Source organism: Ideonella alba (assembly GCF_018069875.1).
GTDB classification, from domain to species: domain Bacteria; phylum Pseudomonadota; class Gammaproteobacteria; order Burkholderiales; family Burkholderiaceae_C; genus Ideonella; species Ideonella alba.
In genome coordinates this window covers 1-54871 of record NZ_JAGQDF010000021.1, presented here as the reverse complement: position 1 = coordinate 54871, position 54871 = coordinate 1, and the positions used below count along the sequence as shown (strand labels likewise).

At 68.8% G+C, this 54871-nt stretch carries 51 protein-coding genes, 2 tRNA genes and 3 rRNA genes (1 of these 56 cut by a window edge); 35 read left to right on the top strand and 21 right to left on the bottom strand.

Translation table 11 applies throughout. The annotated features are described in order from the left end of the window. Positions 1-591, top strand: the 3' portion of a protein-coding gene (locus KAK07_RS24260) for a methyl-accepting chemotaxis protein (protein WP_210863541.1). The gene continues 972 nt to the left of window position 1, outside the view; only the last 591 of its 1563 coding nucleotides appear in the window; its start codon lies beyond the left edge, outside the window; its stop codon occupies positions 589-591. A 4-nt stretch (positions 592-595) separates the two neighbouring features. Here KAK07_RS24260 and ruvA read toward each other — a convergent pair whose 3' ends face one another. Next, on the bottom strand, positions 596-1171 hold the full coding sequence (gene ruvA / locus KAK07_RS24255; protein ID WP_210863539.1) for a Holliday junction branch migration protein RuvA: 576 nt from the start codon (positions 1169-1171) through the stop codon (positions 596-598). 36 nt (positions 1172-1207) lie between these two features. On the opposite strand from ruvA, the gene KAK07_RS24250 reads away from it, so the two are divergent. After that, positions 1208-2191, top strand: coding sequence for a PhoH family protein (locus KAK07_RS24250; RefSeq protein ID WP_210863537.1), 984 nt, complete (start codon positions 1208-1210; stop codon positions 2189-2191). Next, complete coding sequence (gene ybeY, locus KAK07_RS24245; RefSeq protein WP_210856466.1) at positions 2191-2703, top strand: rRNA maturation RNase YbeY; 513 nt, start codon at positions 2191-2193, stop codon at positions 2701-2703. The genes KAK07_RS24250 and ybeY overlap by 1 nt, the downstream gene beginning before the upstream one ends. Here ybeY and KAK07_RS24240 read toward each other — a convergent pair. Genes KAK07_RS24240 through hemB form a run of 3 tightly spaced genes read right to left on the bottom strand, consistent with a single transcriptional unit; the run spans position 2633 to position 5781 of the window. Continuing rightward, positions 2633-3646, bottom strand: coding sequence for a hypothetical protein (locus KAK07_RS24240; protein WP_210863535.1), 1014 nt, complete (start codon positions 3644-3646; stop codon positions 2633-2635). The two genes, ybeY and KAK07_RS24240, sit on opposite strands and share 71 nt — an antisense overlap. 33 nt (positions 3647-3679) lie before the next feature. Then, positions 3680-4780: a magnesium transporter CorA family protein gene (locus KAK07_RS24235; RefSeq protein ID WP_210856464.1), complete on the bottom strand. Its 1101-nt coding sequence runs from the start codon at positions 4778-4780 to the stop codon at positions 3680-3682. Continuing rightward, positions 4780-5781 (bottom strand): porphobilinogen synthase, encoded by a 1002-nt coding sequence (hemB, locus tag KAK07_RS24230; RefSeq protein WP_210863533.1) that lies wholly within the window; start codon positions 5779-5781, stop codon positions 4780-4782. The genes KAK07_RS24235 and hemB overlap by 1 nt, the downstream gene beginning before the upstream one ends. A gap of 239 nt (positions 5782-6020) precedes the next feature. Between hemB and KAK07_RS24225 the strand changes: the two genes are divergently transcribed. From KAK07_RS24225 to KAK07_RS24195, 7 genes are all read left to right on the top strand, one after another. Then, entirely contained in the window at positions 6021-6452 is a 432-nt protein-coding gene (locus tag KAK07_RS24225; RefSeq protein ID WP_210856462.1) for a CopD family protein, read from the top strand. A 16-nt stretch (positions 6453-6468) separates the two neighbouring features. Then, the gene (locus KAK07_RS24220) at positions 6469-7581 is read left to right on the top strand and encodes a VanZ family protein (protein WP_210863531.1); all 1113 of its coding nucleotides are present in this window, start codon (positions 6469-6471) and stop codon (positions 7579-7581) included. Between the two features lie 25 nt (positions 7582-7606). Next, positions 7607-7933 (top strand): (2Fe-2S) ferredoxin domain-containing protein, encoded by a 327-nt coding sequence (locus KAK07_RS24215; protein ID WP_210856460.1) that lies wholly within the window; start codon positions 7607-7609, stop codon positions 7931-7933. Then, positions 7933-8547 (top strand): alpha/beta hydrolase, encoded by a 615-nt coding sequence (locus tag KAK07_RS24210; protein ID WP_210863530.1) that lies wholly within the window; start codon positions 7933-7935, stop codon positions 8545-8547. Before KAK07_RS24215 ends, KAK07_RS24210 begins: the two co-directional genes overlap by 1 nt. Before the next feature lie 66 nt (positions 8548-8613). Continuing rightward, entirely contained in the window at positions 8614-9771 is a 1158-nt protein-coding gene (locus tag KAK07_RS24205; RefSeq protein WP_210863528.1) for a D-alanyl-D-alanine carboxypeptidase family protein, read from the top strand. 61 nt (positions 9772-9832) lie between these two features. Next, a complete protein-coding gene (locus KAK07_RS24200) occupies positions 9833-10726 on the top strand; it encodes a D-amino acid aminotransferase (protein ID WP_210856457.1) in 894 nt (297 codons plus the stop codon). 10 nt (positions 10727-10736) lie between these two features. Then, positions 10737-11012 carry a DUF493 family protein gene (locus KAK07_RS24195; RefSeq protein ID WP_210856456.1) on the top strand — a complete coding sequence of 92 codons (276 nt, stop codon included), beginning with the start codon at positions 10737-10739 and terminating at the stop codon, positions 11010-11012. On the opposite strand, the gene KAK07_RS24190 is transcribed toward KAK07_RS24195, so the two are convergent. After that, a complete protein-coding gene (locus tag KAK07_RS24190; protein WP_210863524.1) occupies positions 10996-11661 on the bottom strand; it encodes a tetratricopeptide repeat protein in 666 nt (221 codons plus the stop codon). The genes KAK07_RS24195 and KAK07_RS24190 overlap by 17 nt on opposite strands. Positions 11662-11765: 104 nt before the next feature. On the opposite strand from KAK07_RS24190, the gene lipB reads away from it, so the two are divergent. Both lipB and lipA read left to right on the top strand, forming a co-directional pair. Next, complete coding sequence (gene lipB / locus KAK07_RS24185; RefSeq protein ID WP_210856501.1) at positions 11766-12428, top strand: lipoyl(octanoyl) transferase LipB; 663 nt, start codon at positions 11766-11768, stop codon at positions 12426-12428. Positions 12429-12461: 33 nt separating this feature from the next. Next, positions 12462-13448: a lipoyl synthase gene (gene lipA, locus KAK07_RS24180; protein WP_210856454.1), complete on the top strand. Its 987-nt coding sequence runs from the start codon at positions 12462-12464 to the stop codon at positions 13446-13448. Here lipA and KAK07_RS24175 read toward each other — a convergent pair whose 3' ends face one another. Beyond that, on the bottom strand, positions 13449-13958 hold the full coding sequence (locus tag KAK07_RS24175) for a peroxiredoxin family protein (protein WP_210856453.1): 510 nt from the start codon (positions 13956-13958) through the stop codon (positions 13449-13451). Positions 13959-13971: 13 nt separating this feature from the next. On the opposite strand from KAK07_RS24175, the gene KAK07_RS24170 reads away from it, so the two are divergent. Next, positions 13972-14652, top strand: coding sequence for a DUF4197 domain-containing protein (locus KAK07_RS24170; RefSeq protein WP_210856452.1), 681 nt, complete (start codon positions 13972-13974; stop codon positions 14650-14652). 34 nt (positions 14653-14686) lie between these two features. On the opposite strand, the gene KAK07_RS24165 is transcribed toward KAK07_RS24170, so the two are convergent. Beyond that, a complete protein-coding gene (locus KAK07_RS24165) occupies positions 14687-15811 on the bottom strand; it encodes a hypothetical protein (protein WP_247661303.1) in 1125 nt (374 codons plus the stop codon). 250 nt (positions 15812-16061) lie between these two features. Here KAK07_RS24165 and KAK07_RS24160 point away from each other — a divergent pair, with 250 nt between their 5' ends. Continuing rightward, entirely contained in the window at positions 16062-16508 is a 447-nt protein-coding gene (locus KAK07_RS24160; protein ID WP_210856450.1) for a PTS sugar transporter subunit IIA, read from the top strand. Then, a complete protein-coding gene (locus tag KAK07_RS24155; protein ID WP_210856449.1) occupies positions 16477-16746 on the top strand; it encodes an HPr family phosphocarrier protein in 270 nt (89 codons plus the stop codon). The genes KAK07_RS24160 and KAK07_RS24155 overlap by 32 nt, the downstream gene beginning before the upstream one ends. Positions 16747-16771: 25 nt before the next feature. Here the strand turns inward: KAK07_RS24155 and KAK07_RS24150 are convergent, their stop codons facing one another. After that, the gene (locus KAK07_RS24150; protein WP_210863522.1) at positions 16772-17617 is read right to left on the bottom strand and encodes a GNAT family N-acetyltransferase; all 846 of its coding nucleotides are present in this window, start codon (positions 17615-17617) and stop codon (positions 16772-16774) included. Between the two features lie 131 nt (positions 17618-17748). On the opposite strand from KAK07_RS24150, the gene ptsP reads away from it, so the two are divergent. The 6 genes from ptsP (at position 17749) to rrf (ending at position 25243) form a co-directional block, all read left to right on the top strand. Then, positions 17749-19518 (top strand): phosphoenolpyruvate--protein phosphotransferase, encoded by a 1770-nt coding sequence (ptsP, locus tag KAK07_RS24145; RefSeq protein ID WP_210856447.1) that lies wholly within the window; start codon positions 17749-17751, stop codon positions 19516-19518. Positions 19519-19921: 403 nt separating this feature from the next. Next, positions 19922-21450: ribosomal RNA gene (locus KAK07_RS24140) — 16S ribosomal RNA — on the top strand. Positions 21451-21612: 162 nt separating this feature from the next. Next, positions 21613-21689 (top strand) — tRNA-Ile (locus KAK07_RS24135). 21 nt (positions 21690-21710) lie between these two features. Then, positions 21711-21786: transfer RNA gene (locus KAK07_RS24130), tRNA-Ala, on the top strand. 311 nt (positions 21787-22097) lie between these two features. Then, positions 22098-24971: ribosomal RNA gene (locus KAK07_RS24125) — 23S ribosomal RNA — on the top strand. A gap of 159 nt (positions 24972-25130) precedes the next feature. Next, positions 25131-25243: ribosomal RNA gene (gene rrf / locus KAK07_RS24120) — 5S ribosomal RNA — on the top strand. The 16S, 23S and 5S rRNA genes sit together here with 2 tRNA genes alongside, the layout of an rRNA operon. 78 nt (positions 25244-25321) lie before the next feature. On the opposite strand, the gene KAK07_RS24115 is transcribed toward rrf, so the two are convergent. The 8 genes from KAK07_RS24115 to KAK07_RS24080 all read right to left on the bottom strand — a co-directional run bounded on the left by KAK07_RS24115 (position 25322) and on the right by KAK07_RS24080 (position 34151). Beyond that, the gene (locus KAK07_RS24115; RefSeq protein ID WP_210863520.1) at positions 25322-26572 is read right to left on the bottom strand and encodes a glycosyltransferase; all 1251 of its coding nucleotides are present in this window, start codon (positions 26570-26572) and stop codon (positions 25322-25324) included. After that, complete coding sequence (locus tag KAK07_RS24110; RefSeq protein WP_210863517.1) at positions 26569-27753, bottom strand: hypothetical protein; 1185 nt, start codon at positions 27751-27753, stop codon at positions 26569-26571. Before KAK07_RS24110 ends, KAK07_RS24115 begins: the two co-directional genes overlap by 4 nt. Before the next feature lie 17 nt (positions 27754-27770). Further along, entirely contained in the window at positions 27771-28115 is a 345-nt protein-coding gene (locus KAK07_RS24105) for a hypothetical protein (RefSeq protein ID WP_210856444.1), read from the bottom strand. After that, positions 28112-29539 carry a cytochrome P450 gene (locus tag KAK07_RS24100; RefSeq protein ID WP_210863516.1) on the bottom strand — a complete coding sequence of 476 codons (1428 nt, stop codon included), beginning with the start codon at positions 29537-29539 and terminating at the stop codon, positions 28112-28114. Before KAK07_RS24100 ends, KAK07_RS24105 begins: the two co-directional genes overlap by 4 nt. Beyond that, positions 29536-30663: a hypothetical protein gene (locus tag KAK07_RS24095; protein ID WP_210863514.1), complete on the bottom strand. Its 1128-nt coding sequence runs from the start codon at positions 30661-30663 to the stop codon at positions 29536-29538. The genes KAK07_RS24100 and KAK07_RS24095 overlap by 4 nt, the downstream gene beginning before the upstream one ends. A gap of 36 nt (positions 30664-30699) precedes the next feature. Further along, positions 30700-31635, bottom strand: a complete 936-nt coding sequence (locus KAK07_RS24090; RefSeq protein WP_210856441.1) for an MBL fold metallo-hydrolase — start codon at positions 31633-31635, stop codon at positions 30700-30702. 8 nt (positions 31636-31643) lie between these two features. Further along, on the bottom strand, positions 31644-33350 hold the full coding sequence (locus KAK07_RS24085) for a long-chain-fatty-acid--CoA ligase (protein ID WP_210856440.1): 1707 nt from the start codon (positions 33348-33350) through the stop codon (positions 31644-31646). 66 nt (positions 33351-33416) lie between these two features. Beyond that, on the bottom strand, positions 33417-34151 hold the full coding sequence (locus KAK07_RS24080; RefSeq protein ID WP_210856439.1) for a DUF8198 family protein: 735 nt from the start codon (positions 34149-34151) through the stop codon (positions 33417-33419). Positions 34152-34232: 81 nt separating this feature from the next. Here KAK07_RS24080 and KAK07_RS24075 point away from each other — a divergent pair, with 81 nt between their 5' ends. Genes KAK07_RS24075 through KAK07_RS24065 form a run of 3 tightly spaced genes read left to right on the top strand, consistent with a single transcriptional unit; the run spans position 34233 to position 37338 of the window. Beyond that, positions 34233-34739 (top strand): hypothetical protein, encoded by a 507-nt coding sequence (locus tag KAK07_RS24075; RefSeq protein ID WP_210856438.1) that lies wholly within the window; start codon positions 34233-34235, stop codon positions 34737-34739. A 41-nt stretch (positions 34740-34780) separates the two neighbouring features. Then, positions 34781-36436, top strand: a complete 1656-nt coding sequence (locus tag KAK07_RS24070; protein ID WP_247661304.1) for a GMC family oxidoreductase — start codon at positions 34781-34783, stop codon at positions 36434-36436. Continuing rightward, complete coding sequence (locus KAK07_RS24065; protein WP_210856436.1) at positions 36436-37338, top strand: esterase/lipase family protein; 903 nt, start codon at positions 36436-36438, stop codon at positions 37336-37338. Before KAK07_RS24070 ends, KAK07_RS24065 begins: the two co-directional genes overlap by 1 nt. Here KAK07_RS24065 and KAK07_RS24060 read toward each other — a convergent pair. From KAK07_RS24060 to KAK07_RS24050, 3 genes are all read right to left on the bottom strand, one after another. Beyond that, on the bottom strand, positions 37329-38174 hold the full coding sequence (locus KAK07_RS24060; protein WP_210856435.1) for an HDOD domain-containing protein: 846 nt from the start codon (positions 38172-38174) through the stop codon (positions 37329-37331). The genes KAK07_RS24065 and KAK07_RS24060 overlap by 10 nt on opposite strands. A gap of 90 nt (positions 38175-38264) precedes the next feature. After that, positions 38265-38540, bottom strand: coding sequence for a hypothetical protein (locus KAK07_RS24055; protein ID WP_210856434.1), 276 nt, complete (start codon positions 38538-38540; stop codon positions 38265-38267). A 60-nt stretch (positions 38541-38600) separates the two neighbouring features. After that, entirely contained in the window at positions 38601-38765 is a 165-nt protein-coding gene (locus KAK07_RS24050) for a hypothetical protein (RefSeq protein ID WP_210856433.1), read from the bottom strand. Between the two features lie 450 nt (positions 38766-39215). Here KAK07_RS24050 and KAK07_RS24045 point away from each other — a divergent pair, with 450 nt between their 5' ends. Further along, complete coding sequence (locus KAK07_RS24045) at positions 39216-40517, top strand: S8 family peptidase (RefSeq protein WP_210856432.1); 1302 nt, start codon at positions 39216-39218, stop codon at positions 40515-40517. A 38-nt stretch (positions 40518-40555) separates the two neighbouring features. Here the strand turns inward: KAK07_RS24045 and KAK07_RS24040 are convergent, their stop codons facing one another. After that, entirely contained in the window at positions 40556-41314 is a 759-nt protein-coding gene (locus KAK07_RS24040) for a hypothetical protein (RefSeq protein ID WP_210856431.1), read from the bottom strand. 1040 nt (positions 41315-42354) lie between these two features. Further along, the gene (locus KAK07_RS24035) at positions 42355-43218 is read right to left on the bottom strand and encodes an amidohydrolase family protein (protein ID WP_210856430.1); all 864 of its coding nucleotides are present in this window, start codon (positions 43216-43218) and stop codon (positions 42355-42357) included. Between the two features lie 172 nt (positions 43219-43390). On the opposite strand from KAK07_RS24035, the gene KAK07_RS24030 reads away from it, so the two are divergent. From KAK07_RS24030 to greB, 10 genes are all read left to right on the top strand, one after another. Continuing rightward, positions 43391-44200: a crotonase/enoyl-CoA hydratase family protein gene (locus tag KAK07_RS24030; RefSeq protein ID WP_210856429.1), complete on the top strand. Its 810-nt coding sequence runs from the start codon at positions 43391-43393 to the stop codon at positions 44198-44200. After that, positions 44197-46077, top strand: a complete 1881-nt coding sequence (locus KAK07_RS24025; RefSeq protein ID WP_210856428.1) for a feruloyl-CoA synthase — start codon at positions 44197-44199, stop codon at positions 46075-46077. The genes KAK07_RS24030 and KAK07_RS24025 overlap by 4 nt, the downstream gene beginning before the upstream one ends. A gap of 136 nt (positions 46078-46213) precedes the next feature. Further along, a complete protein-coding gene (locus KAK07_RS24020; protein WP_210856427.1) occupies positions 46214-46978 on the top strand; it encodes an SDR family NAD(P)-dependent oxidoreductase in 765 nt (254 codons plus the stop codon). Between the two features lie 51 nt (positions 46979-47029). Then, positions 47030-48169 carry an ABC transporter substrate-binding protein gene (locus tag KAK07_RS24015; protein ID WP_210856426.1) on the top strand — a complete coding sequence of 380 codons (1140 nt, stop codon included), beginning with the start codon at positions 47030-47032 and terminating at the stop codon, positions 48167-48169. 71 nt (positions 48170-48240) lie between these two features. Beyond that, positions 48241-49278: a branched-chain amino acid ABC transporter permease gene (locus KAK07_RS24010; protein ID WP_210856425.1), complete on the top strand. Its 1038-nt coding sequence runs from the start codon at positions 48241-48243 to the stop codon at positions 49276-49278. Between the two features lies 1 nt (position 49279). Continuing rightward, positions 49280-51043, top strand: coding sequence for a branched-chain amino acid ABC transporter ATP-binding protein/permease (locus KAK07_RS24005; protein ID WP_210856424.1), 1764 nt, complete (start codon positions 49280-49282; stop codon positions 51041-51043). A gap of 82 nt (positions 51044-51125) precedes the next feature. Next, positions 51126-51857, top strand: coding sequence for an ABC transporter ATP-binding protein (locus KAK07_RS24000; protein ID WP_210856423.1), 732 nt, complete (start codon positions 51126-51128; stop codon positions 51855-51857). Between the two features lie 76 nt (positions 51858-51933). Further along, the gene (locus KAK07_RS23995; RefSeq protein ID WP_210856422.1) at positions 51934-53682 is read left to right on the top strand and encodes an acyl-CoA dehydrogenase; all 1749 of its coding nucleotides are present in this window, start codon (positions 51934-51936) and stop codon (positions 53680-53682) included. Positions 53683-53691: 9 nt separating this feature from the next. Further along, positions 53692-54186 carry a MarR family winged helix-turn-helix transcriptional regulator gene (locus KAK07_RS23990; protein WP_210856421.1) on the top strand — a complete coding sequence of 165 codons (495 nt, stop codon included), beginning with the start codon at positions 53692-53694 and terminating at the stop codon, positions 54184-54186. 32 nt (positions 54187-54218) lie between these two features. Then, entirely contained in the window at positions 54219-54779 is a 561-nt protein-coding gene (gene greB, locus KAK07_RS23985) for a transcription elongation factor GreB (protein WP_210856420.1), read from the top strand. Positions 54780-54871: the final 92 nt, after the last annotated feature.

Genomic DNA, 54871 nt, shown 5'->3' with positions numbered 1-54871 from the left:
GTGGTGAGCCAGACAGCCGGGCAGGGGCTGAAGGCGGTGCGCGACCTGACCGGCATGATGAGCACGATCTCCGGCAGCTCGCGCAAGGTGGGCGAGATCGTCGGCCTGATCGAGTCGATCGCCTTCCAGACCAACCTGCTGGCGCTCAACGCCGCCGTCGAGGCCGCCCGGGCCGGCGAGCAGGGCAAGGGATTCGCCGTGGTGGCCGCCGAGGTCCGTCAGCTGGCCAACCGCTCGTCGGCGGCCAGCGCCGAGATCCGCGCGCTGGTGCAGGCCAGCGCCGCCGACATCCAGGAGGGCGACCGCTTTGCCGGGGTCGCGCACCAGGCGATCGAGGCGATGGCGGCCCAGGTCGACGAGATGGGCCAGCGCGTGGGCGAGATCTGGGAGACCACCTTCGCCCAGAGCTCGGGCATCAACATGCTGGTCGAGACCATGCAGGCGCTGGCGAACAGCTCCAGTTCGAACGTGGCGCTGGTGGCGCAGACGGCCGAGCTGGCCGGCGGCCTGGAAGGCCAGGCGCGCCAGCTGGCCGAGTGTGTCGGCGCCTTCCAGCTGCCGGATTCGCCGCGCCAGGTGCAGCCGGCCTGAGCGGTCAGCCCAGGGCCTTGAGCGCGAGCTTGATGCCCTCGCTGACGCCCACGTCCGGCGGCAGCTTCTTCAGCGCCGCCGCGGCATCCTTCTCGCCATAGCCCAGCGCCATCAGCGCCTGGACGATGTCGGCCTGGCTGTCGCTGACCGCCGTGGCGCCGGCCGGCAGCGCCAGGTCGGGGCCGAGCTTGCCCTTGAGTTCGAGCAGCAGCCGCTCGGCGGTCTTCTTGCCGATGCCCGGCACCTTCTGCAGCCGCCCGCCTTCCTGGCGCGTCACCGCCGCGGCCAGATCGGCCACGCTCAGGCCCGACAAGATGGCCAGCGCGGTGCGCGGGCCGATGCCGGAGATCTTCAGCAGCTCGCGGAAGGTGGCGCGTTCCTCGGCGGTGAGAAAGCCGTAGAGCAGCTGCGCATCCTCGCGCACCACGAAGTGGGTCAGCAGCGTGGCGCGCTCGCCCAGGCCCGGCAGGTGGTAGAAGGTGCTCATCGGCACGTCGACCTCGTAGCCGACGCCGCCCACATCGATGAGCACGCGCGGCGGGGTTTTCTCGGCGAGGGTTCCGGTGAGGCGTCCGATCATGGCGCCGCATCATACGGTGGTGGACAATCACCGGCGATGACGCTGCGCCACACATTCACGCCCCTCGACAACGTCCGCCTGGGTCACCTGTGCGGACCGCTGGACGAACACCTGCGGACGATCGAGGCGGTGCTGCCGGTGACCATCCAGCGCCGCCAGGGGGCGTTTCGCATCGAGGGCAGCGCGCGCGATGCCGAGCGCGTGCTGGAGCTGCTGCAGAGCCTCTATGAGCGCGCCCGCAAGGCCATCCCCGCCGATCTGCTGCAACTGGCGCTGGACGACCTGCGCCGCGGCAGTCGCGCGCGCCTGGCCGGCAGCGACGCCGAGGGCGACATCGTGCTGCACACGCGCCGCGCCGACCTCACTGGCCGCACGCCCAACCAGGTGCAGTACCTGCGCCAGATCCTGGGCCACGACATCACCTTCGGCATCGGCCCGGCCGGCACCGGCAAGACCTTCCTGGCGGTAGCCTGCGCGGTGGATGCGCTGGAGCGCAGCGCGGTGCAGCGCATCGTGCTGACCCGCCCGGCGGTGGAAGCCGGCGAGCGCCTGGGCTTCCTGCCGGGCGACCTGGCGCAGAAGGTCGACCCCTACCTGCGCCCGCTGTACGACGCGCTGTATGACCTGATGGGCTTTGACCGCGTGACCAAGGCCTTCGAGAAAGGCACGCTGGAGATCGCGCCGCTGGCCTTCATGCGCGGGCGCACGCTCAACCACAGCTTCGTCATCCTCGACGAGGCCCAGAACACCACGCCCGAGCAGATGAAGATGTTCCTGACCCGCATCGGCTTCGGCGCCAAGGCGGTGATCACCGGCGACGTCAGCCAGATCGACCTGCCGCGCGGCACGGTCAGCGGCCTGGTCGACGCCGAGCAGGTGCTGCGCAAGGTCAACGGCATCGCCACCACCCGCTTCACCTCGGCCGACGTGGTGCGTCACCCGCTGGTGGCGCGCATCGTCGACGCCTACGACGCCCAGCAGCGCCGCCGTGCGCGCGCTTCCACCGCCCCGGAGTCCTGATGGCCCTGCACCCGCTCACCCTGTCGCTGCAGTTCGCCGACCCGCGCCACCGCGCGCAGCTGCCGCGCCACACCGTGGCGCGCTGCATCCGCCATGCGCTGGAGGCGCCGGGCGAGATCACCGTGCGCATCGTGGGTGACGACGAGGGCCGGGCGTTGAACCGCGACTACCGCGGCAAGGACTACGCCACCAACGTGCTCACCTTCGACTACGCCCACGAACCGGTGGTGCAGGCCGACCTGGTGCTGTGCGCGCCGGTGGTCGAGGCCGAGGCCCGGGCCCAGCGCATCCCGCTGGCCGAGCACTACGCGCACCTGCTGGTGCACGGCACGCTGCACGCCCAGGGTTACGACCACGAGGGCGACGAGGTCGAGGCCGAGGCGATGGAAGCGCGCGAGACCGAGCTGATGCTGGGTCTGGGCCTGCGCGACCCGTACCGCCTCAGGGCAGCGGGGTCAGCAGATAGCAGCGACCGTCCGACCCGCTCGCCGAGATCTGCCCGGCGTCGTTGATCCCCCAGGCCTGGGTCAGCGTGGCGCCACCCGGCAGCGTGACCAGGCTGTCCAGCGTCTTCCAGGTGCCGCCGATCGTGGCCACGAAGGCGTACAGGCGCGACCAGTCGTCGGTGTAGAAGCCCACCACCTTGCCCTTGCTGTTGAGGTTCTGGGCCAGCGCGAACAGGCCGGGCACGCCCAGGTCGCGCAACTGGCCGCCGCCGGGATCGGTGACGAAGGCGTGGTGGGCCGAGCCGTCGGCATTCCCGGCAAAGCCCACCAGCACGCCCGACTTGTTCATGCCCAGCGCAAACGTGGTGTGGCCGCCCAGCGTGCCCAGCAGCGTCATGCCCTGACCGTCGGGCCCGGTGATGAAGGCCCGCGACCCGCCACCCGGCTGGTCGATCGCGCCGGCCACGGTGCCGTCGGCCAGCACGCCCATCGGCGTGGTGCCGGCGGCCAGCGACTGCGGCCGGTAGCGCGAGCCACTGGTGAGAAAGCCGTGGTACAGGCCGTCCGTGGGGTCCAGCGCGCCGCCGACCACGCGGCCCTTGGCGCTCAGCGCGGTGGCGTAGGACGACCGTCCGGCCTGGCCGATCGGCGTGGGCACGCTGGCGCCCGCCGCCACCACGATCGCCTGCTCGGCGGTGTCGCCAGCCACGGAGGCCTGCCCCACCGCGACGCCGCGGTCGTTGAGGCCCTGCAGGCGGCTGTGCGAGCCGCCCAGGGTGTCGACCAGCCGCGCCCCGACGCCATTCGGCCCGGTGACGAAGCCGCGGGCGGGACCGGCGGGGCTGAGCATGGTGGTACCCACCACCTGGCCGCTGCCATTGACGGCCGCGGGCTGGCAGCTCACGGTGCCGGCGGGGGTGATGTCGAGGGCGCTGTACCGTGCGGCGGCCTGGGCCTGAGGGGCCAGCAGGGCGAGCAGGGCGGCGGCAGCGAGGGCAGGGGTGTGCAAGGGGACGTCCTTCAGCGGGGAGGGGGCGCGACATCAGCCCCGGGTGCTCCCCAACAGCCGACGTTGCCAGAAGAAGAAGCCCAGCACCAGCGCAATCACCCCCATCATGCCGGCGGCGATCCACACGCCGGTGTGCGAGTGGATCAGCGGCAGGCCATCGAAATTCATGCCGAAGAAGCCGGTGATCAGGTTCATCGGCAGGAACAGCGCGGTGATCACGGTCAGCGTGCGCATGATGTCGTTGGTGCGCTGGCCGACCAGGGCGAAGTGCATCTGCAGACCGGCCTCGGCCGACTGCTCCAGGCGCCGCACGTGCGTGAGCACGCGCTCGATGTGCTCCAGCACGTCGCGCGAGCGCACCCGCAGCAGGTCGCGCTCGCGGCGGGTGGTGGCATCGAGCGCGGCCGGCCATTCGTCCAGCGCGTCGATCCACTCCTGGATGGCGCTGCGCTGGTCCTCGCAGATGTCTTCGAGCATGTGCAGCGCATCGCGCGAACGCACGATCAGCGACCAGTCGACGCTGCGCTGGCGCCGCGCCAGCAACTCGGTCTGCAAGGTGGCGAAATGCCGCGTCAGCAGGCGCCGCAGATCCAGGTAGTTGTCGACCACATGGTTGACCATGCGCAGCATCAGCTCGGCCGGGCTGGTGGGCAGCCGTGCGCCGCCACGCAGGTCGCTTTCCTGCGCGTGCTGGGCCAGGCGCGAGGCGAAGTGCTCGCGCACCAGGCAGTCGGTGGGGTGCACGCTCAGCAGCACGCGGTCGAAGATCGCGAAGCCGACCGGGCTGGTGTCGATCGCATCGAGCGCCTGGTGCGACGAGGCCAGCGTGCCGTTCTCGGCGCCCAGGAACAGCTCGCGGCTGCCGCTGCCCGGGGCCAGGCGGCGGATCACCATCAGGTCGTACCATGAGGTGTCGCCGAACTGCGAGGGCAGCTGGGTGTTGAGCAGGTCGCTGACATGCAGGTCCACCAGCGGCGCGCCCACCCAGCGCTGCAGCGCGCCCTGCAGTTCGGCCAGGTGGACCTCGAACTGGCGCCGCCCGGCGCCGATCCACAGAAAACCTTCGGTGGGCAGCACCGACGGCAGCGCCTGCAGCTCCTGCAGGCGGTCGGCGGTGACGTGGAAGATGCGCATCAGCCCTGCTTCAGCAGGCGCGCGGCATCGAGGGCGAAGTAGCTCAGCACGCCGTCAGCGCCGGCGCGCTTGAAGGCCAGCAACGCCTCCATCATGACCTTGTCGTGGTCCAGCCAGCCGTTCTGCGCGGCGGCCTTGATCATCGCGTACTCGCCGCTGACCTGGTAGGCGAAGGTGGGCATGCGGAACTCGTCCTTGACCCGGCGCACGATGTCCAGGTAGGGCAGGCCGGGCTTGACCATCACCATGTCGGCGCCTTCGGCGATGTCCAGCGCCACCTCGCGCAGCGCCTCGTTGCTGTTGGCCGGGTCCATCTGGTAGGTCTTCTTGTCGCTCTTGCCCAGGTTGGCGGCCGAGCCCACGGCGTCGCGGAAGGGGCCGTAGAAGGCGCTGGCGTACTTGGCGCTGTAGGCCATGATCCGGGTGTGGATGCGGCCGCGGGCCTCCAGCGCGTCGCGGATCGCGCCGATGCGGCCGTCCATCATGTCGCTGGGGGCGACGATGTCCACGCCGGCCTCGGCCTGCACCAGCGCCTGCTCGCACAGCACGGCCACGGTCTCGTCGTTCAGGATGTAGCCGGTCTCATCCAGCAGGCCGTCCTGGCCGTGGCTGGTGAACGGGTCCAGCGCCACGTCGGTCAGCACGCCCAGCTCCGGGAAGCGCGATTTCAGTGCCCGCACCGCGCGCGGCACCAGGCCCTCGGGGTTGGTGGCCTCGCGGCCGTTCGGGTCCTTCAGCGACGGGTCGATCACCGGGAACAGCGCCATCACCGGCACGCCCAGCGCCAGGCACTGCTCGGCCTGGGCGAACAGGCGGTCGACGCTCATGCGCTGCACGCCGGGCATGCTGGCCACGTCCTGCACCTGGTTCTGGCCGTCGAGCACGAAGACCGGCAGGATCAGGTCGGCCGGGGTGAGGAGGTGCTCACGCACCATCGCACGGCTGAAGGCATCACGGCGCAGGCGGCGCGGACGGGCGGCCGGGAAACTGGGCAGGCTCATGGGACGGCAGAAAAAAACGCAGGATGCCGAAGATGCAACAGCCCGCGGGGGTTCGTGGAGCCCCTATGGTACAGACGCGACGCCTGGTGTTAAAGTTCGGATTGAGCGTGGCCTGCGAGGGTCATGCTCCCTGCTTTTCCTCCCTGAGCAGGTGCCTTCACGTGATGACAGCGTCAAGGCTTTCAAGCCCCGGCCCACGGCCGGGGCTCTTTCTTATGGGCCGCCGGATAATGCGGCGCATGAGCTACCTCTGGGTCAAGGCCTTCCACATCGTCTTCGTGGCCAGCTGGTTCGCCGGGCTGTTCTACCTGCCGCGGATCTTCGTCAATCTGGCCATGGTGCCGCACGACAGCCACGCCGAGCGCGAGCGGCTGCTGCTGATGGCGCGCAAGCTGCAGCGCTTCATGATGGTCCTGATGATCCCGGCGATCGTGCTGGGCACGGTGCTGTGGCTGGGCTACGGCATCGGGCGCGGCCCGGGCAGCGGCTGGATGCACCTGAAGCTGCTGCTGGTGGTGGGCGTGCTGGTCTACCAGGAGGTCTGCCGGCGGCTGCTGAAGGATTTCGAGGCGCTGGCCAACCGCCGCAGCGACCGCTGGTACCGCGTGTTCAACGAAGTGACGGTGCTGCTGTTCATCGCCATCGTCGTGCTGGTGGTGGTCAAGCCCTGAGGGGCCGGGGCGGGTGGTGGCGCGTCGCACCGATGGCCGCTCGGCGGCCGCGCTGGCCCTGGCCCTGACCGGCCTGATCGTCTACGCCAGCCTGTATCCGTTCACCGGCTGGCAGTGGCCGCTGGGGTCGTCGCTGCTGGACCTGCTGGTCCTGCCGCTGCCGCGCCGGGCACCGCCCTTCGACATCTGGGCCAATCTGCTGGGCTACGCGCCGCTGGGCGCGTTGCTGGTGCTGGCGCTGCGCGGCCGGGGCAGGGCCACGCTGGGCACGGTGCTGCAGGCGGCGCTGGCCTGCGCGGCGCTGTCCTACACGATGGAGACGGCCCAGCACCTGATCCCGGGCCGCTTTCCGTCGCTGCTGGACCTGGCCCTGAACAGCGCCGGCGGCCTGCTGGGGGCGCTGCTCGCGGTGCTGCTGCTGGCCACCGGCTGGCCGGGCCACTGGCAGAGCTGGCGCCAGCGCTGGTTCATCGGCGGCGATGCGCCGCTGGGCCTGTTGCTGGCCTGGCCGCTGGGTCTGCTGTTTCCGGCGCCCTTCCCGATGGGGCTGGGCCTGGGCTGGGAGCGCATCCAGGACGGTCTGGTCGGGCTGCTGCTGGACGTCGACTGGGCGCAGGAGGCGCTGGAATGGATCAGTGACGTGCCGGCGCCCATCGAGCGGCCGGTGGCGGTGGTCTCGGGCCTGGGCATGGTGCTGGGCCTGCTCGCGCCCTGCCTGATCGCCTGCGCGGTCACCGCGCCCGGCTGGCGGCGGCTGCTGCTGTGCGGCGGCGCGGTGGCGCTGGGGCTGGCGACGACCACGCTGTCGGCCGCGCTGAACTTCGGCCCGGCCCATGCGCTGGGCTGGTTGGGCCCCGAGGTGTTTCCGGCGATGGTGGCGGTGGGCGTGCTGCTGCTGTTGCTGGCGCCGCTGGGCGCGCGCCTGGCCGCCGGCCTGGGCGTGGTGGTGCTGGTCGGCCTGGTGGTGCTGGTGGCCCAGGTGCCGGCCGACCCGTACTTCGCCGACAGCCTGCAGGCCTGGGAGCAGGGCCGCTTCATCCGCTTCCACGGTCTGGCGCAGTGGATCGGCTGGTTCTGGCCCTACCTGGCCCTGGGCTGGCTGCTGCACCGGCTGGCCGCCCAGGACTGAGCAGGCCACTGCCTACAATCCCGCCATGAGCTACTACAAGCACCATCTGTTCTTCTGCCTGAACCAGCGCGAGCCGGGGCAGGACTGCTGCGCCAACCAGGGCGCGCAGGCGGCCTTCGACCACTGCAAGCAGGCGGTCAAGGCGGCCGGCCTGGCCGGGCCGGGTGGGGTGCGGGTGAACAAGGCGGGTTGCCTGGACCGCTGTGCCGGCGGTCCGGTCGCGGTGGTCTACCCCGAGGCGGTCTGGTACACCTTCGTCGACAACGCCGACATCGACGAGATCGTCGAGTCGCACCTGAAGAACGGCCGCCCGGTCGAGCGGTTGCAACTGCCGCCCACGGTGGGCCGCTGATGAACGCCCACACCCGCCGGCTGCTGATGGCCGGCCCGGCCGGGGCGATCGCCCTGGCGATCGACGACCCGGCCGACGCGCCGCGCGGCGTGGCGGTGGTCTGCCACCCGCACCCGCTGCACGGCGGCACGATGGACAACAAGGTGGCCCAGACGCTGGCGCGCGCCTTCGTGCAGCTGGGCTACCGGTCGGTGCGCTTCAATTTCCGCGGCGTCGGCGGCTCCGAAGGCGCCTGGGACGAGGGCCGCGGCGAGATCGACGACGCGCTGGCGGTGATCGCCCAGCAGCGCGACCCGGCACTGCCGCTGGCGCTGGCGGGTTTTTCGTTTGGGGCCTATGTGGCCTCGCAGGCCGCAGCACGCCTGGCCGACGGCCAGCCGGTCGAGCGCCTGGTGCTGGTGGGCCCGGCCACACAGAATTTCCAGGTGGCACCGGTGGCGCCGGGAACCCTGGTGATCCACGGCGAGTCCGACGAAGTGGTGCCGCTGGCCGCCACCCTCAAATGGGCCCGGCCCCAGTCGATGCCGGTGGTGGTGGTGCCGGGCGTCGGCCACTTCTTCCACGGCCAGCTCGCGCTGCTCAAGTCCATCGTCACCGACGCCTGGCACCGCTGAGCGGTGCTGCTTCCGCTGTGTGTTCCTGTTGACGCGGCCGCCAAGCCGCGCTCCTGCCTGATTCCCATGAAACGACTGCTGTCCCTGCTCCTGTCCACCCTGTTGCTGGCCGCATCCGCGGCGCGGGCCCAGAGCCCGCAGCCCCCTGAGGTGGCGGCGCGCGGCTACCTGCTGCTCGACATGAGCGCCCGCCAGGTGCTGGCCGAGCGCAATGCGGATGCGCCGGCCGAGCCGGCCTCGCTGACCAAGCTGATGACCGCCTACGTGGTGTTCCAGGCGCTGAAGGACCGCAAGATCGCGCTGGACCAGCGCCTGCCGGTCAGCGAACGCGCCTGGGCCGAGCGCAAGGGCGGCGGCTCGCTGATGTTCATCGACCCCAAGATGACGCCCACCGTGGACGAACTGCTCAAGGGCATGATCGTGCAGTCGGGCAACGACGCCGCCGTGGCGCTGGCCGAGGGGGTGTCGGGCACGCTGGAGAACTTCGTCGCCCAGATGAACCGCCAGGCCGAGGCCTGGGGCCTGAAGAACACCTCGTTCAGGAACGTCACCGGCCTGACCGAGGCCGGCCACCGCAGCACCGCGCGTGAACTGGCCGAGATCGCCCAGCATGTGATCCGCGACTTCCCCGAGCGGCATGCGGCCTACTACGCGATGAAGGACTACACCTTCAACAGCATCCGCCAGCCCAACCGCAACCTGCTGCTGGCGCGCGACCCGTCGGTGGATGGCATGAAGACTGGCTTCACCGAGGCGGCCGGCTACTGCCTGATCGCCACCGCCCAGCGCGACTTCCCCGGCGGCAAGCGCCGCCTGCTGTCGGTGGTGATGGGCGCCGATTCCATGCAGGCGCGCGCCAACGAGAGCCAGAAGCTGCTCAACTGGGGCTACACCGCGTTTGATGCGGTGCGCCTGTTCGAGGCCGGCAAGCCGGTGCAGACGGTGCCGGTCTGGAAGGGCACGCGCAACACCGTGGACCTGGGTGTCGATGGCGCGCTGGTGGTGGCCGTGCCCAAGGGCGAAGCCGAGCACCTGCGCACCGCGGTCGAGCGCATCGATCCGCTGGTGGCGCCGCTGGCCAAGGGCCAGCGCGTGGCCACGCTGAAGGTCAGCACGGTGGGCGGCACGCCGGTGGCGGCCGTGCCGCTGCTGGTGCAGGACGAGGTGCCGCAGGCCGGGCTGCTGGGCCGGGCCTGGGACGCCCTGCGGCTGTGGATCAAGTGAACCCACCGGCGTGGACCGCGCAGCATCGAATCGGAGTAACCTGCGTGCCACGGAGGACGCCATGACCGCTTCACTGCCTGATCTCCTGTGCGACCTCAACGGCACGATCCAGCCGCTGGCCGAGGCCAAGGTGTCGGTGATGGACCGCGGCTTCCTGTTCGGCGACGGCGTGTACGAGGCGATGCCGGTCTACGGCCGGCGCCTGTTCCGCTTCGACCAGCACATGGCGCGGCTGGCGCGCAACCTGGACAAGCTGCGCATTCCCGCGCCGCTGGACCGCGATGGCTGGCTGGCGCGCATCCGCCGCCTGATCGACGCCCAGGCCGCCGACGACCAGATCGTCTACCTGCAGGTCACGCGCGGCGTGGCGATGCGCGACCACGTGATGCTGCCGGGCCTGACGCCCACGGTGTTCCTCTTCAGCCAGCCGATGCGCCCGGTCCCGGCCGAGCAGCGCCACCACGGCGTGGCCTGCGTCACCGCACGCGACCTGCGCTGGGCGCGCGGCGACATCAAGAGCATTTCCCTGCTGGGCAATGTGATGGCGCGCCAGGTGTCGGCCGACGCCGGCGCCGCCGAGACCCTGCTGCTGCGCGACGGCGAGCCCGGCGGCCCCTGGCTCACCGAAGGCGCCTCCAGCAACGCCTGGATCGTGCACGAGGGCGCGCTGCTGGGCCCGCCAATGGACGGCCATGTGCTGGAGGGCATCCGCGTGGCCCTGCTGCGCGAGCTGTGCGAGGAGGAGGGCATCGCCTTCAACCTGCGCCCGCTCAGCGAGGCCGACCTGCGCGCAGCCGACGAGGTGCTGCTCAGCTCCACCGGCAAGGAGGTGCTGGCCGTGACCCGCATCGACGGCGAGCCGGTGGGCCACGGCGCGCTGCGCGGCAAGCCCGGACCGGTCTATGCGCGCCTGTTTGAGGCCTACCAGCGCGCCAAGCGCGAGCAATCCATCTGAGGAGCCCCGCGTGGCCGAGATCCCGCCCGAGCAATCGCTGATCGAGTACCCCAGCGCCTTCCCGATCAAGGTGATGGGCGCGCATGTCGAGGGCTTCACTGAAGCCATCGTCGCGGTGGCGATGCAGTTCGACCCCGGCTTCGACGCCGCCACGGTGGAGGCCCGCCCCAGCAAGGGCGGCAACTACCTGGGCCTGACGATCACCGTGACCGCCACCAGCCGCGAGCAGCTGGATGAGCTCTACCGCACGCTGAGCACGCACCCGATGGTCAAGGTGGTGCTGTAGCACCCGCCGCGGTGTCGGCGGCGTCCATCGCCTTGAGCTTCCAGGGCGCGGCCTCGTCACCCTGGCGGGCGGCGGCCTCGTACCAGTAGCGTGCCAGCCGCAGGTCCTGCGGCACGCCGTCGCCCTTCTCGTACATCGTGGCCAGGATGTACTGCGCGCCCACATCGCCCGCGGCGGCGGCGCGGCGGTACCAGCGGGCGGCCTCGGCGGCGTCGCTCGGCGTGCCGCGGCCCATCCAGTGCGCGGTGCCGGCGGCGACCTGGGCTTCCACGCTGCCGGCCTCGCCGGCGGCCTCCCAGGCCTGCAGGGCCTTGGGCAGGTCGCGCGCGCCCAGGCGGCCGGATTCATAGAGCTCGCCCAGCGCCGCCATCGAGGTGACGAAACCCTTGCCGGCGGCGGTCAGCAGCCAGCGCTCGGCCTCGCGCACGCTGGCGGGCCGGGCCTCGCCGCGCAGGTGCATCACCGCCAGGTCGTGCATCGCCGCTGGCACGCCGGCGCGGGCCAGCGTGGTGAAGCGGGCCTGGGCGGCCGCCCAGTCGCCCTCGGTGTAGACCTTCAGGGCCTGCTGCAGCGCGGTCTCGCCGGGACGGGCCAGCGCGGGCGGCACGGCCACCAGGCACAGGGTGACAGCAAGGATCAGCGGGCGCATGGCGCGACCATAGCGCGAAAGCGATGACCCGGCGCGCGGCGCGGCTGGCGGGCGTCGGGGACAATCGGGTCATGTCCGACGCCGCCGCCTCCGCATCGCCCGCGATGCAGTTGCGCGACTGGGGCCTGGTGCCCTACGCGCAGACTTTCGACGCGATGCGCGCCTTCACCGAGGCGCGCCAGGCCGACACGCCGGATGAGCTGTGGCTGGTCGAGCACCCGCCGGTCTTCACCCAGGGCGTGGCCGGCAAGCCCGAGCACCTGCTGATGCCCGGCGACATCCCGGTGGTGCAGACCAACCGCGGCGGCCAGGTCACCTACCACGGCCCGGGCCAGGTGGTGATCTACCCGCTGGTGGACCTCAAGCGCCTGGGCATCTACGTCAAGGAATACGTCTTCCGCCTGGAGGCCGCGGTGATCCAGACGCTGGAGGCGCTGGGCGTGGTGGGCTTTCGGGTCAGCGGCGCACCGGGCATCTACGTGCGCCTGGCCGACCCCTTCCACGCCGGCGCGCCCGCCGGCCCCAGCCAGGACCCGTTCGCCGGCCTGGGCAAGATCGCTGCGCTGGGCATCAAGGTGGCCGGGCACTGCACCTACCACGGGGTGTCGCTGAACGTGGCCATGGACCTGCAGCCCTTCGAGCGCATCAACCCCTGCGGGTACGCGGGCTTGCGCACGGTCGACCTCGCTACACTGGGCGTGCGCGCCGAGCCGCGCGATGTCGCCGCCTTGCTGGCCGAGCGCCTTGCGGCCCACCTGAGCCGCTGATCCTCTTCCCTCCTCACGCGCCTGCTGTTTGCCATGGCCACCGACAAGACCACCCACGAAGCCAAGACCGGCGCCGACTACGACGCCACCGCCAAGCAGAAGGCCCAGGCCAAGACCGCGCGCATCCCGATCAAGGTGGTGCAGGCCGAGGTGCTGAAGAAGCCCGACTGGATCCGCGTCAAGGCCGGCTCGCCGACCACCCGCTTCTACGAGATCAAGCAGATCCTGCGCGAGCACAAGCTGCACACGGTCTGTGAAGAGGCCTCGTGCCCGAACATCGGCGAGTGCTTCGGCCACGGCACGGCCACCTTCATGATCATGGGTGACAAGTGCACCCGGCGCTGCCCCTTCTGCGACGTCGGCCACGGCCGTCCCGATCCGCTGGATGTGGATGAGCCGCTGAATCTGGCCAAGACCATCGCCGCGCTGAAGCTGAAATACGTGGTGATCACCAGCGTCGACCGCGACGACCTGCGCGACGGCGGCGCCGGCCACTACGTGGAGTGCATCCGCCAGGTGCGCGAACATTCGCCCGCCACCCGCATCGAGGTGCTGGTGCCCGATTTCCGCGGCCGCGACGAGCGCGCGCTGGAGATCCTGAAGGCTGCGCCGCCCGATGTGATGAACCACAACCTGGAGACCGTGCCGCGCCTGTACAAGCAGGCCCGCCCCGGCAGCGACTACGCCTTCAGCCTGAACCTGCTGAAGAAGTTCAAGGCCCTGTTCCCGCACATCCCCACCAAGAGCGGCCTGATGGTCGGCCTGGGCGAGACCGACGAGGAAATCCTCGAGGTGATGCGCGACATGCGCGCCCACGACATCGACATGCTGACCATCGGCCAGTACCTGGCGCCCTCGGGCCACCACCTGCCGGTGACCCGCTATGTGCACCCCGACACGTTCAAGATGTTCGAGGCGCAGGCCCGCGAGATGGGCTTCAGCCACGCCGCCGTGGGCGCGCTGGTGCGCTCGAGCTACCACGCCGACCAGCAGGCGGCGCAGGCCGGCGTCGGCGCCTGATCAGGCCTTCAGCAGCTCGCCGATCAGGCGCTGGAAGTCGGCGAAATCCGGCTCACCCACGTACTTCTTGACCACCGCGCCCGACTTGTCGACCAGGAAGCTGGTGGGCGTCAGGCGCACATCACCGAAGGCCTTGGCGATCGCGCCGTCGCGGTCGTGGGTGACGCCGAACGGCAGCTGGCGGCTCTGGGCGAAATTGGCCACGAACTCCGGGTTGTCGTAGTTCATCGCCACGGCCAGCATCTCGTAGCCCTGGCTGTTGAACTTGTTGAAGGTCTCGACCATCTGCGGCATTTCCTTGACGCAGGTGGTGCAGCTGGTGGCCCAGAAGTTGACCAGCATGACCTTGCCCTGGCGGGCCTGGGCGAACTGCTGGGTGCGGCCGCCCAGCAACGTGAACGCGAAGTCCGGCGCCGTTTCGCGGCCGGCGCAGGCGGCCAGCGCCCACGGGGCGACCGCGGCGGTTGCCAGCCAGCGGGCGGACAGCGCAAGATGGTGGCGTCGATTCATGGAGGACCTCGCAATGCAGCGTCGAGAGTTTACGGCCGCCGGAGCGGCCTTCCTGGGCCTGGGCCTGGCGCCCCTGGCGCAGGCCGGGTTGCTCAGCCAGGCTGATGCGTCCATGGGCGTGAAGACCGCGCTGGAGCGCGGCGCCCTGGCGGCGGTGGGCCTGCTGGGCCAGGACGGCGGCTTCATGAAGAACCCCAAGGTCCACATCCCGCTGCCCGGCGTGCTGGAAGACGCCGCCAAGCTGGCCAAGTTCACCGGACAGCAGGCCAAGGTGGACGCGCTGGTGGCGGCGATGAACCGGGCCGCCGAACTGGCCGTGCCTGAAGCCAAGGAGATGCTGGTCTCGGCCGCGCGCGCGATCACGGTGCAGGACGCCGTGAAGATCGTCCGCGGCGGTGATACCTCAGTGACCGATTACTTCGCCGGCAAGACGCGCCAGCCCTTGACCACCAAGTTCCTGCCCATCGTCACGCGGGCCACCGAGCAGGTGTCGCTGGCCGACAAGTACAACGCGCTGGCCGGCAAGGCCTCGGGGCTGGGCCTGGTCAAGAAGGAAGATGCCAACCTGCAGAGCTACGTCACGCGCAAGGCGCTGGACGGCCTGTACCTGATCATCGGCGAGGAAGAGCGCAAGATCCGCCAGGACCCGGTGGGCACCGGCAGCGACATCCTGCGCAAGGTCTTCGGCGGCTGAGGCCCGCCGCCGCGCAGCCCCTTGAGGGCGGCGTTCAGGCGGTGCGCGACAGCTCGAAGAGCAGCGCCGACGGCAGCGATTCCTGCACCGCGTTGCGCCCGACGCTGGCGCGGCGCTGGTCGTTGTCGCTGCTGAGCTGGAAGCCGTCGCCTTCCTCGGCGATCTCGATGAAGACGAAGTTCGGCACCTCGCCCAGGATGCCTTCGCACAGGCGCTGGAAGCGGTCGCCGGCCAGCGCCGACTCGTAGACGATGGCGTGCGGCAGGGCGTCGCGCACGAATTCCTCGGCCTCGTCCACCGAATTGACGAAGTCCACCAGCAGGCCCATGTGGCGCGTGGCCTCGCGCACGTCGTTGCGCAGGTCGCGGCGTGCCGCGACGACCAGCACGTGGCTGCCCGCCAGTGGTTTGGAGTTCTCGGAGGCGGCGAAGCCGGGGTCGATCTCGACCGCGCTGACGCCTTCGAGCTGGTCGCTGACGGTGCGCGGGAACTCGATGGTCAGCACGCAGTCACGCGGGCCATCCACACGGTCCACGCCCAGTTGCAGCGTGCGGGCGATCTGCTGCACCAGGCGCCAGCTCATGGTGTCGAGCAAGGCGACGTGGTCGGTGCGGGCCACCACCTCCTCGGGAACGGCGTGTTCGCTGACGTGGTCGAAGCGGCAGACCAGCAGCGCATGGGCCGGCCAGGACTTCAGCTCGACGCGCAGCTCCAGCGTGCTGCGGCTGAGTTCGAGCGACCAGTCCATCACCGCCTGGGCCAGCGCGTGCAGCAGCGTGGCATCGGCGATCACGTCCACCGGCCGCAGCGACTGGCGGATCTGCAGGTTGCGGGCCGAGGCCTCGCGGCCGCGCTGGACCAGGATCTCGCGCATCAGCGTGGTCAGGCTGAGCTGCTCGGGCACCTGGCGGATGCGGCCCGAGGCGTAGCGCGCCATCTGCTGCCCGATCATGCCGGCACGGCGGGCGCGGTCGATCTCGTCGCGCAGGGCCTTCAGGCCGGCGCGGTCGATCTTGCCGGTGGTGGCCAGGGCGGTCACGCGCTCCAGGGCGCTGGTGAGGGACTGGCCGATGTCGCTGCCGATCTGGCTGATCAGCTCACGCCAGTACGGGTCGTCGGACGGCCGGGGGGCTTCCTGGGGCAGGCGGTCGGCAGACATGGGGTGGGGCAGTCGATCAGGGGCGTTCATGGGCCGCTCCGGACAGAGGCACCCTCCGTCCTGCGGGCAGGCCGGATGGTGACACAGATTGGGCAGGGAGCGCCGGCGTCCGGTCTGGCGGGGTCGTCCGCAACGGGCGGGGGGCTCGGGAGGTGTGCATGCTCGCCGGTGGCGGCCGAGCCGTCCATCCCTGCCCTTGGGGGCACGCCGGACCCCTAGAATGGCCCCAACCACCGGTTACCCTGCCTCCATGCCCCAGCTGCTGCTCCTGGCCCACGCCCCGCTTGCCTCGGCCTTGCGCTCGGTGGCGGCGCACGTCTTTGCCGAGCACCTGGACCAGGTATCGGCGCTGGACGTGCCGGCCGGCTGGTCGGACACCGAGGTCGAGGCCGCGCTGCGCCCGCTGCTGCCGCCCGGGCAGCCGACCCTGATCCTCACCGATGTCTTCGGCGCCACGCCCTGCAACACCGCGGCCCGCGTGGCCGATGGCGTCACGCAGCGGGTGGTGGCCGGCGTCAACGTGCCAATGCTCTGGCGCGCCATGGCCTACCGCAACGAGGCACTGGACACGCTGGTGGCGCGCGCCCTGTCCGGCGGCGGCCAGGGCGTGATGCCGGTGTCCTCGCACCGGCCCCAGACCCAGTCACAGGACCTCTCGCCCGCCTATGCAGCAAGTCACGCTCACCATCAGCAATAAGCTCGGCCTGCATGCGCGGGCCTCGGCCAAGCTCACCAAGCTGGCGGGCGGTTTCCAGTGCGACGTCTTCATGACCCGCAACGGCCGCCGCGTGAACGCCAAGAGCATCATGGGCGTCATGATGCTGGCGGCCGGTCAGGGCGCCGAGGTGGAACTGGAGACCAGCGGCCCCGACGAGCAGCAGGCGCTGGACGCGATCCAGGCGCTGGTCAACGACAAGTTCGGCGAGGGCAGCTGAGGCCCCGGCTGCTTCGGCGGCCGTCTCAGCCGGCGCGCAGGAAGTGGCGCCGGTAGCGCGCGGGCAGGTCGGCGAGCTGCAGCATCACCGGCAGGTCGGCGGTGTTGAAGTCGGGGTCCCAGGCGGGCGCGCCCAGGATGCGCGCCCCGCAGCGCAGGTAGCCCTTGAGCAGCGCGGGGGGCTCGGCGTCCAGCGTGGTGTCGAGCTGCTCCACCGGCAGGGGCAGGCGGGGCGTCAGCCGGAAGGCGGGCTCGGACAGGTACTGCGCCTGCAGACGCGTCCAGAGGCTGGCGGCATGGTGACCGCCGTCGTTCATCGTGACGCTGGCGCAGCCGATCATCGCCTCCAGGCGGTTGCGCTCCATGAACGCCGCCAGCTCGGCCCACAGCGCCATGATCACGGCCCCGCTGCGGTGCTCGGGATGGACGCAGGAGCGGCCCAGCTCCACCAGGCGCGGTCGCCAGGCCTGCAGGGGGGCGAGGTCGAATTCGCTGTCGCTGTACAGACCGCCGGCCCGCAGCGCCGCGGCCGGGGTGAGCACGCGGTAGGTGCCGATCACCTCCGCCGGGCGACCTTCCGTGCCAGGCAGGCGCACCAGCAGGTGCTCGCAGTGCTCGTCGAAGCGGTCGATGTCGTGGTCCGCGCCCAGGTGCGGCGTTGGCGGCAGGCTGGCGCCCATCTCGTCCACGAACACGCGCCAGCGCAGGCGCTGGGCGGCCCGGACCTCGTCCTGATGCCGCGCCCAGACCACCTCCAGGACCGGCTCTTCCAGGGCGCGGCGCGGCTGCGCCGGCGCCACCGGCGGGCGGCGCCGCAGCGGCGATTCGAGCAATTGCATCAGCGGCTGCGTGGGCGAGGGCAGTTCCTTCATCGGGCTTCTCCGTGGTTGCGTCGCATCGTGGCGAGCGCCGGTGTCGCGACGTTGACGGTCTGTTGACGAAGCGGTGACAGGTGGTGAAACCCGGGCTGTGCCGGGCAGTGGCGCTGCTACAGTCCCACGGCATGAGCATCCAGATCTTCGGCCTGCCCGTCTCGCGCGGTGTGGCCATCGGCCGGGCGGTGCTGGTGGCGTCCAGCCGTGTCGACGTGGCGCACTACTTCATTGACGCTTCGCAGGTCGAGGCTGAAGTCGCCCGCCTGCGCCGTGCCCGCGATGAAGTGGCGGCGGAGCTGATCGCCCTCAAGCAGGAGGTGCCGGAGGAGGCCCATGCCGAACTGGTGGCGCTGCTGGACGTGCACCTGATGCTGCTGCACGACGAGATGCTGGCCGACGCCACCAAGCAATGGATCACCGAGCGCCACTACAACGCCGAGTGGGCGATGTCGGCGCAGCTGGAGGTGCTGGCGCGGCAGTTCGACGAGATGGAGGACGACTACCTGCGCGAGCGCAAGGCCGACCTGGAGCAGGTGGTCGAGCGCATGCTCAAGGCCATGTCGCGCTCGGCCCGCGAGGACGACGACGCGCCGGTGGGCAGCCTGGGTACGCGCGACTTCGGCGGCGAGGATCCGCTGGTGCTGGTGGCCAACGACATCGCGCCGGCCGACATGATCCAGTTCAAGCGCAGTGTCTTCACCGGCTTCGTCACCGACGTGGGCGGGCGCACCTCGCACACCGCGATCGTGGCGCGCAGCATGGACATCCCGGCGGTGGTCGGCACGCGCGAGGGCAGCCGCCTGGTGCGCCAGGACGACTGGGTCATCATCGACGGCGACGAGGGCGTGCTGATCGTCGACCCGTCGCCGATCGTGCTGGAGGAATACCGCTTCCGCCAGCGCCAGGGCGAACTGGAGCGTGCCCGGCTGGACCGGCTGCGCCACAAGCCCTCGGTCACGCTGGACGGCGTCAACATCGAGCTGCTGGCCAACATCGAGCTGCCTGCCGATGCGCCGGCCGCCATCGCTGCTGGCGCGGTGGGCGTGGGCCTGTTCCGCAGCGAGTTCCTGTTCATGAACCGTGGCGGCCACCTGCCGGACGAGGAAGAGCAGTACCGCGCCTACCGTGCGGTGGTCGAGGCGATGAATGGCCTGCCGGTGACGATCCGCACGATCGACATCGGTGCCGACAAGCCGCTGGACCGGATGTCGGCCCATTCGACCGAGCACCAGACCAACCCGGCCCTGGGCCTGCGGGCGATCCGCTGGAGCCTGGCGGAGCCCGAGATGTTCGGCGCCCAGCTGCGCGCCATCCTGCGCGCCAGCGCGCACGGCAAGGTGCGCCTGCTGATCCCCATGGTCGCCCACCCCCAGGAAGCGCTGCGCGTGCGCGAGGCGCTGTCGGTGGCGCAGCAGCAGCTGGACGCGCAGGGACAGCCCTACTCCCAGGTGGAGCTGGGCGCGATGATCGAGGTGCCGGCTGCCGCGCTGATCCTGCCGTCGCTGCTGCGCCACTTTGACTTCGTCTCGATCGGCACCAACGACCTGATCCAGTACACGCTGGCGATTGACCGCGCCGATGAGGCGGTGTCTCACCTGTATGACCCCTGGCACCCGGCGGTGCTGCAGCTCATCGCCAGCACCATCGCCCAGGCCCGGGCGCACGGCAAGGCGGTGTCGGTGTGCGGCGAGATGGCCGGTGACCCGGCCTTCACCGAGCTGCTGCTGGCCATGGGCCTGACCAGCTTCTCGATGCACCCGGCGCAGATCGCCTCGATCAAGCAGCGGGTCCTGCGGGCCGATGCCCGCCTGCTGCAGACGCGGCTGCCGCAGGTCCTGGCGCACGAGCAGCCGCAGGACGCCTGCGCCCAGTGGCTGGCGACGTCGGCCGCCCGCTGAGCCGGCGCGCCGCGCCAACGCCTTTTTTGCAGTTCGCAGCGAACAAGGCTTGCAAGCTGGAAAAAAGCTGTGCTACAGTCGAGGGCTTCGCTGCACAGCACTGATGCGCGGCGAAAAAGAAGCGATACCCGCTGACGGCGCCAACCGCAAGGAGCGCGACGACAGCAGGCAGTCGGGAAGAAAGACCAAGCGCTTGACAAGGTTATTTCTTCATGACAGAATCTCGCTTCTTTGCTGATGACTGATCAGCAAACGCCGCAAGGCAATGTTCTTTAACAGTTAACAGCCGATAAGCGTGGGTGTTTGAAGGCGAGTGCCAAGAGTCGAAAGGCTCGAGGTTGAAAGACCTTTAAACGCTCATGGAAGTGAAGTTCACTTCAATTCTTTGAGCAAATTCAAGATCGAACTATAGAGTTTGATCCTGGCTCAGATTGAACGCTGGCGGCATGCCTTACACATGCAAGTCGAACGGTAACGCGGGGCAACCTGGCGACGAGTGGCGAACGGGTGAGTAATGCATCGGAACGTGCCCAGTAGTGGGGGATAGCCCGGCGAAAGCCGGATTAATACCGCATACGACCTACGGGTGAAAGGGGGGGATCGCAAGACCTCTCGCTATTGGAGCGGCCGATGTCAGATTAGGTAGTTGGTGGGGTAAAGGCCTACCAAGCCGACGATCTGTAGCTGGTCTGAGAGGACGACCAGCCACACTGGGACTGAGACACGGCCCAGACTCCTACGGGAGGCAGCAGTGGGGAATTTTGGACAATGGGCGCAAGCCTGATCCAGCCATGCCGCGTGCGGGAAGAAGGCCTTCGGGTTGTAAACCGCTTTTGTCAGGGAAGAAATCTTCTGGGTTAATACCTCGGGAGGATGACGGTACCTGAAGAATAAGCACCGGCTAACTACGTGCCAGCAGCCGCGGTAATACGTAGGGTGCAAGCGTTAATCGGAATTACTGGGCGTAAAGCGTGCGCAGGCGGTTTTGTAAGACAGAGGTGAAATCCCCGGGCTCAACCTGGGAACTGCCTTTGTGACTGCAAGGCTTGAGTGCGGCAGAGGGGGATGGAATTCCGCGTGTAGCAGTGAAATGCGTAGATATGCGGAGGAACACCGATGGCGAAGGCAATCCCCTGGGCCTGCACTGACGCTCATGCACGAAAGCGTGGGGAGCAAACAGGATTAGATACCCTGGTAGTCCACGCCCTAAACGATGTCAACTGGTTGTTGGGAAGGTTCCTTCTCAGTAACGTAGCTAACGCGTGAAGTTGACCGCCTGGGGAGTACGGCCGCAAGGTTGAAACTCAAAGGAATTGACGGGGACCCGCACAAGCGGTGGATGATGTGGTTTAATTCGATGCAACGCGAAAAACCTTACCTACCCTTGACATGGCAGGAATCCTGAAGAGATTTGGGAGTGCTCGAAAGAGAACCTGCACACAGGTGCTGCATGGCCGTCGTCAGCTCGTGTCGTGAGATGTTGGGTTAAGTCCCGCAACGAGCGCAACCCTTGTCATTAGTTGCTACGAAAGGGCACTCTAATGAGACTGCCGGTGACAAACCGGAGGAAGGTGGGGATGACGTCAGGTCCTCATGGCCCTTATGGGTAGGGCTACACACGTCATACAATGGCCGGTACAGAGGGCTGCCAACCCGCGAGGGGGAGCCAATCCCAGAAAACCGGTCGTAGTCCGGATCGCAGTCTGCAACTCGACTGCGTGAAGTCGGAATCGCTAGTAATCGCGGATCAGCATGTCGCGGTGAATACGTTCCCGGGTCTTGTACACACCGCCCGTCACACCATGGGAGCGGGTTCTGCCAGAAGTAGTTAGCCTAACCGCAAGGAGGGCGATTACCACGGCAGGGTTCGTGACTGGGGTGAAGTCGTAACAAGGTAGCCGTATCGGAAGGTGCGGCTGGATCACCTCCTTTCTGGAAAAAGCACTCAAATTCTTGCACCCACACTTATCGGCTGTGAAACACAACAGTGAGTGAGCGTGAGCCTGGTGAGCGTTGAGAGATGGCCTTGGTAGGGTATGTCTAGCAAGCCAGGAGCAGCGCTTGGAGCCAGGCTTGCGCACTTTAAGGATGCGTGGGTCTGTAGCTCAGTCGGTTAGAGCACCGTCTTGATAAGGCGGGGGTCGTTGGTTCGAATCCAACCAGACCCACCAACGATGCCTGGTAAGGGTGTTGGGGGATTAGCTCAGCTGGGAGAGCACCTGCTTTGCAAGCAGGGGGTCGTCGGTTCGATCCCGTCATCCTCCACCAACGTCTCACTCGCGCTGTTCGGTGCAAGCCAAAGATTCTTCTGGGATTTTTGGTTTGTCATCGAAAGATGGCTGTTGTTCTTTAACAATTCAAAGAGTCGAATCAGCGTTGTCGACGGAAAGCTCGATCGGGGGTAAAGGCCTGGTCAGCACCGTGCCGTCGGCAACATATGATTGCGTCACCAGACTTCAGCTCGAGATATCGAGTTGTAGAACGGCATAACGCGAATACTCAAATATCAGCTCATCTAGCGTTGATGAGTTGATCCGGTCCTTGTGCCCGACGTCTTATCAGCGACGTCAAAGTTATAGGGTCAAGTGACTAAGTGCATGTGGTGGATGCCTTGGCGATTACAGGCGACGAAGGACGTGATAGCCTGCGATAAGCTTCGGGGAGCTGGCAAATAAGCTTTGATCCGGAGATTTCCGAATGGGGAAACCCACCCTTAGGGGTATCGCATGATGAATACATAGTCATGCGAGGCGAACCGGGTGAACTGAAACATCTCAGTAGCTCGAGGAATAGACATCAACCGAGATTCCGAAAGTAGTGGCGAGCGAAATCGGAACAGCCTGTGCTCTTTAGCCATCGATTTATCAGAACGGTCTGGAAAGTCCGGCCATAGCGGGTGATAGCCCCGTATGAGAAAAATCGGTGGTGGAACTAGGTGCACGACAAGTAGGGCGGGACACGTGAAATCCTGTCTGAAGATGGGGGGACCATCCTCCAAGGCTAAATACTCGTAATCGACCGATAGCGAACTAGTACCGTGAGGGAAAGGCGAAAAGAACCCCGGGAGGGGAGTGAAATAGATCCTGAAACCGCATGCATACAAAAAGTCGGAGCCCTTAGGGGTGACGGCGTACCTTTTGTATAATGGGTCAGCGACTTACATTCAGTGGCGAGGTTAACCGAATAGGGTAGCCGAAGAGAAATCGAGTCCGAATAGGGCGTCTAGTCGCTGGGTGTAGACCCGAAACCAGGTGATCTATCCATGGCCAGGATGAAGGTGCGGTAACACGCACTGGAGGTCCGAACCGACTAGTGTTGCAAAACTAGCGGATGAGCTGTGGATAGGGGTGAAAGGCTAAACAAACCTGGAGATAGCTGGTTCTCTCCGAAAACTATTTAGGTAGTGCCTCAAGTATTACCATCGGGGGTAGAGCACTGTTTAGGCTAGGGGGTCATGGCGACTTACCAAACCTATGCAAACTCCGAATACCGATGAGTACAGCTTGGGAGACAGTGCACCGGGTGCTAACGTCCGGACACAAGAGGGAAACAACCCAGACCGCCAGCTAAGGTCCCCAAAATTGGCTAAGTGGGAAACGAAGTGGGAAGGCTAAAACAGTCAGGATGTTGGCTTAGAAGCAGCCACCATTTAAAGAAAGCGTAATAGCTCACTGATCGAGTCGTCCTGCGCGGAAGATGTAACGGGGCTAAGCCAGTTACCGAAGCTGCGGGTGCATCGCAAGATGCGCGGTAGGAGAGCGTTCTGTAAGCCTGCGAAGGTGAACCGTGAGGTTTGCTGGAGGTATCAGAAGTGCGAATGCTGACATGAGTAGCGTTAAAGGGGGTGAAAAGCCCCCTCGCCGTAAGCGCAAGGTTTCCTACGCAACGTTCATCGGCGTAGGGTGAGTCGGCCCCTAAGGCGAGGCAGAGATGCGTAGCTGATGGGAAACAGGTCAATATTCCTGTACCGATCTATAGTGCGATGTGGGGACGGAGAAGGTTAGCTCAGCCGGGTGTTGGATGTCCCGGTTCAAGCATGTAGTCGTGGCCCTTAGGCAAATCCGGGGGTCTTAGATGAGGTGTGATAACGAGTCTGCTTGCAGACGAAGTGAGTGATACCCTGCTTCCAGGAAAAGCCACTAAGCTTCAGCTATAGACGACCGTACCGCAAACCGACACTGGTGCGCGTGATGAGTATTCTCAGGCGCTTGAGAGAACTCTGGAGAAGGAACTCGGCAAATTGACACCGTAACTTCGGAAGAAGGTGTGCCTTTAGTAGGTGAAGTTGTACAAACGAAGCCCAATGAGGCCGCAGAGAATCGGTGGCTGCGACTGTTTATTAAAAACACAGCACTCTGCAAAGACGAAAGTCGACGTATAGGGTGTGACGCCTGCCCGGTGCTGGAAGATTAAATGATGGGGTGCAAGCTCTTGATTGAAGTCCCAGTAAACGGCGGCCGTAACTATAACGGTCCTAAGGTAGCGAAATTCCTTGTCGGGTAAGTTCCGACCTGCACGAATGGCGTAACGATGGCCACACTGTCTCCTCCAGAGACTCAGCGAAGTTGAAATGTTTGTGATGATGCAATCTCCCCGCGGAAAGACGGAAAGACCCCATGAACCTTTACTGTAGCTTTACATTGGACTTTGAACAGATCTGTGTAGGATAGGTGGGAGGCTTTGAAACCTGGTCGCTAGATCAGGTGGAGCCGACGTTGAAATACCACCCTGGTGTGTTTGAGGTTCTAACCTTGACCCGTTATCCGGGTTGGGGACAGTGTATGGTGGGCAGTTTGACTGGGGCGGTCTCCTCCCAAAGCGTAACGGAGGAGTTCGAAGGTACGCTAGGCACGGTCGGAAATCGTGCTGATAGTGCATTGGCATAAGCGTGCTTGACTGCGAGACTGACAAGTCGAGCAGGTACGAAAGTAGGACAAAGTGATCCGGTGGTTCTGTATGGAAGGGCCATCGCTCAACGGATAAAAGGTACTCTGGGGATAACAGGCTGATACCGCCCAAGAGTTCATATCGACGGCGGTGTTTGGCACCTCGATGTCGGCTCATCTCATCCTGGGGCTGTAGCCGGTCCCAAGGGTATGGCTGTTCGCCATTTAAAGAGGTACGTGAGCTGGGTTTAAAACGTCGTGAGACAGTTTGGTCCCTATCTTCCGTGGGCGCTGCAAGATTGAGAGAGCCTGCTCCTAGTACGAGAGGACCGGAGTGGACGCACCGCTGGTGTATCGGTTGTCATGCCAATGGCATTGCCGAGTAGCTAAGTGCGGAAGAGATAACCGCTGAAAGCATCTAAGCGGGAAACTCGTCTCAAGATGAGTCTTGCCGGGGCCTTGAGCCCCCTGAAGAGTCGTTCGAGACCAGGACGTTGATAGGCTGGGTGTGGAAGCGCAGTAATGCGTTAAGCTAACCAGTACTAATTGCTCGTGAGGCTTGACCCTATAACTTTGATGTACACTGCCTACGCAGTCGTCAAAGGATCGGTTGAGTATTTAAGTTATACCGTTCAAGTCGGTAGACGCAATCATCTGATTCATGACTCTTTGAATTGGCTTGGCCGCCACACTCTTCCCAGAGCGCGCGCCAGGCAACAAGTTAAGCCTGATGACCATAGCGAGTTGGTCCCACCCCTTCCCATCCCGAACAGGACCGTGAAACGACTCAGCGCCGATGATAGTGCGGATTCCCGTGTGAAAGTAGGACATCGTCAGGCTAATATCCGAAAGGCCCGGTTGCAGTAGCAGCCGGGCCTTTTTCTTTTGGGCTTCTCGTTCTGGTGCTTTGGAGAACCTCAGCCCTGCAGGACGAGACGGACGGCATGCTCGATCGCGGCGTCACCGCCTTCGCTGGCCGTCAGCCTGGGTGTGACGGGCCAGCTGGCCACGGCTGTCAAACCGGGCAGACGACCAGCACGGATGTGCGCTTCCCCAAGCTGCACCTGGTCCAACGGAAGCGACAGGCGTCGGGCGACATGCCAGCTGTTCTCGAACTGGTCATAGGCGCTCGGGAAACTCCACTGTCGGACGCCCGCGGCCAAGCCCTCCGCACAGGCGCCGATGCCGCCGTGGTGCAGCCAGCCGGCAACCCGCGGCAGCGTGTCGCGCAGGTCCACCCAGGGGCGGATCAGCCCCAGCCCGCCGAACGGCGCGGGTGCAGAACCGGGCAACAGCAACAGCGTGGGATAACCCAGCGCGTCCAGCCGCTCGGCGCATGCCTGAAACGCCGACGCCCGGTGGTGGTGGCTGGAACCTGCATAGATGACCAACCGGGGCTGCGTGGCGGCCTGGCCGAGCCAGTGCTCCAGGCCAGGATCCCCTGGCATGGGCACCTGAGGGCGGAACAGCGGAAAGCCCACGCAGTGTGTTGGCACCGGCAGGTCGTCAGCCGCAGGACTGAAGGCTTCGGGGTAGAGCCCGATCACCTGGTGCGGGGAATGGAGCCAGCGCTCGAACACCGACTCCTGCAGCGCGGGCAAGCCCCGCTGTTTCCGCCAGCCGTCGATGAATGGCGCAGCCATCGGCTGCAACTTCCAGCGATCCAATAACTGCCATGCCGCGCGCCGCCAGGCGCGTGGCCACCAGCCGGGAACGCGCCATGCGCCCAGGAACAGCGGGTCGCCGAGATGCCGCAGGCCGTTGGGCGCTGTGTGCGCGGTGATCAATCGATACGGCAGCCGGTCGACGGCCAGGCGAGCGCCCAGCACCAGGGGTGAGGCGAGTACGCGCAGCGTGTGCGGATGCGAGCTGGACTCGCGCTCCAGCACGGCGACCGTTGCATCCACCGAACGCACAGCCAAATGCCGCCAAAGAACGCCAAAGCCGCGTATCGGATGCCAAAGATCCGGGTGAGAGGCGGCACGTTCATGGTCATGGGCACTCAGGATCGGCTCGAATGCAAGGCCTTCCGCCTCGACCGCTGCCCGGTGCGGCTCCGAGGACAGGAACAGCACCGAATGTCCCCGCTGCTTCAACGCCCGCGCCGGCGCCAGGAAGGGATGCAGGTCGCCCACCGAACCCAGCGTGGCCACCAGGACACGATTCATCGCCGGATGCCGCCAAAACACTCGAACTGCCGGAAGTCCGCCACACCGTCCCGGTGGGCAAAGCGCTCCTGCAAGGACCGCGGACCGGCGGTGATCGCGAAATAGTCGTACTCCCCAACGACCTCGCTGGCCATCAGGTACTGGAAATGGCAGCGGTACTTGTCGTGCCGGATCCGCTCGTAGCTGGCAGGGGTGAACAGTTGAGCGAAGCGCGGGCTCAGTCGCTTGGCGCCGGGGGATCCCGGCGGCAACGGCAGGCCTTCGCAGGGATCGACCAACGCGTAGCAGCAGCCGTCAGCGGGGGCGCTGACGTCCAGCCAATGCAGCTGTGCCGATGAGCCCACCGCCACCAGTTCGTCGCGGTAGGCCTGGGCCTGCGGCTGCTGGCTCAAGGTGGCGCCGCACTGACCCAGCGTCAGCAGCGACAGACGGGCGGCCGCCCCGGCGGGCACCTGAGCCAGCGCACGCGCGGCCACGCTCACCGCGAGCATCGCGCCAGAGGAGTGACCGACCAGCAGCACTTCGTCGTGCGCCGGATCCTGCAGCGCCGCCGCCAGGTGCGCCGCGAAATGGTCGAGGCGGGCCTCCAGCTCCGGCGTCTGGCCCCGCCCCTGTCGCACGAGGCAGGCCAGGCTGCGCATCAGCCAGGCCATCTGCGTGCGCCGCTCGGCCTCGACGCCCAGCGCCACCAGACCCGGCAGCGTCAGCAGCAGCCACAGGCCCGTGGCCAGCGGCCAACCCGCCCCCCACAGGCCTGCGGCCAGCACGCCCACCACGCCCAGCAGCAGCACCCAGATGAGCATCGCCAGACCCGGGCCCGCCAGTGCCAGGAACGCGGGCCAGGAGCGGCGCCAGCTGTACCACATCACGCCGTCGCGCCAGCACTGCCAACTGGCCCACAGCGTGGTGCGCAGCAGCGCCCAGCGGCTGCGTGGCCAGCGGGCGCGGACGATGTCGTCCCAGCGCAGAAACTCGTAGCGGGTGCGGACCGACTGGCCGTCGATGCGGGCGTCCACCTCCCAGCCGGCGATGTGCTCGCCCAGCCGCTGCCGACGCCCCACGCTGATCTCGTGCCCGCTCACCGCGGCCTGGCGCGCGGCCTCGGTGGCGTAGAGCTGGTGGTAATGGGCCGGCCCCTGCGGGTCGAAGCCCCCGATGTAGCAGACAAGCCGACGCCGCACGGGGGTGTCCGCCGCCATCACAGGATCGTCTGCTTGTGCAGGCCCTTGGCCAGCATCAGGTCGACCATGGGCTGTTCACGCTTGTTGGCGCGCTGGCAGTGGTCCTTCTGGATCTTGTCGGTGACCCAGATGATCACCCGCGCCCAGCGCCTGTCGCGGGCCCGCCAGGCGTGCGAGGACACCGACTCCCAGGCATAGCCGTCGAACAGCGTGGCGTTGACGAAATGGTCCAGCGCGCGCACGCCGGCGCGGCCGCGCGAGCTGGGGCCGAACAGGCCCACCCACCACAGCAGCAGGTAGCCCAGCAGGGCCATGGGCACCAGGGCCGTCATCACCAGAAAGCCGGCAGCGCGTTCCTTCATGCGGGCGCGTTCCTCGGAAAGACCTTCAGCACGATGCCATTGTCCGCGCGAATCGTCAGCCGGCCCACCGGCTCGGGCACGTGTCCGGGTGACGGCTCGAAGCGGAAGTGCGCGGCCAGCGTGGCCAGCACCAGGGTGGCCTCCTGAAGTGCGAAGGTGGCGCCGATGCACACCCGCGGCCCCATGCCGAAGGGCAGGTAGGCGCGGCGCTGCGACTCGCGCGCTGACGGTTCGTCCCCCTCGTCCTGATCGCCGAAGCGGTCGGGATCGAACTCGTCGGGCCGCGCCCACAGCGCGCGGTGGCGGTGGATCAGCCAGGGCGACACCACCACCGAGGCGCCGGCCTCCACGGTCTTGTCGCGCATCGCGCAGCGCTGGGCCGATTGCCGGGCCAGGAAGCCCACCGGCGGGAAGAGCCGCAGTGTCTCGCGGAAGACATTGCGCGCCAGCGGCAGGTCCTTCAGCACCCCCGGGTCCTGTCGCAGCGCCGCCAGGCGCGGCACCGCCTCGTCGTGCAGGCGTTGCTGCACCGAAGGGTCGTGGGCCAGCAGGTGCAGCGACCAGGACAGCGCACTGGCCGAGGTCTCATGCCCCGCCAGAAAGAGCATCGCCACCTGATCGACCAATTCCTCGAAGCTGAAGCCCTGGCCCGTGCGTTCGTCGCGCACGCGCAGCAGGCTGGCCAGCAGGTCGTCGCCGGCCTCGGGATCGTCGGTCTCGCCGCGCGCCAGCGCGGCCTGGTAGGCCAGGTAGCGCGGCTGGATCAGCGCCACCAGCAGCGTGCGGATCTCCTCGGCGGCGCGCCGGCTGCGCCGCACCTGCCACCAGGGCCGCAGCCAGCGCAGGCCGAAGAAGGCCGGCATCATCAGCCGAGGTGCCAGTGCCTGGTAGCGTCCGAAGGCCTCGAAGATGCGCAGCGCATCGCCGCCGTCCAGCGGCTGCGACAAGATGGTGCGCAGGATGATGTCGGCGGCGACGTGGGTCATCTCCACCTCGACGTCATGCGTCGTGCCGCCGGGCAGCGCAGACAGGCGCTGCACCATCGCATCGGCGGCGTCCTGCATGCGCGAGAACACCCGCTGCACCCGGGCACCTTCGAACGACGGGTCCATCAGCTCGCGCTGACGGCGCCAGGTGTCGCCGTTGGTGGTGAAAATGCTGTCGCCCAGCAGCGGTCTCAGCGCATCGCCCAGCATCTCGTGCTTGGGGAAGCCGGCCGCCTCGTCCACCATCACGCGGCGCACCAGGGCCGGCTCGTTGACCATGTACAGATCCACGCCGGGCAGGTGGACCTCGCCCATCTTCATCGTGTAGCTGCGCGCATAGAGGCTGTCGAGCCAGGAGCGGCGCTTGCCGAAGAACATGGCCCAGGCCGACGGGCGCTGCTCGGCGGGGGGCGGGTAGTGGGGGCAGAAGCGGCTCATGATCGGGCGGGCGCAGGGGACCGCTCGGCCAGCGTCAGCGGGCCGGCCATCCAGACCACCGGATCGTAGCCGCCGCTGTGCTGCGGCGCGCGCAGGTACTGCTGATGCATCTCATGCCGGTGTGAACGAAGCCGCTGGTAGGTGGCCGCGTCCAGGGTCTGGTGAAAGCGCGGTGAATAGCGCGCCAGCCGGGCGCGCCCAGGCGTCAGCCAGGGCGCCACCCGCGCAAAGGCCGCCCAGTCGCCGGGCGCGGCGATGTCGTGCCAGGTCAGTGGCGGGTGGTCGGCCAGGCGCGCCAGATCATCGCGGAACCAGCCGGCATCGCGCACCCAGGCCAGCACCGGCGTGCAGTGGCCCAGCGTCAGCAGCGCCACCTGCGGCCCGCGCTGGCCCAGCCAGGGGGCCTTGCGCAGCGCGCGGGCCATCACCATGGCCGCCATCTGCGTGCCGGTGGAGTGGCCCACCACCAGCAGCTCGCGCGCCTGGCCGTCGGTGGCGCGCTGCACCAGCTCATCGGCCAGCTGGTCAATGCGCGCCTGGATGCCCGGCACCTCGTCACGCGCCACCCGCCAGGTGAAGCCGTACAGGCGCAGCAGCCAGTCGGCGTCCAGCCGCACCTCCAGCTGGCGCCAGGTCCACAGCCACAGCGGCAGCGCCAGCGCCCCCCCCAGCACCGCTGCCCCTGCCGACACCGCCAGCGCGGCCAGCGCTGCCCACAGCACGCCCAGCCCCAGGCCGATCAGCAGCGGCAGCATCGCCAGCCAGAAGGCCGGGCGGGCGAAGCGCCAGATCGGCCAGAAGGCGCCGTGGTGGAAGGCGCGCGCATAGACCACCCAGCGGTCGCGCCACGCAGCGCCCCATCCGCGCGGCCAGGCCGCGCGGACGATGTCGTCCCAGCGCATCACATGGTGGCGGGTGTGCACCGACACGCCGTCGGGCTGCGTCCAGTGCACATCCCAGGCGTCCAGCAGCGGCGAGACGCGCTGGCGCGGGCCGATCTGCACGGTCTCGCCCGCGGGGGTCACCGGGTGATCGGCCACGGCTTGCGCGCAGGTGCGGTGGTCGCGTGAGGGCCCGCGGGGATCGAATCCCCCCAGGAAGAACACCTCGCGCCGCCACGTCATGCGCTGATTGTCACCGCGCCAACGGCCGTCGACACCTCAGCGCGAGGGCGCGACCGCCCAATGCAGCACGCCATCATGGTCGGCGAGCAGCCCGTCATCAAGCAGGCTGTCCACCAGCTCCCGGCCCCAGGCCGGCGGCTCGGCACCGCTGCCCCGGGCCATGGCCACGAACACCGGCGTGTTCGGCAGCCACGCCAGCAGTTCGGCGCGCGGGCGGTGGCGGTGCTCCATCATGTGGAACATCAGCAGCGCACGCGCGGCGTGGCGCAGGTGGCGCTGCGGGTCGCGGCGGAAGGCGGCCAGCCGGCGGCGGCTGGCCGCCAGGGCGGCGCCCACGTCCTCGAAGGCCGGGCCATGGCCGGGCACCACCACGCGCGGCGCCAGCCGCTCGATCAGCGCCAGTGTGGCCTCGGTGGGGCCGAAGCCGTCCTGGCCTTCCAGCTCGGGGAAGATGATCGCCAGGCGGTCCTCCCACAGCGCGTCGCCGGCGATCAGCGTGCGGGTCTGGGGTTCGAACAGCATCACCGCGTCCGGGTCGTGGCCGGGGGCGGCATGCACCTGCCAATACGCCGGCCCCAGCCGCAGGGTGGCGCCGGGCACCAACGCGCCATCCACGCGGAAGGGCGGGCACTGCTGGCCGGTGTAGCGGTAGCTCAGGCGCGCCTCGTCCCAGCTGCGGACGATGTCCACGCTGCCCTGCGGCACCCACACCTGCACGGCCGGGTCTCGCGTCTGCAGCAGCGCGTTGCCGCCGCAGTGGTCCGAGTGCAGATGGGTGTTGACGATGCGGCCCAGCGTCTCACCGGCCAGCGCGTGGTCGATCAGCGCCTGCGACATCGCGCCGTGGCGGCTGTAGCCGGTGTCCACCACGGTGGCCGGCGCGCCATCGCAGCCGGCGAACACCGTGTGGTTGGCCGACAGCCAGTCGCGCTGCAGCAGCTGCGCGCCCAGCTCGGCCGGCAAGGGGCTCATCGATGCCCTCAGGCGCTGGGGCTGCGCAGCTCGCGGCGCAGCACCTTGCCGACGTTGGACTTGGGCAGCTCGTCGCGGAACTCGATGTACTTGGGCCGCTTGTAGGCGGTGAAGTTCTCGTTGCAGTAGCGTGCCACGTCGTCCTCGTCCAGCGTCGCGTCCTTGCGCACGACGAAGAGCTTGACCGCCTCGCCCGACTTGGCATCGGGCACACCCACCGCGGCGCATTCCAGCACGCCCGGATGCAGGTTCACCACCTGCTCGATCTCGGTGGGATAGACGTTGAAGCCCGAGACCAGCACCATGTCCTTCTTGCGGTCGACGATGCGCACATAGCCGCGCTCGTCCATGATGCCCACGTCGCCGCTCTTGAAGAAGCCGTCGTCGGTCATGACCTTGGCGGTCTCGTCGGGGCGGTTCCAGTAGCCGGCCATCACCTGCGGGCCGCGGATGCAGATCTCGCCGGGCTGGCCCAGCGGCAGGTCGCGGCCGTCATCGTCGCGAATGGCGATGTCGGTGGACGGGATCGGCAGGCCGATGGTGCCGGTGAACTCGGTCAGGTCCAGGCGGTTGCTGGTGGCCACCGGCGAGGTCTCCGACAGGCCGTAGCCCTCGACCACCGGGCAGCCGGTGATCTTCAGCCACTTCTCGGCGGTGGCCTGCTGCACCGCCATGCCGCCGCCGTTCGAGACCTTCAGCTCGGAGAAGTCCAGCCGCGCGAAGGCCGGGTCATTGGCCAGCGCGTTGAACAGCGTGTTGACCGCCGGGAACATGTTCACCTTGTGCTCGGACAGCGTGGCGATCAGGCCGGGGATGTCGCGCGGGTTGGGGATCAGCAGGTTCATCATGCCCAGCCGCGCGCCCATCATGTAGCAGATCGTCAGCGCGAAGATGTGGTACAGCGGCAGCGCACACACCACGGTCAGCGGCTTGTTGCCCAGCTGGTCGAGCATGGGCTTGAACCAGGCCTCGGTCTGCAGGATGTTGGCCACCACATTGCGGTGCAGCAGCGTGGCGCCCTTGCTGACGCCGGTGGTGCCGCCGGTGTACTGCAGGAAGGCGACATCCTCGGGCCCCACCTCCACGCGCCGCAGGCTCATGCGGCTGCCCTCGGCCAGCGCCATGTTGAAGCGGGTGACCGTGCGGTCCGCGTCCAGCGGCAGGCGGAACTCGGGCACCATCTTCTTCAGGTGGCGCACCGCGAAGTTGATGAACTGGCCCTTCCAGAAGCCCAGCAGGTCGCCCATCGCGCACAGCACCACGGTCTTCACCGGCGTGTCGTCGATGACCTCCTCCAGCGTGTGGGCGAAGTTCTCCAGCACGATGATCGCGCTGGCCCCCGAGTCCTTCAGCTGGTGCTCCAGCTCACGCGCGGTGTAGAGCGGGTTGACGTTCACCACCACGCAGCCGGCACGCAGGATGGCGCCGATGGCCACCATGTACTGCGGCAGGTTGGGCATCATCACCGCGACGCGGTCGCCCTTGGCCAGGCCGCGCGACTGCAGCCAGGCGGCCAGCGTGGCCGACATCTCGTCGAGCTGCTCGAAGCGCAGCCGCACGCCCATGCAGGCCGCGGCATCACGCCGGGCGTGCTTGCGCCAGGCCTCGCCCAGCAGGTCCACCAGCGAGGCATAGCCGCTGCAGTCGACGGTGGCCGGGACGCCCTCGGCGTAATGCTGCAGCCAGGGTTGGGGAACGGGTCTCTGGGCGGTCATGGGCAAGAGGGTCACAAGAGCAAGCCGATCAAGCCGGCGATGGTCCGATGCCGAGGGCGTGCCGGGCTACGGTAGTTGTCCTATCACCTCGGCGACACCTGCGTCGGCGGCTGTCGCCACCGCGACAGCGTCGGGCGCAAACAGGCGGTTCATCAGTGCGCCCTCGCGCTGCTGCACGCGCGCCAGGAAGTCCTGGGCGCCGCGCATGGCTGCAAAGGTGTCGAAGCCGCGCTCCAGGAACTGCTGCAGCGCGCCCAGGCCGGCGGAGCGCGCCGGGCCGCGCATCAGGCGCAGGCTCTGGCGCAGCAGCGGGCGGCGGGTGTAGCGATCGAGCTGCGCGCCCAGGTCCAGCACCCGTGCCAGCTGCTGGCGGCGCTCCTCGGCCGCCCCCACCTGCTGCCAGGCCTGGACATAGGCGCGGCGGTCTGGCGCATCGCTGGGCAGCGCCCGCGCCATGCGGCTGTCCAGCGACTCGGTCAGCGCATGCAAGGCGACCAGAGACTGCACCGTCTCGACGATTTCCTGCGGGAACAGGCGCACCAGCGCCGGCACGATGCGGGCGAACTGGGCGTCGCGGTCGGCAAAGTCCTGCGGGCCGTAGAGGTCTTCCAGGAAGAAGCGCGCGGCCGGCCCGTAGCGGGCGTCGGCCAGCAGGTCGGCGTGGGTACAGGCAAAGCGCGCCTGCTGGTAGCGCTTGAGCGCCACCACCCGGCCCGCCAGCGCCGGATCATGCAGGCGCGCCTGGCGCTCGGCCTCGACGCGCCCGAGTTCGCGCAGGATGCTGTCCTGGTCCGCTGCCATGCTCAGAGCTTACCCTGATGGCCCGGCGCCGTTAGTGGTCCCGCTCTACGGCGGGCACCGTCGCGGTGCCACACTCGCCGGATGCAACGTCGCACCCTGCTGACCCTGGGCCTGGTGTCCGGCACGGCCCTGGCCGTGGCCGGTGCCGGCGCTGCCGTGTGGACACCCGGCTGGCGCGAGGGCCGCCTGAGCCAACCGGCGCGCGTGCTGTTTGCCAGCGTGGCGCGCGCGGTGCTGGAGGGCGTGTTGCCGCAGGACCCCGCCGTGCAGGCGGTGGCCTTGAAGGGCCACCTCGACCGCCTGGACACCCTGATCGCCGGCCTGCAGCCGGCCACCCGGGCCGAGCTGTCGGACCTGCTGGCGCTGCTGTGCACCGCCCCCGGCCGCTGGGCGCTGGCGGGTCTGGGCCCAGCCTGGTCCGAGGCCCCGATGGCCGACGTGCAGTCGGCGCTGCAGGCGATGCGCGTGTCCGGCAGCGCCGTGCGCCGGCAGGTCTACCAGGCGCTGCGCGACCTCAGCAACGGCGCCTGGTTTGCCGACGCCGGCAGCTGGGAACTCCTGGGCTACCCCGGCCCCTTCCGTCTGTGATGGCGCCTGCGATGGCGTCTGTGAGTGTGACTGTGACCGCCCTGCCTCCGATCAGCAACCAGGCCCTGCTGCCCGACCAGCGCCAGGCCATTCCCGACCCGGTGCGCGCCGGCCTGGCGCGCGGCTGGAAGGTCTTCGGCGGGCCGCACCAGGCGCTGCCCGAGCAGCTCAGCTGCGATGTGCTGGTGATCGGCAGCGGCGCCGGCGGCGGCGTCACCGCGGAGATCCTGACCCGTGCCGGGCTGGACGTGGTGATCGTCGAGGAAGGCCCGCTGCGCAGCAGCACTGACTTCCATCAGCTCGAGGCCGAGGCCTACCCCGAGCTCTACCAGGAAAGCGCCAGCCGCAAGACCGCCGACAAGGCGATCAACATCCTGCAGGGCCGCTGCGTGGGCGGCTCCACCACCGTCAACTGGACCAGCTCGTTTCGCACGCCGCCGGACACCCTGGCCTTCTGGCGCCAGCACCACGGCCTGTCGGAGCTGAGCGCCGAGGCCCTGGCGCCCTGGTTCGAGGAGGCCGAGCGCCGGCTGCACATCGGCGACTGGCTGACGCCACCCAACCTCAACAACGAGCTGCTGCGCACCGGCGCGCAGAAGCTGGGCATCGAGGCCCACGGCATCCGGCGCAATGTGCGCGGCTGCTGGAACCTGGGCTCTTGCGGCATGGGCTGCCCCACCAATGCCAAGCAGTCGATGCTGGTGACCACGCTGCCGGCCGCGCTGAACGCCGGCGCCCGGCTGCTGGTGCAGACCCGTGCACTGCGCCTGGTGCACGACGGCAGCCGCGTCAGCGCGGTGGAGTGCGCCGCGATGAAGCCCGATGGCCGACCGGCCGAGCGGCTGCTGCGCGTGCAGGCCCGCCACGTGGTGCTCAGCGGCGGCGCGATCAACTCGCCCGCGCTGCTGCTGCGCTCGGGCGCGCCCGACCCGCATGGCCGGCTGGGGCGGCGCACCTTCCTGCACCCGGTGGTGCTGTCGGCCGCGGTGTTCGACCAGCCGGTGCAGGGCTGGCAAGGCGCCCCGCAGACGATCTACACCGACCACTTCCTGCACACCCAGCCGATCGACGGCCCGATCGGCTTCAAGCTCGAGGCGCCGCCGCTGCACCCGCTGGTCTTCAGCGGCACGCTGTGCGGCTTCGGCCAGTCGCAGACCGCGCTGCTGCGGCAGTTCCCGAACACCCACACGCTGCTGGCCCTGCTGCGCGACGGCTTCCACCCCGAATCGCCCGGCGGCCAGGTGCGCCTGAAGGGCGACGGCACGCCCGAGCTGGACTACCCGCTCAACGCCTTCGTGATGGACGGCGCCCGCCGCGCCTTGCTGGCCATGGCCGAGATCCAGTTCGCCGCCGGCGCCCGGCAGGTGCTGCCAGTGCACGAACAGGCCGGTCTGGTCAGCCGCTGGGCCGACGCGAAGTCGATGATCGAGCGCCTGCCGATGGAGCCGCTGCTCACGCGCGTGGTCAGTGCCCATGTGATGGGCGGCTGCGCGCTGTCGGGCGACGCCAGTGGCGGCGTGCTGCGCCCCGATGGCCGGCACTGGCAGCTGGCCAACCTGTCGGTGCACGACGGCTCGGTCTTTCCCACCAGCATCGGCGCGAACCCGCAGCTGTCGATCTACGGCCTGGTCAACCGCCTGGCCACCGCGCTGGCGCCGGCGCTGGGCGGCCGCGCGGTGCGCTGGCTCGACAGCTGATGCTGGCCTGGATCCAACGCCTGCTGGCGCTGGCCTGGCTGGCGGCGCTGCTGGGCCTGCCGGCGCGCGCCGTGTTGCAGGGCGCGGGCCTGTTGCCGGCGCTGGGCTGGGCGGCGGTGGTGCTGGGAGCGCACGCGCTGTGGCTGGCGCTGACCGTCGCGATGGCCGCACTGGCCAACCGCGGCGATGCGTCGCCGCGGGCCTCGTGGCGCCAGTGGCTGCAGGCCTGGTGGGGTGAGGTGCTGACCGCGCCGCGCGTCTTCTTCTGGCGCCAGCCCTTTCGCACCCACGCCGAGCCGGACCGGCCCGACCTGGGCGCGCCCGGCCAGCCCGGCGTGGTGCTGCTGCATGGCTTTTTCTGCAACCGCGCGCTGTGGAACCCCTGGATGGCGCGGCTGCGCGCCGAGCGCATCGCCTTTGTCGCGCCCAGCCTGGAGCCGGTCTTCGGCTCGATCGACGACGCCGTGCCGCTGCTCGAGGCCGCGGTGCAGCGGCTGGAGCGCGCCACGGGCGTGGCGCCGCTGATCGTGGCGCACAGCATGGGCGGCCTGGTCACCCGCGCCTGGCTGCGCCAGGCCCAGGCCGACGGCCGGGTGCGGGCGGTGCTGACGATCGGCACGCCGCACGGCGGCACGGCGCTGGCACGGCTGGCGATGAGCGAGAACGGCCGTCAGATGCAGCGAGGCGGCGGCTGGCTGGCCACCTTGTCGGCGGCCGAGCCGGCCGAACGCGCGGCGCGCTTTCACTGCATCTTCGGACACTGCGACAACATCGTGTTCCCGGCCAGCACCGCGGTGCTGCCGGGCGCGGCCGAGGTGCTGCACCTGCCGGCCACGGCCCATGTGGACCTGGTGGACCACCCGGCCAGCTGGGCGCTGGCGAAACGGCTGCTTCAGTCCTGATCGATGTCGTGCAGCAGCGCGGCCGTGGGCTCCAGGCCCATGTTCAGCAGCTGCGCGATGTCGCGCACATCGTCGGGGATGGCGGCGTTGTCCCAGCCGGTGGCGGTATGCCGCGCCAGGCGGATCGCCAGCATCACGTTGCGCACCTGCGAGGCTTCCTCGTGGCGGTCGTCGGTGATGTGCACCAGCAGCTCGGGCAGCCGCCAGGCGCGCATCAACGCCTGCTGCAACTCCACCAGCGTGGTGCCCATCAGCTCGCGCTGCACCGCGCTGCTGCGCAGCGTGGGGTCGGCGCGCTGGCGACGGCGCATCTCCAGCGCCAGCGTCGGCGCGTGCAGCCACAGCAGCATTTCGGCGAAGTCGTGCAGCAGCGCGGCCTCTTCGATCACCTGGGCGTCGTGGTCCATGCGGTGCACCGCGAAGCCGATGGCGAAGCGGCTGGCGCGGTGGGCGCGGGCGATCACCGCCTGCAGGCCGGCCAGGGCCTCGGGCTGGTCGGCCAGGTGCTGCTCGACGCTCGGCTGCGGGCCGAAGGTGTTGAAGAAGGGCGTGATGCCCAGCAGCACCAGCGCCTGGCCGACGGTTTCCACGTCGGTGAGTCGGCGGCTGCGGTGGTGGCCGGCGATGTGCGCCAGCACCTTCAATGACATCAGCGGATCGGCGCCAATGACGTCGACCAGCATGCGGACATCGACGTCATCCTCGATCGCCCGCAGCGCCTCCAGGGCGTCGGCGGTGCGCTGCATCACGGGGATCTCGGCCAGCTGCAGGTAACGCAGCCAGCCCGGCAGGTCGCGGGGCAGGCGGCGGGTGGTGGCGCTGACGAGGGTGTCCATGGGGAAGAGGGCAGCGGCCACGCGGCCGCTGCGCTGTCGGGGATATCGGCCCGTCACCGGCCGGACTTGAGTCCGGCCGGCGCGGGGCGATCACAGACGGCTGACGTCGAGGTGGCCGACGTACTGGCCATCGACGTACAGCGCGCCTTCCGGGGCGCCGGCCTCGGCGTGGAATTCCACCAGAGGCAGGGTCTGCGGCAGTGCGGCCCGTGCAGGGACGGGTCGCGCCAGCGCGTCAGCGGTGTGGCGCATCCAGGCACCGGCACGGCGCAGGGCGCGGGCAGCGACACGGCGCAGGGCGGGCACCGGTGCGGGTGCGGGCGCCCAGGGGCCGGGGGCGGGGGTCGAGAAAGCGGGGCGATGCATGATGGTGCTCTCCTCGGTGCGCGGCGCCCTGGGTGTGGTGGACGGCGCGCGGGGGTGGATTCACGGGCTGCGCCAGTCGGGCGGCGCGGCGAGTTCCTGACGGAGTTCCTGGCGGGCCTGCTGCCGCTGGCCGGAGGCCGGTCGGCGGTGCGCGCCAGCCTGGCGTCGCAGGGCAGGGGCCACGAACGGATTGCGTGGACGCGGTGCGGACAGTCGTGTCTTCATGGGTTTCTCCTGGCAAGGACCGGGCGTGGCGGGTGGGGTCCCGCGGCCGACCGGTGTCGGTCAATCAGGGCGTGCGTTGCGCGGATCGGACCCGCCAAATGCACCGCGGCCCGGGAGGTCTTCACCTGCCCGGGCCGCTGGGATTCAGCGGGGTGTCGTCAGCCTGGACAGGTCAGACGGGGCGGGCGGGCGCGGTACACGCCGACGGTCAGGGCTGCGAATGCAGCCGGGGAACGCAGGGCGTTTCGGTTGAGTTGCATGGTCAGTCCTTCGTCGGGTGGGTCGGCCGGCGGTACAGCGTGTGCCGGGGCGGGGATCGAGTCTGGGGTGTCTCGATGGGTTCGCATGATAAACACTTGATTATCTTGCGCAAGGCTTTTTTATCAGTGCGAACCCTGATGTGGCGTCGGTGCATCCCTCGCCTTGGGGAGGCCGCGGTACAAGCCGGCCATGAACCACTTGCTGCTCACCACCGACGGCCGCGCTTGGACCGAGGTCGAGGCGCGGCTGCGGCACTACCTGCCCGGCCTGGACTGCGCGCTGTGGCCCACCGGGCCGACCCAGGCGCTGCTGCGCGCGCCGCTGCGGCGCGCGCTGGCCATCGAGTACCCGTCGATCGGCGTGGGCCCGCTGCTGCAGGTGATGGGCGTGGCGCGCACCGACGAGCTCGACGACGAGACCGCCGCCCGCCTGGTGGCGCTGCGCGACACCGCGCTGTTGCCGCCGCGTGCCGCGTCAGTGGCACGCCGCGGTGCCGCGCCGGACTGGCACCTGCAGGCGCTGCGTGCGCCGCAGGCCTGGGCCCTGCTGGGCGGGCCGGGCGCCATCGACTGGCGTGACGTCCGCGTGGGCCATCCCGACACCGGCTACGTGGCGCACCCGGCCTTTGGTTTTGGCCAGCCCGGCGGACCCTGGGTCGACACTGGACAGGCGCGCACGCTGATCGCTGCCGTGGACACCGGCGTGCCGGTGGATGAACCCGGCGGCGGCATCGATCCGCTCAGCGGCATCTCGGCCAGCCATGGCACGCGGGTGGGCACCACCATCGCGGGGCACGCGCCGCAGGACGGCTTCTTCGGCGTGGCGCCGAAGGTGCCGCTGGTGCCGGTGCGCATCACCGACAGCGTCTGGATCAACCATGCGCAGGACGCCTTTGCGCAGGCCGTGGACCACCTGGTGCGGGTGGCCCGCGTCTCGGTGATCAACTGCAGCCTGGGCTGCTTCGCCAGCGCGGTGCGGCCCGAGCTGCGCGCTGCGCTCAACCAGGCCTACGAGGCGGGCGTGATCCTGTGCTGCGCCGCGGGCAATATCGTCAACGACGTGGTGCCGCCGGCCGCGCTGCCTCGCAGCATCGCGGCCGGTGGCGTGACGAGCGAGGACCGGCCCTGGTCCGGCAGCGCCTACGGCCCCGAGACCGACTGGTCGGCCCCGGCCGCAGGCCTGCGCCGCGCCGATGTGCGGCGCGGTGGCCGCCTGGGCTATGCCGACGGCGGCGACGGCACCTCGTACGCGGCGGCGATCAGCTCGGCCGCGGCGGCCTTGTGGCTCGCGCGCCATGGCGCGGCGCTGGACGCGGCCTACCCGCAGCCCTGGCAGCGGGTCGAGGCCTTCCGCCACTGTGCGCGCGCCAGCGCCCGCGTGCCGGCGCTGTGGAACGCCGGCGCCTTCGGCAGCGGCATCCTGGACCTCGAGGCGCTGCTGCAGTGTCCGCTGCCACAGGCCGCCGCGCTGACCAAAGCGCCTGCGGCTTGACGGTCGGCGCCAACGGCTCCGGTGGGGGAGGCTTCCGTTCAGATCAACGACCCCGTCAGCTCCAGGGTACTGTCTGGCGGCAATCGCAGCTGGGCATCCTCGGGCAAGGGGTCGCGCACGCCATCGAGTTCGATACACCAGGCCTCCCGGCCAAACTCATCCTGGCTGCGGGTGCTGGTCAAGGTTTGCGCAGCGCTGTCCGGCCGCAGCCATTCAAAGCCTGATCGCGCGTGGACATGACACACGCGCAATGCGTTCACCGTCGGTGTGATCCAGCGGGCATACCAAGGCAGTAGACTGGCCCGCGCCGCGCGCCCTCCCTCGACAATCGACCGCACATCGGCCGGGCGCAGCTCGGGGTGATGCCAGACCGGCACCAGGTCGATGTCCAGGGCGACCGACTTGCGGGCCCGGTTGGCCGTCATGACCGCGTTGTGCTGCAAGGCCTGCGGGTCGATCGGGATCACGAAGCGCCCCAGGCTGTCCAGCGGCAGCCGCAGCACGGTTTCATCCCACTCGAGCGTGACGCGAAGGGGGGGCGCAGAGGGCGGTGCCCGATCGCGCAGACGGGCACTCAGCGCCACCGTGCCGCCCGACTGTTCCCGCACCTTCAGGGCAGCCGCGTGGGCCTTGGCATAGGGATAGTCCAGCGGGGCCTTCACGCCGATCACATCGATGAGCTGAGGCTCAGCGCTGGATTGGGCCAGGGTGCCGGCGTGCCAAGACAAGGCGGCAAGCAGTGCAATGATCGGCCGGGCGACAGAGCACTGGCCAGGGTCCGGTGAATCGTGGTTCATGGACTGGTCTCCAGGTGCATGAAGAGAGGTTTCCTGAGGACACATTGGATCGCGTTGATTACGGTGTACGTGGCACAGACCAACAGCACTCCTCGGCGATCGCAAGCCAGATGCCGGGCCGACTGGAACTCCTCCAGGAACCGACCGAACATGGACTGCAGGACCGTTGCCAACGCCAACGTGGCGAGGGGCAAGCCCTCCGATGACGGTCGGTACCTGCGCGCCAGGTGGGCCGCAGCGACAGCTTGAACAAGTCGCGCAGCCGCCAGTAGCCGTCGGACATCCGAATGGTTATCGGCATGGGCATGAAGACGAATACTGCGCTGAGCAATGCCTGCATGTCGGCGAGCCGGATCCGCTCGTCGGGAAAGGTCCGCAGTAGCGGGACGAACCACGAATGGGCGATCGAGCCGCCGTGTCGACCATCGCAGTGTCCGTTGGTCAGCCACCATGTGGGTAGCCTATGCGCAGTGCCTCAGCGATGAAAGGACGCAGCCGCTGTTGTTCTCGCTCTCTTCCGAGGTACGCAACACATCGTGATGGAATCGAGCCCTCGCTTGCGGCGAGCAGGCCACTCAGGTCTGTCTAGCGACGTCGCGACAGCCGGTAACGCGTGAGGACGCCGACAAGATACAGGCACGCTTGAGACCCGGGGTCCGATTGACGCCGGCCCGCGGGATGAGTCGAGCATGGACCTGTTCGCCTGACTTTGCCCAGAATGCAGCTTCTGCCAGGCGCGCTCGGCGGGCACGGACGGCCGCGTCAGGTCCCTGGCCGGTCGACAGTCATGTGCGTTCGCCAAAGGCCTGAGGCCACGTCATGCCCGGACGCCGGAGGGGCGGCTTGATCACGGGTGCTTACCACGGCGTCGCGGGGGCTGCGCCCGTCGAATGCAGGACGCACTCGATGACACAGCAGACCTGATCAACAATCGGCCGCGCCGAACGCTGAACTGGCGCTGCCCATCAGGCTGAGTCCACGACTCCGCCACCGCGTGCTGGGTGTGGTCATTCGGCATGGGGACCGTCAAGTCCAGGCGATCACGCCCAGCCCAGCAAGCGCTTGGCGTTCTCCTTCAGGATCAGCGGCTGCACCTTCTCCTTGAAGCCGGCCTCCTTGAAGTCGGCCATCCAGCGCTCGGGCGTGATCAGCGGGTAGTCGCTGCCGAAGAGCATGCGGTCCTTCAGCAGCGTGTTGGCGTACTGCACCAGTTGCGCCGGGAAGTACTTCGGGCTCCAGCCCGACAGGTCGATCCAGACGTTGGGCTTGTGCAGCGCCAGGCTCAGCGCCTCGTCCTGCCAGGGCCAGCTGGGGTGGGCGATGACGATCTGGATGTCGGGGAAGTCGATCGCCACGTCCTCCAGCAGCATCGGGTTGCTGTTCTGCAGGCGCAGGCCGCCGCCGCAGCGCATGCCGCTGCCGATGCCGCTGTGGCCGCTGTGGAAGATGGCCGGCAGCTTGTGCTCGGCGATCACCTCATAGAGCGGCCAGGCCATCTTGTCGTAGGGCAGGAAGCCTTGCACCGTGGGGTGGAACTTGAAGCCCTTGACGCCGTGCTCCTCGATCAGCCGGCGGGCCTCGCGCGCGCCCATCTTGCCCTTGTGCGGGTCGATGCTGGCGAAGGCCACCATCATGTCGCTGTTCTTCTGCGCGGCCTCGCAGATCTCCTCGTTGGGGATGCGGCGGCGGCCCAGCTGGCTCTCGCTGTCCACCGTGAACATCACCAGGCCGATCTTCTTCTCGCGGTAGTAGGCCACCGTCTCGTCGATGGTGGGCCGGCGGTTCGAGCCGAAGTACTTGTCCGCGGCGCGGTCGTACTCCTCGCCGTAGTTGTCGAACGGGTTCCAGCACGACACCTCGGCGTGCGTGTGGATGTCGATCGCAATCAGTTCTTCGTGCTTCATCAGGGCCTCGGGGAGTCGGCGAATTGGTTAATTATCAGAACTAAATCGGCGCAAAGCAAGGTGAGCACTCGGGAATTTCCCAGGTGAGTGGGCGCTCATCCGGGAAAACACCCACCCCATCAGCGGCCTCAATTTAGTTAAATGCCATAACGAAATCGACCCACGCCATGCCATGAGCACCGAGTTCACCCCCGCCACCGGCCTGCTGGCCACGCTGGACCTGCTGCGCGTCGAGCAGTCCGGCCCGGTCACCCACATCCGGCTGAACCGCCCGTCCAAGCGCAACGCCATCAACGATGGCCTGATCGCGCAGCTGCACACCGCCATCGTCAACCTGCCCGCCGAGACGCGCGCGGTGGTGGTCAGCGGCGAGGGCGACCACTTCTGCGCCGGCCTGGACCTGTCCGAGCTGGTCGAGCGCGACACCCACGCCGCCATCCTGCACTCGCGCGGCTGGCATGCCTGCTTCGATGCCTTCCAGTTCGGCAAGGTGCCGGTGATCGCGGTGCTGCACGGCGCGGTGGTCGGCGGCGGCCTGGAACTGGCCGCGGCCTGCCACATCCGCGTGGCCGAGGACTCGGCCTACTTCGGTCTGCCCGAGGGCCAGCGCGGCATCTTCGTCGGCGGCGGCGGCTCGGTGCGCGTGCCGCGCCTGATCGGCACCGCCCGCATGACCGACATGATGCTCACCGGCCGCGTGTTTGATGCCGACCAGGGCGAGCGCTACGGCGCCGTCAACTACCGCGTGGCCGATGGCGCCGGCCTGGCCAAGGGCGTGGAGCTGGCGCGCAAGATCGCCGGCAATGCGCCGATGACCGCCTTCGCCGTGATGCACGCGCTGCCGCGCATCGCCGAGATGAGCCCCTCCGAGGGTCTGTTCGCCGAGTCGCTGATGGCCTCGGCCGCCAGCAACACGGTGGAAGCCCAGAGCCGCCTGCGCGCCTTCCTGGAAGGCCGTGCGGGCAAGGTGGTCAAGGAATGAGCGCGCCCGCGCGTTATCGCCACGCCGACGTCGGCGGCTGCGTGGCGGCCACGCTGGAAACGCGTGCCGACGGCTGCCGCCTGCTGCGCTCCACCGACGAGCTGCGCTGGTTCCCCGACCGCCTGACCGACGCGCTCGAACAGTGGGCCGCCGAAGCCCCGGACCGCACCCTGGTGGCCAAGCGCGACCCGCGTGCACCGTGGAATGGCGACTGGCGCCGCGTCAGCTATGCCGAGTTCCTGCAGCGCATCCAGGCCGTCGGCCAGGCGCTGATCGAGCGCGGCCTGTCGGTCGAGCGGCCGCTGGCCATCCTGTCGGACAACGACATCGAGTACCTGACGCTGGCCTTCGGCGCGATGTGGGTGGGCGTGCCCTATGTGCCCATTTCCTCGGCCTACTCGCTGATCAGCAGCGACTACGGCAAGCTGCGCCACATCCTGGACACGGTGACGCCGGGCATGGTGTTCGCGTCCTCGGCGGCCTACGCCAAGGCGATCCAGGCGGTGGTGCCGGCCGATGTGCATGTGGTGCTGACCGAGGGCACCGTCGAGGGCCGCGAGACGCTCAGCGTCGAGCAGCTGCTGGCCACCGTGCCCGGCGACGCGGCCGCGGCGGCGCACGCCCAGGTCGGGCCCGACACGATCGCCAAGTTCCTGTTCACCTCGGGGTCGACCAAGGCGCCCAAGGGCGTGATCAACACCAACCGGATGATCTGCGCCAACCAGCAGATGATCCACCAGTGCCTGAACTTCCTGGCCACCGAGCCGCCGGTGCTGGTCGACTGGCTGCCCTGGAACCACACCTTCGGCGGCAACCACAACGTGGGCATCGTCGTCTACAACGGCGGCACGCTCTACATCGACGGCGGCAAGCCCACGCCCAAGGGCATGGCCGAGACGCTGCGCAACCTGCGCGAGATCTCGCCCACGGTGTACTTCAACGTGCCCAAGGGCTTTGAAGAGATCGCCGCCGCGATGGACACCGACCCGGCGCTGCGCAAGAGCCTGTTCGCCCGCGTCAAGGCCTTCATGTTCGCCGGCGCCGGCCTCAGCCAGGCGGTGTGGGACAAGCTGGAAGCCCACGCCGAGGCCGAGATCGGCGAGCGCATCCGCATCATCACCGGCCTGGGCATGACCGAGACCGCGCCCTCGTGCACCTTTGCCGTCGGCACCGATGTGCGCTCGGGCCACATCGGCCTGCCAGTGCCCGGCGTCGAGGTCAAGCTGGTGCCGCCCGAGCCGGGTGATGTGGCCGGCAAGACCGAGATCCGCTTCCGCGGCCCCAACGTGATGCCGGGCTACTGGCGTGCGCCCGAGCAGACCAACGAGGCCTTCGACGAGGAAGGCTTCTACAAGACCGGCGACGCGGTCAAGTTCGTCGATCCCGCCGACCACAACAAGGGCCTGCTGTTCGACGGCCGCACCGCCGAGGACTTCAAGCTCAGCACCGGCACCTTCGTCAGCGTCGGTCCGCTGCGCGCCAAGGTGATCGCCGAGGGCCACCCCTGCATCCAGGATGCGGTGGTCACCGGCCTGAACCGCGACGAGATCGGGCTGCTGGTCTTCCCGCGCATCGACGAGGTGCGCAAGCTGGCCGGCCTGCACGACGGCGTGCCCTTCCCGGACGTGCTGCATCAGCCGGTGGTGCGCGCCTTCTTCCAGGGCGTGGCCGACCGCCTGTGGGCCGCCGGCACCGGCAGTGCCAACCGCCCGGCGCGCATGCACGTGCTGGCCGAGCCGGCGCAGATCGACAAGGGCGAGATCACCGACAAGGGCTCGATCAACCAGCGCGCGGTGCTGGCGGCCCGCGCCCCGCTGGTCGAAGCGCTTTACGAGGGCCGCGACAGCGACCCCTTCCTGATCGTTCCGAAAAAATGACCACCCCCACGCTCCCTTCCGGTCGCTGCCCCCCAAGGGGGCTCCGGCAGTGGACTGGCCAAGCCAGATCCACGCCGGCCCTCGAACAAGGCGCCGGCCCCCAGGAAGCGATGGATCAAGCAAAGGCGATCTTCTGATGGACATTCAAGGACAAGCTGCCGTCGTCACCGGCGGCGGATCGGGCCTCGGCGAGGCGGTGGCGCGTGAGCTGGCCCGCCTGGGCGCCCAGGTCACCGTGCTCGACGTCAACGAGGCCGGCGCGCAGCGCGTGGCCGCCGAGATCGGCGGGCTGGGCCTGAAGTGCGACATCACCGACGAGGCCAGCGTCACCGCCGCACTGGACGCTGCCGAGGCCGCGCATGGGACCGCGCGCATCGTCATGAACATCGCCGGCATCGGCACCGCCAAGCGCGTGATCCAGCGCGACGGCTCGCCCGCACCGTTGGCCGACTTCGAGCGCGTGGTGAAGGTCAACCTGATCGGCACCTACAACGTCACCCGCCTGGCCGCCGCGCGCATCGCCAAGGCCGAGCCGCTGGCCGATGGCGAGCGCGGCGTGGTGGTCAACACCGCTTCGGTGGCGGCCTTTGACGGCCAGGTGGGCCAGCAGGCCTATTCCGCCAGCAAGGGCGGCGTGGTCGGCATGACGCTGCCGATGGCGCGCGACCTGGCGCAGTTCGGCATCCGCTGCTGCACCATCGCGCCGGGCCTGTTCGCCACGCCGCTGATGAAGGAGCTGCCCGAGGAAGTGCAGAACTCCCTGGCCGCCTCGATCCCGTTCCCGAAGCGCTTGGGAAAACCCGAAGAGTTCGCGGCCCTGGCCGCCCATATCGTCGGCAACACGCACCTGAACGGCGAAGTCATTCGCCTGGACGGCGCCCTGCGGATGGCACCGCGCTGACGCCTCCCGTCGATCCCCTCGCCACCAACAGCCCCCTGGAGACACACCGCCATGAAGAAGTTCTCTCGCACCGTCCTGGCCGCTGCCGCGCTGGCCTTCAGCGCCACCGCCGCACTGGCTGACATCACGATCGGCGTCAGCCTGCCGCTGACCGGTCCGGCCTCGGGCCTGGGCATTCCGATGGGCAACCAGATCAAGCTGTGGCCCAAGACCATCGCGGGCGAGAAGCTCAACGTGATCGTGCTGGACGACGCCACCGACCCGACCAAGGGCGTCAACAACGCCAAGCGCTTCGTCACCGAGGACAAGGTCGACATCATCATGGGCTCGGCTGCCACGCCGGTGGTGATCCCGATGGCCGAGGTGGCCTTCGAATCGCAGACGCCGCAGTTCATGTTCTCGCCCGGCGTGCTGCAGGCCGGCAAGGACGCCTGGTCCTTCCGCCTGCCGCAGGGCGGCGCGGTGATGGCCCACGCCATCGTCACCCACATGAAGAAGCTGGGCGTCAAGACGGTGGGCTTCCTCGGCTACACCGACGCCTACGGCGAGAGCTGGCTGAAGGACTTCCAGGACCAGACCGCCGCGCTGGGCGGCCCCAAGGTCATTGCCACCGAGCGTTTCGCCCGCAGCGACACCAGCGTCACCGCGCAGGCCCTGAAGCTGACCTCGGCCAACCCGGATGCGATGCTGATCGTGGCCTCCGGCTCCGGCGCCGCGATGCCCCACAAGGCGATCGTCGAGCGCGGCTTCAAGGGCAAGATCTACCAGACCCACGCCGCAGCCAGCCGCGACCTGATGCGCGTGGGCGGCAAGGACGTCGAAGGCGCCTTCGTGGTCTCGGGCCCGGCGGTGATCCCCGAGCAGCTGCCGGCCGACCACCCGTCCAAGGCCGTGGCCCAGAAGTTCGTCGACCAGTACGAAGCCGCCTACGGCAAGGGCCAGCGCAACCAGTTCGCCGGCCACGCCTACGACGCGATCATCGTGCTCGAGAAGGTGGTGCCGGTCGCGCTGAAGAAGGGCAAGCCGGGCACCAAGGAGTTCCGCGCCGCGCTGCGTGACGCCGTCGAGCAGATGGGCCGCACCGTGGTCGCCCACGGCGTGCTGAACTACACCAAGGACAACCACTGGGGCTTCACCACCGAGACCGGCGTGATCCTCAAGGTCGTCAACGGCGACTGGAAGGTCGAGTAAGACCTCCCGGCGGGTGCGGCGCGTGCCGCACCCGCCACCTGCCCTGCTGGCCTCTGACCCGGACCCATCCCATGGACTTCTCGATCGCGAGCATCCTGGCGCTCGATGGCGTGACCAACGGCGCGGTGTATGCGCTGCTGGCGCTGGCCACCGTGCTGCTGTTTGCCGTCACCCGCGTGATCTTCATCCCGCAGGGTGAGTTCGTCGCCTTCGGCGCGCTGACCCTGGCCATGCTGCAGGCCGGGCAGGTGCCCGGCACCGTGTGGTTCCTGCTGATCCTGGCTGGCGCCGCGGCCCTGAGTGACATCGTCACCGGCCTGCGCCACGGGCGTGCGCCGGCCAAGGTGCTGCTGCAGGCGGTCAAGGGGCTGGCCTACCCGGTGGCGATCGCGCTGCTGGTGTGGTGGGCGGCGCCGCGCCAGCTGCCGCTGATGGCCCAGGCCGCGCTGACGCTGGCCCTGGTCACGCCCTTCGGCGGGCTGATCTACCGACTGGCCTATGAATCGCTGGCCGATGCCTCGGTGCTGGTGCTGCTGATCGTCTCGGTGGGCGTGCACTTCGCGCTGGTCGGGCTGGGCCTGTACTTCTTCGGCGCCGAGGGCTTTCGCAACCCGCCGTTCTGGGATGAGCGCTTCAGCCTGGGCCCGGTCAACCTGAGCGGCCAGACGCTGATCATCTTCCTGGTCTCGATCGCGCTGATCGTGATGCTGTGGCTGTTCTTCGAGCGCTCGCTGTGGGGCAAGGCGCTGCGCGCCACCGCGGTGAACCGCCTGGGCGCGCGGCTGATGGGCATCTCGTCGACCAGCGCCGGCCGGCTGTCATTCACGATGGCCGCGTTCATCGGTGCGCTGTCGGGTCTGCTGATCGGGCCGACCACCACCATCTTCTACGACTCGGGCTTCCTGATCGGCCTCAAGGGCTTCGTCGCCGCGGTGTTCGCCGGCCTGTCCAGCTACCCGCTGGCGCTGGTGGGTGCCACGCTGGTGGGCCTGCTCGAGAGCTTCGGCTCCTTCTGGGCCAGTGCCTTCAAGGAGGTGATCGTCTTCTCGTCGATCCTGCCGGTGCTGCTGTGGCGCTCGCTGCGCGACCCGCACGGGGAAGAACACTGACATGAATCCGCGCTTCCTGTTTCCCGCGTTCTGCGCGCTGATGCTGCTGATCCCGGCGCTGCCGGTGTCGGACTTCTGGATCACGCAGCTCAACTACATCGGCATCTACGCGATGGTCTCGCTGGGCCTGGTGCTGCTGACCGGCGTGGCCGGCCTGACCAGCTTCGGCCAGGCGGCCTTCGTTGGCGTGGGCGCCTATGCCTCGGCCTACCTGTCGACCACGGCGGCGGTGTCGCCCTGGATCGCCCTGTTCGTGGGCCTGGGCCTGGCGGTGGTGGTGGCCGTGGTGCTGGGCTTCATCACGCTGCGCATGTCGGGCCACTACCTGCCGCTGGCCACCATCGCCTGGGGCCTGTCGCTGAACTACACCATGGCCAACATGGAGTTCCTGGGCAAGTACGACGGCATCATGGGCATCCCGCCGCTGGAGTTCTTCGGCATCAGCCTGGCCGGTGGCCGCGCCATGTATGTGCTGATCTGGGTGATCGCGCTGCTGTCGGCGGTGGCCGTGCTGCGCCTGCTGGATTCGCGCACCGGCCGCGCCATCCGCGCGCTCAAGAGCGGCGCCACGATGCCCGAGGCGATGGGCATCTCCACCTTCCAGTACAAGCTGCTGGCCTTCGTGCTGGCGGCGATGCTGGCCTCGGTGGCGGGCTGGCTGTTCGCGCACTTCCAGCGCACCGTCAGCCCCACGCCCTTCAGCATGAGCAAGGGCATCGAGTTCCTGTTCATGGCGGTGCTGGGCGGCGTGGGCCATGTCTGGGGCGCCTTCACCGGCGCCGCGGTGGTCAAGCTGGTCGAGGACGAACTGCAGGTGCTGCTGCCCAAGCTGATCGGCACCAGCGGCAACTTCGAGACCATCGTCTTCGGCATCGTGCTGATCCTGGTGCTGAAGTACGCGCCGGACGGCCTGTGGACCTTCGTCAAGGGCTGGGTGCCCACCCGTCAGCGCGTGCGCGACTGGGGCGACGCCCAGGCGCTGGCCGCGCGCGAGCACCCCACCCGCGGTGAGCTGCTGCTGGACGTGAAGGCGGTGCGCAAGGAGTTCGGCGGCCTGGTGGCGGTCAACGATGTCAGCTTCACGCTGCGCGGCGGCGACATCATGGGCCTGCTGGGCCCCAATGGCGCCGGCAAGTCCACCACCTTCAACCTGATCACCGGCGTGCTGGGCCTGACCCGCGGCGAGGTGGTCTTCCGCGGCCGCAACATCGCCGGCCTGTCCTCGCGTCAGATCGCCCGCCTGGGCGTGAGCCGCACCTTTCAGCACGTCAAGATGGTGCCGGACATGACGGTGCTGGAGAACGTCGCGCTGGGCGGCTACCTGCGCTCCAAGGCGGGCCCCTTCGGCGCGATGCTGCGCCTGGACCGCGACGAGGAGCGCCGCCTCTTCGCCGAGGCCGAGAAGCAGCTTGCCCGCATCGGCATGGCCGACAAGATGCACGAGCTGGCCGGCAACCTGGCGCTGGGCCCGCAGCGCCTGATGGAGATTGCCCGCGCGCTGTGCACCGACCCGTCGCTGCTGCTGCTCGATGAGCCCGCCGCCGGCCTGCGCCTGAAGGAGAAGCAGGCGCTGGCCGAGGTGCTGCGCCAGCTCAAGGCCGAGGGCCTGACCATCCTGCTGGTCGAGCACGACATGGACTTCGTCATGGGCCTGGTCGACCACATCACGGTGATGGAGTTCGGCACCAAGCTGATGTCGGGCACGCCGGCCGAGGTGCAGGCCAGCCCCGAGGTCCGCGCCGCCTATCTGGGCACGGAGCATTGAACATGACGCCCCCGATCTCACAGTCGTTCGATACCCCCCAAGGGGGCCACGGCCTCCTTGGGACGGCCCGGCGGAGTCCGACATGAGCCAGAATATTCTTTCCGTGCAAGGCCTGCACGCCGGCTACGGCAAGGCCGAGGTGCTCTCCGGCCTGAACCTGGCGCTGCCCCAGGGCAGCGTGGTCACCGTCATCGGCCCCAACGGCGCCGGCAAGTCCACCACCCTGAATGCGCTGATGGGCGTGCTGCCCAGCAAGGGCCAGATCGTCTTCGACGGTCAGGACGTGGGCGACCTGACGCTGGAAGAGCGCGTCATGGCCGGCCTGGCCCTGGTGCCCGAGAAGCGCGAGCTGTTCGGCACCATGGCCGTGGAAGACAACCTGGTGCTGGGCGGCTTCAAGCCGATGCGCCAGGGCGTGGCCGGCTGGAAAAGCACGCTCGACGAGGTCTACACCATCTTCCCGCGCCTGAAGGAGCGCCGCACCCAGCTGGCCGGCACGCTCAGCGGCGGCGAGCGCCAGATGCTGGCGGTGGCCCGCGCACTGATGAGCCGCCCCAAGGTGCTGATGCTCGACGAGCCCAGCCTGGGCCTGGCGCCGCTGGTGGTGCGCGAGATCTTCAGGACCATCACCCAGTTGCGCAGCACCGGCGTGAGCATCCTGCTGATCGAGCAGAACGCCCGCGCCGCGCTGGAGGTGGCCGACTACGGCTACGTCCTGGAGACCGGATCGATCGCACTGGAAGGGCCCGCCGCCGACCTGGCCACCGACCCGCGCGTCATCGACACCTACCTCGGCGCCGCCAAGAAGCATTGAGACTGACGGCCCCGTCGGGCCTCCGGTGCACGCCGGAGCGCCCCCGGCGTGGGCCCACCGCACCAAGGAGCCCGCCATGTGGCGTTACGACCCCCCGCTGCGCGACATGCGCTTCGTCATCGACGAGGTGCTGGGCGCCCCCGCCGCCTGGCCGGCGATGGCCGGCTTCGAGGAACTCGACAGCGACATGTCGGCCGCGGTGCTGGAGGAGGCCGGCCGTTTCGCCGCCGAGATCCTGGCGCCCACCAACGGCCCGGGCGACCTGGAAGGCTGCACCTGGCAGGACGGCGAGGTGCGCACCCCCGCGGGCTACAAGGCCGCCTACCAGGCCTTTGTCGACGGCGGCTGGCCGGCGCTGGCCTGCGACCCCGCCTGCGGCGGCCAGGGCCTGCCGCAGCTGCTGAACGCGGCGCTGTTCGAGATGCTGGTCTCGGCCAACCACGCCTGGACGATGTACCCCGGCCTGCTGCATGGCGCGTATGAAGTGCTGCACCAGCACGCCCAGGGCTGGCTGCGCGACACCTACCTGCCCAAGGTCACCAGCGGCGAGTGGCTCAGCACCATGTGCCTGACCGAATCGCATGCCGGCTCGGACCTGGGTCTGCTGCGCACCCGCGCCGTGCCCCAGGCCGATGGTTCCTACGCCATCACCGGCAACAAGATCTTCATCTCGGGCGGCGACCAGGACATGACGCCCAACATCGTGCACCTGGTGCTGGCACGGCTGCCCGATGCACCGCCCGGCACCAAGGGCATCTCGCTGTTCCTGTGCCCGAAGTTCCTGCCCGATGGCACGCGCAACGCCGCACGCTGCGACAGCATCGAGAAGAAGATGGGACTGAAGGGCAGCGCCACCAGCGTGATGAGCTTCGACGGCGCCACCGGCTGGCTGCTGGGCGAGCCGCACCGCGGCCTGCAGGCCATGTTCCTGATGATGAACGCCGCGCGCCTGCATGTGGCGATGCAGGGCCTGGGCCACCTGGAAGCCGCCACGCAGAACGCGCTGAGCTACGCGGCCGAGCGGGTGCAGTCGCGCTCACCCAGCAAACCCGCCGGCGCCCCCGCTGCCGCGGCCGACGCGATCATCCACCACCCCAGCCTGCGCCGCCAGCTGTGGACCCTGCAGGCCCGCACCGAAGCCGCCCGCGTGCTGTGCTACTGGACCGCCCAGGCCCTGGACGACGAGCAGGCCCACGCCGATCCCGCCGCTCGGGCCGCCGCCGGTGCCCGCGCCACGCTGCTGACGCCCGTGCTCAAGGCCATGATGACCGACTACGGCCACTACGGCGCCGACCGCGCGCTGGGCATCTGGGGCGGCCATGGCTACATCCATGAATATGGCATCGAGCAGTTGGTGCGCGACAGTCGCATCGCGCTGATCTACGAGGGCACCAACGAGATCCAGGCGATCGACCTGGTGCTGCGCAAGCTGATGCCCGATGGCGGCGCCAAGCTGCGCGAGTTGCTCGACTGGGCCGCCGCGCAGTGCGAGGGCTCGGCCCATGCCGCCGCCGCGCGCGCCCAGTTGCAGGCCGTGGCCGAGGCCGTGAGCGCGCTGCAGGCCGACGCTGCGGCTGATCCCGAACTGCCCTTCCGCGCCGCTGACGACCTGCTCTTCGCCGTGGGCGAAGCCCTGCTGGGCGCCGCCTGGGCGCGCACCGATGCCGTGGCCGCCGCCGCCCTGGCCACCGGTCGCGGCGACGCCGCCTTCTACCAGCGCAAGCAGCAGCTGGCGCGCTTTCACTTCGACTGGCTGGCCGGCGAGCTGACCCACCGCCTGCGCGGCGTGGCGGCCGCCCGCGCGCCGCTGCCCTTCCTGGCCTGAGAGGCTGAGATGGCACTCGCCGACGCTCCCGCGACCGACGACGACGGCCCCGCGCCGCGGGCGTCCAGCCGTGCCGCAGCGCTCGACCAGTCGGCGCTGATGCACCTGATGGGCTACGCCGCCACGCGTGCCTCGGTGACGCTGAAGAAGCACTTCCATCGCCACATGGGACCGCTGAAACTCAAGGCGGTGGAGTTCTCGATCCTGGCGCTGGTGCACACCAACGACGAGGTCAACCAGAAGCAGCTGGGCCAGGCGCTGGATGTGTCGGCGCCCAACCTGGCCGTCACGCTGGACCGCATGGTCGAGCGCGGCTGGGTGCGCCGTGAACGCAGCGAGCGCGACCGCCGCGCCCAGCTGATCCGCCTGACGCCCGAGGGCCAGGTCCTGATCCGCAAGGCGCTGAAGGTCTCGCACCAGATGGAGGTCGAGCCGCTGAAGGTGCTCAGCGCCGCCGAGCAGGCGCTGCTGAAGGAACTGCTGCACCGCGTCGCGCGCAGCTGAACGCGGCGCCGCTTGGGCTACCCTTGCGGCCCATGAGCAAGGCCTTCACCAAGGAAAGCGACGCTGACGACGACGAGGACGGCGCCGGCCTGCCGCCGCTGCCCGCAGGCGGCAAGAACTACATCACGCCGCAGGGCTACGCGCGGCTGCGCGCCGAGCTGCTGAACCTGATCGACGTCGAGCGCCCGAAGGTGGTGGAGGTGGTCCACTGGGCCGCCAGCAACGGCGACCGCAGCGAGAACGGCGACTACCTCTACGGCAAGAAGCGCCTGCGCGAGATCGACCGCCGCATCCGCTTCCTGACCAAGCGCCTGGACATTGCCGAAGTGGCCGACCCCAGCGCCCACCACGGCAGCGACCAGATCTTCTTCGGCGCCACCGTGACCTACGCCACCAGTCGCGGCGAGGAGCGCACCATCACGATCAAGGGCATCGACGAGGCCGACCACCTGGCCGGCGAGGTCAGCTGGATCTCACCCATTGCCCGGGCGCTGCTGAAGGCACGCGAGGGGGATGAGGTGGTGCTGCCCACGCCGGGGGGGACTGAGACGCTGGAGGTGATCGAGGTGAGCTACCCCCCAAAGGACGGCTGAGTGGCGACTTGCTGCGGCGGATTCAACCGATCGATGCAACACACTATGACCGCCTGGCGGAAGGAGTGTTGCGATGAAGCAGCGACCTCGGA

Bases quoted from the DNA above. Each gene is read 5' to 3' on its own strand.
- KAK07_RS24205 (WP_210863528.1), top strand. From the start codon at position 8,614: ATGAAACGACTGCTGTCCCTGCTCCTGTCCACCCTGTTGCTGGCCGCA.
- KAK07_RS24055 (WP_210856434.1), bottom strand. From the start codon at position 38,540: ATGCATCGCCCCGCTTTCTCGACCCCCGCCCCCGGCCCCTGGGCGCCC.
- KAK07_RS24060 (WP_210856435.1), bottom strand. From the start codon at position 38,174: ATGGACACCCTCGTCAGCGCCACCACCCGCCGCCTGCCCCGCGACCTG.
- KAK07_RS24200 (WP_210856457.1), top strand. From the start codon at position 9,833: ATGACCGCTTCACTGCCTGATCTCCTGTGCGACCTCAACGGCACGATC.
- KAK07_RS24010 (WP_210856425.1), top strand. From the start codon at position 48,241: ATGGACTTCTCGATCGCGAGCATCCTGGCGCTCGATGGCGTGACCAAC.
- KAK07_RS24115 (WP_210863520.1), bottom strand. From the start codon at position 26,572: ATGAATCGTGTCCTGGTGGCCACGCTGGGTTCGGTGGGCGACCTGCAT.
- KAK07_RS24225 (WP_210856462.1), top strand. From the start codon at position 6,021: ATGAGCTACCTCTGGGTCAAGGCCTTCCACATCGTCTTCGTGGCCAGC.
- hemB (WP_210863533.1), bottom strand. From the start codon at position 5,781: ATGAGCCTGCCCAGTTTCCCGGCCGCCCGTCCGCGCCGCCTGCGCCGT.
- ptsP (WP_210856447.1), top strand. From the start codon at position 17,749: ATGAGCATCCAGATCTTCGGCCTGCCCGTCTCGCGCGGTGTGGCCATC.
- KAK07_RS24165 (WP_247661303.1), bottom strand. From the start codon at position 15,811: ATGTCTGCCGACCGCCTGCCCCAGGAAGCCCCCCGGCCGTCCGACGAC.
- KAK07_RS24075 (WP_210856438.1), top strand. From the start codon at position 34,233: ATGCAACGTCGCACCCTGCTGACCCTGGGCCTGGTGTCCGGCACGGCC.
- KAK07_RS24035 (WP_210856430.1), bottom strand. From the start codon at position 43,218: ATGAAGCACGAAGAACTGATTGCGATCGACATCCACACGCACGCCGAG.
- KAK07_RS24090 (WP_210856441.1), bottom strand. From the start codon at position 31,635: ATGAGCCCCTTGCCGGCCGAGCTGGGCGCGCAGCTGCTGCAGCGCGAC.
- KAK07_RS24095 (WP_210863514.1), bottom strand. From the start codon at position 30,663: ATGACGTGGCGGCGCGAGGTGTTCTTCCTGGGGGGATTCGATCCCCGC.
- KAK07_RS24065 (WP_210856436.1), top strand. From the start codon at position 36,436: ATGCTGGCCTGGATCCAACGCCTGCTGGCGCTGGCCTGGCTGGCGGCG.
- KAK07_RS24045 (WP_210856432.1), top strand. From the start codon at position 39,216: ATGAACCACTTGCTGCTCACCACCGACGGCCGCGCTTGGACCGAGGTC.
- KAK07_RS24210 (WP_210863530.1), top strand. From the start codon at position 7,933: ATGAACGCCCACACCCGCCGGCTGCTGATGGCCGGCCCGGCCGGGGCG.
- KAK07_RS24020 (WP_210856427.1), top strand. From the start codon at position 46,214: ATGGACATTCAAGGACAAGCTGCCGTCGTCACCGGCGGCGGATCGGGC.
- KAK07_RS24215 (WP_210856460.1), top strand. From the start codon at position 7,607: ATGAGCTACTACAAGCACCATCTGTTCTTCTGCCTGAACCAGCGCGAG.
- KAK07_RS24085 (WP_210856440.1), bottom strand. From the start codon at position 33,350: ATGACCGCCCAGAGACCCGTTCCCCAACCCTGGCTGCAGCATTACGCC.
- KAK07_RS24170 (WP_210856452.1), top strand. From the start codon at position 13,972: ATGCAGCGTCGAGAGTTTACGGCCGCCGGAGCGGCCTTCCTGGGCCTG.
- ruvA (WP_210863539.1), bottom strand. From the start codon at position 1,171: ATGATCGGACGCCTCACCGGAACCCTCGCCGAGAAAACCCCGCCGCGC.
- KAK07_RS24175 (WP_210856453.1), bottom strand. From the start codon at position 13,958: ATGAATCGACGCCACCATCTTGCGCTGTCCGCCCGCTGGCTGGCAACC.
- lipB (WP_210856501.1), top strand. From the start codon at position 11,766: ATGCAGTTGCGCGACTGGGGCCTGGTGCCCTACGCGCAGACTTTCGAC.
- KAK07_RS24150 (WP_210863522.1), bottom strand. From the start codon at position 17,617: ATGAAGGAACTGCCCTCGCCCACGCAGCCGCTGATGCAATTGCTCGAA.
- KAK07_RS24105 (WP_210856444.1), bottom strand. From the start codon at position 28,115: ATGAAGGAACGCGCTGCCGGCTTTCTGGTGATGACGGCCCTGGTGCCC.
- KAK07_RS24015 (WP_210856426.1), top strand. From the start codon at position 47,030: ATGAAGAAGTTCTCTCGCACCGTCCTGGCCGCTGCCGCGCTGGCCTTC.
- KAK07_RS24155 (WP_210856449.1), top strand. From the start codon at position 16,477: ATGCAGCAAGTCACGCTCACCATCAGCAATAAGCTCGGCCTGCATGCG.
- KAK07_RS24000 (WP_210856423.1), top strand. From the start codon at position 51,126: ATGAGCCAGAATATTCTTTCCGTGCAAGGCCTGCACGCCGGCTACGGC.
- greB (WP_210856420.1), top strand. From the start codon at position 54,219: ATGAGCAAGGCCTTCACCAAGGAAAGCGACGCTGACGACGACGAGGAC.
- KAK07_RS24030 (WP_210856429.1), top strand. From the start codon at position 43,391: ATGAGCACCGAGTTCACCCCCGCCACCGGCCTGCTGGCCACGCTGGAC.
- ybeY (WP_210856466.1), top strand. From the start codon at position 2,191: ATGGCCCTGCACCCGCTCACCCTGTCGCTGCAGTTCGCCGACCCGCGC.
- KAK07_RS24235 (WP_210856464.1), bottom strand. From the start codon at position 4,780: ATGCGCATCTTCCACGTCACCGCCGACCGCCTGCAGGAGCTGCAGGCG.
- KAK07_RS24250 (WP_210863537.1), top strand. From the start codon at position 1,208: ATGACGCTGCGCCACACATTCACGCCCCTCGACAACGTCCGCCTGGGT.
- KAK07_RS24190 (WP_210863524.1), bottom strand. From the start codon at position 11,661: ATGCGCCCGCTGATCCTTGCTGTCACCCTGTGCCTGGTGGCCGTGCCG.
- KAK07_RS23990 (WP_210856421.1), top strand. From the start codon at position 53,692: ATGGCACTCGCCGACGCTCCCGCGACCGACGACGACGGCCCCGCGCCG.
- KAK07_RS24040 (WP_210856431.1), bottom strand. From the start codon at position 41,314: ATGAACCACGATTCACCGGACCCTGGCCAGTGCTCTGTCGCCCGGCCG.
- KAK07_RS24005 (WP_210856424.1), top strand. From the start codon at position 49,280: ATGAATCCGCGCTTCCTGTTTCCCGCGTTCTGCGCGCTGATGCTGCTG.
- KAK07_RS24050 (WP_210856433.1), bottom strand. From the start codon at position 38,765: ATGAAGACACGACTGTCCGCACCGCGTCCACGCAATCCGTTCGTGGCC.
- lipA (WP_210856454.1), top strand. From the start codon at position 12,462: ATGGCCACCGACAAGACCACCCACGAAGCCAAGACCGGCGCCGACTAC.
- KAK07_RS24100 (WP_210863516.1), bottom strand. From the start codon at position 29,539: ATGAGCCGCTTCTGCCCCCACTACCCGCCCCCCGCCGAGCAGCGCCCG.
- KAK07_RS24160 (WP_210856450.1), top strand. From the start codon at position 16,062: ATGCCCCAGCTGCTGCTCCTGGCCCACGCCCCGCTTGCCTCGGCCTTG.
- KAK07_RS24025 (WP_210856428.1), top strand. From the start codon at position 44,197: ATGAGCGCGCCCGCGCGTTATCGCCACGCCGACGTCGGCGGCTGCGTG.
- KAK07_RS23995 (WP_210856422.1), top strand. From the start codon at position 51,934: ATGTGGCGTTACGACCCCCCGCTGCGCGACATGCGCTTCGTCATCGAC.
- KAK07_RS24080 (WP_210856439.1), bottom strand. From the start codon at position 34,151: ATGGCAGCGGACCAGGACAGCATCCTGCGCGAACTCGGGCGCGTCGAG.